General features: G+C 70.8%; 48 protein-coding genes, 2 pseudogenes and 1 riboswitch (2 of these 51 running past the window's edge). Of the genes and pseudogenes, 24 read left to right on the forward strand and 26 right to left on the reverse strand.

The features are described from left to right. The 3 genes from FZO89_RS03925 to FZO89_RS03940 all read right to left on the reverse strand — a co-directional run. A protein-coding gene (locus FZO89_RS03925; RefSeq protein WP_149102030.1) for a polyketide cyclase crosses the window boundary here: on the reverse strand, positions 1-1140 show its 5' portion. The gene continues 48 nt to the left of window position 1, outside the view; 1140 of the gene's 1188 nt are visible here — the first part of the coding sequence; the start codon lies at positions 1138-1140; its stop codon lies off the left edge, out of view. Between the two features lie 476 nt (positions 1141-1616). Next, on the reverse strand, positions 1617-2258 hold the full coding sequence (locus FZO89_RS03935; RefSeq protein WP_149102031.1) for a response regulator: 642 nt from the start codon (positions 2256-2258) through the stop codon (positions 1617-1619). Beyond that, entirely contained in the window at positions 2255-3514 is a 1260-nt protein-coding gene (locus FZO89_RS03940) for a sensor histidine kinase (protein WP_149102032.1), read from the reverse strand. The genes FZO89_RS03935 and FZO89_RS03940 overlap by 4 nt, the downstream gene beginning before the upstream one ends. A gap of 224 nt (positions 3515-3738) precedes the next feature. Between FZO89_RS03940 and FZO89_RS03945 the strand changes: the two genes are divergently transcribed. From FZO89_RS03945 to FZO89_RS03980, 8 genes are all read left to right on the forward strand, one after another. Beyond that, positions 3739-4326 (forward strand): GNAT family N-acetyltransferase, encoded by a 588-nt coding sequence (locus FZO89_RS03945; RefSeq protein WP_149102033.1) that lies wholly within the window; start codon positions 3739-3741, stop codon positions 4324-4326. Further along, complete coding sequence (gene minC / locus FZO89_RS03950) at positions 4323-5087, forward strand: septum site-determining protein MinC (RefSeq protein WP_149102034.1); 765 nt, start codon at positions 4323-4325, stop codon at positions 5085-5087. The genes FZO89_RS03945 and minC overlap by 4 nt, the downstream gene beginning before the upstream one ends. A 25-nt stretch (positions 5088-5112) precedes the next feature. Next, on the forward strand, positions 5113-5922 hold the full coding sequence (minD, locus tag FZO89_RS03955; RefSeq protein ID WP_149102035.1) for a septum site-determining protein MinD: 810 nt from the start codon (positions 5113-5115) through the stop codon (positions 5920-5922). A gap of 3 nt (positions 5923-5925) precedes the next feature. Beyond that, positions 5926-6189, forward strand: a complete 264-nt coding sequence (minE, locus tag FZO89_RS03960) for a cell division topological specificity factor MinE (protein ID WP_149102036.1) — start codon at positions 5926-5928, stop codon at positions 6187-6189. A gap of 85 nt (positions 6190-6274) precedes the next feature. Next, positions 6275-6820 (forward strand): hypothetical protein, encoded by a 546-nt coding sequence (locus tag FZO89_RS03965; RefSeq protein ID WP_262378517.1) that lies wholly within the window; start codon positions 6275-6277, stop codon positions 6818-6820. Positions 6821-6859: 39 nt separating this feature from the next. Then, on the forward strand, positions 6860-8896 hold the full coding sequence (locus FZO89_RS03970) for a M2 family metallopeptidase (protein ID WP_149102037.1): 2037 nt from the start codon (positions 6860-6862) through the stop codon (positions 8894-8896). Positions 8897-9098: 202 nt separating this feature from the next. Then, positions 9099-10421 (forward strand): trypsin-like serine peptidase, encoded by a 1323-nt coding sequence (locus FZO89_RS03975; protein ID WP_149102038.1) that lies wholly within the window; start codon positions 9099-9101, stop codon positions 10419-10421. Positions 10422-10506: 85 nt separating this feature from the next. Continuing rightward, positions 10507-12024 carry a M20/M25/M40 family metallo-hydrolase gene (locus FZO89_RS03980; protein WP_187471033.1) on the forward strand — a complete coding sequence of 506 codons (1518 nt, stop codon included), beginning with the start codon at positions 10507-10509 and terminating at the stop codon, positions 12022-12024. A 267-nt stretch (positions 12025-12291) separates the two neighbouring features. Here the strand turns inward: FZO89_RS03980 and FZO89_RS03985 are convergent, their stop codons facing one another. Further along, positions 12292-13509 (reverse strand): multidrug effflux MFS transporter, encoded by a 1218-nt coding sequence (locus tag FZO89_RS03985; protein ID WP_149104024.1) that lies wholly within the window; start codon positions 13507-13509, stop codon positions 12292-12294. A 29-nt stretch (positions 13510-13538) separates the two neighbouring features. Further along, the gene (locus FZO89_RS03990; RefSeq protein ID WP_149102040.1) at positions 13539-14270 is read right to left on the reverse strand and encodes a hypothetical protein; all 732 of its coding nucleotides are present in this window, start codon (positions 14268-14270) and stop codon (positions 13539-13541) included. 196 nt (positions 14271-14466) lie between these two features. Further along, positions 14467-14584: riboswitch (glycine riboswitch) on the forward strand. An 81-nt stretch (positions 14585-14665) separates the two neighbouring features. Between FZO89_RS03990 and gcvP the strand changes: the two genes are divergently transcribed. Next, positions 14666-17617: an aminomethyl-transferring glycine dehydrogenase gene (gene gcvP / locus FZO89_RS03995; protein ID WP_149102041.1), complete on the forward strand. Its 2952-nt coding sequence runs from the start codon at positions 14666-14668 to the stop codon at positions 17615-17617. Positions 17618-17665: 48 nt separating this feature from the next. Here gcvP and FZO89_RS04000 read toward each other — a convergent pair whose 3' ends face one another. The 3 genes from FZO89_RS04000 to FZO89_RS04010 form a co-directional block, all read right to left on the reverse strand. Next, a complete protein-coding gene (locus tag FZO89_RS04000) occupies positions 17666-20629 on the reverse strand; it encodes a bifunctional diguanylate cyclase/phosphodiesterase (RefSeq protein ID WP_149102042.1) in 2964 nt (987 codons plus the stop codon). A gap of 105 nt (positions 20630-20734) precedes the next feature. Continuing rightward, entirely contained in the window at positions 20735-21943 is a 1209-nt protein-coding gene (locus FZO89_RS04005) for an NAD(P)/FAD-dependent oxidoreductase (protein ID WP_149102043.1), read from the reverse strand. A 16-nt stretch (positions 21944-21959) separates the two neighbouring features. Next, complete coding sequence (locus FZO89_RS04010) at positions 21960-22325, reverse strand: cupin domain-containing protein (RefSeq protein ID WP_149102044.1); 366 nt, start codon at positions 22323-22325, stop codon at positions 21960-21962. Between the two features lie 274 nt (positions 22326-22599). Here FZO89_RS04010 and FZO89_RS04015 point away from each other — a divergent pair, with 274 nt between their 5' ends. Continuing rightward, the gene (locus FZO89_RS04015) at positions 22600-23142 is read left to right on the forward strand and encodes an NADPH-dependent FMN reductase (protein ID WP_149102045.1); all 543 of its coding nucleotides are present in this window, start codon (positions 22600-22602) and stop codon (positions 23140-23142) included. 23 nt (positions 23143-23165) lie between these two features. On the opposite strand, the gene FZO89_RS04020 is transcribed toward FZO89_RS04015, so the two are convergent. Next, on the reverse strand, positions 23166-24158 hold the full coding sequence (locus tag FZO89_RS04020; RefSeq protein WP_149102046.1) for a helix-turn-helix transcriptional regulator: 993 nt from the start codon (positions 24156-24158) through the stop codon (positions 23166-23168). A gap of 116 nt (positions 24159-24274) precedes the next feature. Here FZO89_RS04020 and FZO89_RS04025 point away from each other — a divergent pair, with 116 nt between their 5' ends. Beyond that, positions 24275-24910: a glutathione S-transferase family protein gene (locus tag FZO89_RS04025; RefSeq protein ID WP_149102047.1), complete on the forward strand. Its 636-nt coding sequence runs from the start codon at positions 24275-24277 to the stop codon at positions 24908-24910. 228 nt (positions 24911-25138) lie between these two features. Here FZO89_RS04025 and FZO89_RS18435 read toward each other — a convergent pair whose 3' ends face one another. The 6 genes and pseudogenes from FZO89_RS18435 to lexA form a co-directional block, all read right to left on the reverse strand. Continuing rightward, complete coding sequence (locus FZO89_RS18435) at positions 25139-25513, reverse strand: hypothetical protein (protein ID WP_187471034.1); 375 nt, start codon at positions 25511-25513, stop codon at positions 25139-25141. A gap of 44 nt (positions 25514-25557) precedes the next feature. Then, positions 25558-26160 carry an alpha-ketoglutarate-dependent dioxygenase AlkB gene (locus FZO89_RS04035; RefSeq protein WP_149102049.1) on the reverse strand — a complete coding sequence of 201 codons (603 nt, stop codon included), beginning with the start codon at positions 26158-26160 and terminating at the stop codon, positions 25558-25560. Between the two features lie 8 nt (positions 26161-26168). Beyond that, positions 26169-29429 (reverse strand): error-prone DNA polymerase, encoded by a 3261-nt coding sequence (locus FZO89_RS04040; RefSeq protein WP_149102050.1) that lies wholly within the window; start codon positions 29427-29429, stop codon positions 26169-26171. A gap of 421 nt (positions 29430-29850) precedes the next feature. Next, positions 29851-31269, reverse strand: coding sequence for a Y-family DNA polymerase (locus tag FZO89_RS04045; RefSeq protein WP_149102051.1), 1419 nt, complete (start codon positions 31267-31269; stop codon positions 29851-29853). Positions 31270-31751: 482 nt separating this feature from the next. Continuing rightward, positions 31752-32369: pseudogene (gene imuA, locus FZO89_RS18725) on the reverse strand (translesion DNA synthesis-associated protein ImuA); the annotation flags it as partial. Positions 32370-32373: 4 nt separating this feature from the next. Beyond that, entirely contained in the window at positions 32374-32976 is a 603-nt protein-coding gene (gene lexA, locus FZO89_RS04055) for a transcriptional repressor LexA (RefSeq protein ID WP_149102053.1), read from the reverse strand. A 124-nt stretch (positions 32977-33100) separates the two neighbouring features. Here lexA and FZO89_RS04060 point away from each other — a divergent pair, with 124 nt between their 5' ends. Then, positions 33101-33322, forward strand: coding sequence for an AbrB/MazE/SpoVT family DNA-binding domain-containing protein (locus FZO89_RS04060; protein ID WP_149102054.1), 222 nt, complete (start codon positions 33101-33103; stop codon positions 33320-33322). 7 nt (positions 33323-33329) lie between these two features. Next, positions 33330-33758: a type II toxin-antitoxin system death-on-curing family toxin gene (locus FZO89_RS04065; RefSeq protein ID WP_149102055.1), complete on the forward strand. Its 429-nt coding sequence runs from the start codon at positions 33330-33332 to the stop codon at positions 33756-33758. A gap of 458 nt (positions 33759-34216) precedes the next feature. Here the strand turns inward: FZO89_RS04065 and FZO89_RS04070 are convergent, their stop codons facing one another. The 7 genes from FZO89_RS04070 to FZO89_RS04100 form a co-directional block, all read right to left on the reverse strand. After that, positions 34217-34834, reverse strand: coding sequence for a nucleotidyltransferase family protein (locus FZO89_RS04070; RefSeq protein WP_149102056.1), 618 nt, complete (start codon positions 34832-34834; stop codon positions 34217-34219). Further along, positions 34831-35823 (reverse strand): XdhC family protein, encoded by a 993-nt coding sequence (locus tag FZO89_RS04075; RefSeq protein ID WP_149102057.1) that lies wholly within the window; start codon positions 35821-35823, stop codon positions 34831-34833. The genes FZO89_RS04070 and FZO89_RS04075 overlap by 4 nt, the downstream gene beginning before the upstream one ends. After that, on the reverse strand, positions 35820-38015 hold the full coding sequence (paoC, locus tag FZO89_RS04080) for an aldehyde oxidoreductase molybdenum-binding subunit PaoC (RefSeq protein WP_149102058.1): 2196 nt from the start codon (positions 38013-38015) through the stop codon (positions 35820-35822). The genes FZO89_RS04075 and paoC overlap by 4 nt, the downstream gene beginning before the upstream one ends. Then, a complete protein-coding gene (locus FZO89_RS04085) occupies positions 38012-38968 on the reverse strand; it encodes an FAD binding domain-containing protein (protein WP_149102059.1) in 957 nt (318 codons plus the stop codon). The genes paoC and FZO89_RS04085 overlap by 4 nt, the downstream gene beginning before the upstream one ends. Further along, entirely contained in the window at positions 38965-39588 is a 624-nt protein-coding gene (gene paoA / locus FZO89_RS04090; protein ID WP_222928136.1) for an aldehyde dehydrogenase iron-sulfur subunit PaoA, read from the reverse strand. Before paoA ends, FZO89_RS04085 begins: the two co-directional genes overlap by 4 nt. A 223-nt stretch (positions 39589-39811) precedes the next feature. Beyond that, complete coding sequence (locus tag FZO89_RS04095) at positions 39812-40345, reverse strand: DUF4199 domain-containing protein (protein WP_149102061.1); 534 nt, start codon at positions 40343-40345, stop codon at positions 39812-39814. Positions 40346-41264: 919 nt separating this feature from the next. After that, on the reverse strand, positions 41265-42164 hold the full coding sequence (locus tag FZO89_RS04100; RefSeq protein WP_222928137.1) for a LysR substrate-binding domain-containing protein: 900 nt from the start codon (positions 42162-42164) through the stop codon (positions 41265-41267). A 157-nt stretch (positions 42165-42321) separates the two neighbouring features. Here FZO89_RS04100 and FZO89_RS04105 point away from each other — a divergent pair, with 157 nt between their 5' ends. Then, positions 42322-42726 carry a RidA family protein gene (locus FZO89_RS04105; protein ID WP_149102063.1) on the forward strand — a complete coding sequence of 135 codons (405 nt, stop codon included), beginning with the start codon at positions 42322-42324 and terminating at the stop codon, positions 42724-42726. A 42-nt stretch (positions 42727-42768) separates the two neighbouring features. On the opposite strand, the gene FZO89_RS18975 is transcribed toward FZO89_RS04105, so the two are convergent. Then, the gene (locus tag FZO89_RS18975) at positions 42769-43212 is read right to left on the reverse strand and encodes a response regulator transcription factor (RefSeq protein WP_187471035.1); all 444 of its coding nucleotides are present in this window, start codon (positions 43210-43212) and stop codon (positions 42769-42771) included. A gap of 92 nt (positions 43213-43304) precedes the next feature. Between FZO89_RS18975 and FZO89_RS04115 the strand changes: the two genes are divergently transcribed. The 6 genes from FZO89_RS04115 to FZO89_RS04140 all read left to right on the forward strand — a co-directional run bounded on the left by FZO89_RS04115 (position 43305) and on the right by FZO89_RS04140 (position 49303). Beyond that, positions 43305-43664: a VOC family protein gene (locus FZO89_RS04115; protein ID WP_149102064.1), complete on the forward strand. Its 360-nt coding sequence runs from the start codon at positions 43305-43307 to the stop codon at positions 43662-43664. Between the two features lie 15 nt (positions 43665-43679). Further along, positions 43680-44039 carry a DUF6968 family protein gene (locus tag FZO89_RS04120; RefSeq protein WP_149102065.1) on the forward strand — a complete coding sequence of 120 codons (360 nt, stop codon included), beginning with the start codon at positions 43680-43682 and terminating at the stop codon, positions 44037-44039. 31 nt (positions 44040-44070) lie between these two features. Next, on the forward strand, positions 44071-45291 hold the full coding sequence (locus tag FZO89_RS04125; RefSeq protein WP_149102066.1) for a helix-turn-helix domain-containing protein: 1221 nt from the start codon (positions 44071-44073) through the stop codon (positions 45289-45291). 44 nt (positions 45292-45335) lie between these two features. Continuing rightward, entirely contained in the window at positions 45336-46013 is a 678-nt protein-coding gene (locus FZO89_RS04130; RefSeq protein WP_149102067.1) for an NHL repeat-containing protein, read from the forward strand. Positions 46014-46129: 116 nt separating this feature from the next. Beyond that, positions 46130-46897, forward strand: coding sequence for a DUF899 domain-containing protein (locus FZO89_RS04135; protein ID WP_149102068.1), 768 nt, complete (start codon positions 46130-46132; stop codon positions 46895-46897). 384 nt (positions 46898-47281) lie between these two features. Continuing rightward, complete coding sequence (locus FZO89_RS04140) at positions 47282-49303, forward strand: catalase (RefSeq protein ID WP_425480456.1); 2022 nt, start codon at positions 47282-47284, stop codon at positions 49301-49303. 94 nt (positions 49304-49397) lie between these two features. Here the strand turns inward: FZO89_RS04140 and FZO89_RS04145 are convergent, their stop codons facing one another. The 3 genes from FZO89_RS04145 to FZO89_RS04155 form a co-directional block, all read right to left on the reverse strand. Then, entirely contained in the window at positions 49398-50942 is a 1545-nt protein-coding gene (locus tag FZO89_RS04145; RefSeq protein WP_149102070.1) for a TerC family protein, read from the reverse strand. Positions 50943-51115: 173 nt separating this feature from the next. Then, on the reverse strand, positions 51116-52408 hold the full coding sequence (locus FZO89_RS04150) for a sensor histidine kinase (protein ID WP_149102071.1): 1293 nt from the start codon (positions 52406-52408) through the stop codon (positions 51116-51118). After that, complete coding sequence (locus FZO89_RS04155) at positions 52401-53099, reverse strand: response regulator transcription factor (protein WP_149104026.1); 699 nt, start codon at positions 53097-53099, stop codon at positions 52401-52403. Before FZO89_RS04155 ends, FZO89_RS04150 begins: the two co-directional genes overlap by 8 nt. Before the next feature lie 129 nt (positions 53100-53228). On the opposite strand from FZO89_RS04155, the gene FZO89_RS04160 reads away from it, so the two are divergent. From FZO89_RS04160 to FZO89_RS04175, 4 genes and pseudogenes are all read left to right on the forward strand, one after another. Continuing rightward, the gene (locus FZO89_RS04160; RefSeq protein WP_149102072.1) at positions 53229-54977 is read left to right on the forward strand and encodes an ArnT family glycosyltransferase; all 1749 of its coding nucleotides are present in this window, start codon (positions 53229-53231) and stop codon (positions 54975-54977) included. 140 nt (positions 54978-55117) lie between these two features. Next, positions 55118-56824, forward strand: a complete 1707-nt coding sequence (locus tag FZO89_RS04165; protein WP_262378518.1) for a phosphoethanolamine transferase — start codon at positions 55118-55120, stop codon at positions 56822-56824. Next, positions 56821-57534, forward strand: a pseudogene (locus tag FZO89_RS04170) (glycosyltransferase family 2 protein); the annotation flags it as partial. The gene FZO89_RS04165 and the pseudogene FZO89_RS04170, both read left to right, overlap by 4 nt. 31 nt (positions 57535-57565) lie before the next feature. Next, positions 57566-57671, forward strand: the 5' end (the start) of a protein-coding gene (locus FZO89_RS04175) for a lipid-A-disaccharide synthase N-terminal domain-containing protein (protein WP_149102073.1). Its footprint extends 263 nt past the window's final position; the window shows 106 of its 369 coding nt (coding positions 1-106); the start codon lies at positions 57566-57568; its stop codon lies beyond the right edge, outside the window.

The following is a 57671-nucleotide window of genomic DNA, read 5'->3' on the forward strand; positions in this document are numbered from 1 at the left end:
CGCTTCGTCGATGCCGTTCTTGTAGAACTCGTACGGACGGTCGGTGACCTCGTAGCCGTGGGTCAACGCCCATGCGCGCACCGCATTGCGCACGTTCTCGAGCTCGGCCATGTAGCCGACGTACTCGCCCCGTGCGGCCTTGCCGGCCTCGACCCGGATGTACTCGACCGGCGCGCCGTCGGGAATCTCGACATCCAGTTCGCCCTCGTCCACCGCCGGGGCCTCGGCCACGGCAGGCGTGTCGGCCTCCTCTCCTTCCTCGCCGGCCTCTTCGGCCGCGTCGGCGTCGGCGTCGGCATCGGCCTCGTCCCCGTCGGCGTCATCCCCGCCCTTCCTGCGCACGGGCTGGACCACGTCGAAGGTGTAGTTCTCGCGGCCGAGCTCGGTCGAGACGATGCGCAGCGGACCGGCGGGCTCGAGGTCGTTGGCGTCCATCGTGCGCTTGATCCACTCCCTGTTGGACTTCATCGACTCCTTGATGACCTCGTTGTTGCGCTCGATCGCGCCCGCAGAGACCGACAGCAGGTTCTCGGCGGGACGGTCGACCACGCCGAGGTTGGTCAGGCTCACGCCGTCGGCGCGGTAGTCCACGTTGGGCACCGCCGCCAGCATGCTGGCCAGCTTGTTGAGGCCGAGCTTCATGTCCTCGCCCACATGGCCGCGCACGTACATGCCGGCGTAGCGGCCCAGCAGGTTCCAGCCGTACTCGACGCTGTACCTCTGGGTGATCTCGATGTTGCGTCCGCCGCGGCCGGTGGGCTTGAGCGTGAACTCCATGCGCTTGTTCTCGCCGCGGTCGGGATTCTCGAGGCTGTAGAGCACGCGCGAGTCCGGATCGCTCTCGACGATCTCCCAGCTGCCCTGGCCGAGCGAGCGCGCGTCGGAATCGTAGTCAAGGCGGGCGCCGACGCCGGCATCCGGGCCGGAGAGCTTCAGCTGCACCGCGGGATCGCGCATCGGCAGCGCGTTCCAGTCGTCGAACCGGCGCAGGCTGTTGAGGGTATCGAAGACGATCGCCTGCCGCCGGTTGGTCTCGATCTGTTCGGTGATCGTGCGGCTCGACGGCAGGAACAGGGCGACGAGCACGAACAGCACGGCGACGATCGCCATTGAAATCAGGATCTCGAGCAAACGGGTCATTCAGGGTTCTCCGGGACCAATTCCTGCCGCGGCAGGCGCAAGTGGCCAATCGTATCAAGATTGACCGGCGCGGGGCGAGCCGTCGCAAGCCGGATCCGGGAATCGGGCGCCACCCCGCTGCCGGACCCGCGCCCGCGCGCCGCCGAAGGCCGCCATGGTCCAGGCCGCAACGGGGACTGGAACACCCGCCGTCCACTCGCCGCAGCGCGAGGACGCCCCTGGGACGACACGACGACGCGCGAGGCACCGCAATCGCTTGCTAGGCACGCCTCGTGCCGCCCGCGAACGGCCGGTGCGCTGCACCGGCCCGGACATCCTGGCGCTCAGACCAGTTGCAGCTCGAACGCCTTGAGTACGGCCCGGGTGCGGTCGCGCACGCCGAGTTTTGACAGGGTGAGCGGGCGACGCCTGCGAGGCACTGCCTCGCGCCGCCCGCGAACGGCCGGTGCGCTGCACCGGCCCGGACATCCTGGCGCTCAGACCAGTTGCAGCTCGAACGCCTTGAGTACGGCACGGGTGCGGTCGCGCACGCCGAGTTTTGACAGGATGTTCGACACATGGTTCTTGATCGTGCCCTCGGCCACGCCCAGCGAGTTGGCGATCTCCTTGTTGGAGAAGCCGCCCGCCATCAGCCGCAGGATCTCGGTTTCCCGATCGGTCAGCGGGTCGGGGCGGTCGAGGCTGACGAAATCGTTGCGCATGTGCTCCAGGCCCGAGAGCAGGCGCTGGGTGACCGCCGGCTGCACCAGCGAACCTCCGCCGGCCACGGCCCGGATCGCCCCCACCAGTTGCTCCAGCGAGACGTCCTTGAGCAGGTAGCCCTTGGCGCCGGCCTTCATCCCGGCCAGCACCAGCTGGTCGTCGTCGAAGGTGGTCAGAATGATGGTCGGCGGCAGTTGCCCGCTGGCGGACAGGGCCTGCAACGCCTCCAGCCCCGACATCGCCGGCATGCGCATGTCCATGAGCACGACGTCCGGCTTCACCTGCGGGATCAGTTCCACCGCCTGCTTGCCGTCGCCGGCCTCGGCGATCACCTCGATGCCCCCGTCCAGCGCCAGCAGCGAGCGGATGCCCTGCCTTACCAGGGTCTGGTCGTCGACCAGGCAGACACGGATCATGGAACCTCCAGTGGGTGACGCCGGGGGACGACGGCGGACGCCGGTGCCGCCTGCGGGGAAAGTGGGGACGCGACCGAAGGAGCGGCCTCCTGCACCACCACGCCGTCGCCGAGCGGCAGGCGCAGGCGGACGGTGAAGCCGTTGCCGGGGGAAGTCTCGACCTGCAGCGTGCCACCGTGGGCCGCGAGGCGCTCGCGCATGCCGAGCAGGCCGTTGCCGGCGGTCGCGCACTCGGCGCCCCGGCCGTCGTCGCGCGCCTCGAGCAGCACCGCATCGCCCTCGTAGCAGTAGCGCAGGCGCAGCAGGCTGGCCTCGGCGTGGCGCACGGCGTTGGTGATGATCTCCTGGGTGCAGCGCAACAGGACGTGGGCGCGTTCGGGATCGTCGAGCAGGAAGGCCTGCGGCATGTCCATGTCGATGCGCAGCCCCGGCACGTTGTCGGCCAGCGGCAGCAGGGTGGCGCGCATGTCGATGGCATCGTCGTCGCGCAGCCGGCTGACCGCCTCGCGCACGTCGCTGAGCAGCAGCTTGGCCAGCGTATGCGCCTGGCTGACGTGCTCCTGCGCCTGGCCGCTGACGAGGTGGTTGGCGACCTCGAGGTTGAGGCTCAGCGCGGTCAGGTGGTGGCCGAGCAGGTCGTGCAGTTCGCGGGAAATGCGGGTGCGCTCGTTGACCCGGACGCTCTCGGCCAGCAGCGCGCGGGTCGCCCGCAGTTCCGCGTTCAGCCGCCGTTGCTCGTCGCGGGCCAGCACCTGCTGGCGGGCGACGTAGCCGGTGGCGAACACGAAGCAGTTGAACCCGGCGTACAGCAGCGACTGCATCACCGCCTCGAGCAGCGAAAAGCCGATCGCGCGCATGTAGACGGGGACCACCAGCAGCACGCTGACCACCAGCGCGGCGATGCTCGCCGGCAGCGGCAGCAGCCACGGCAGCACGCAGGCCGCGACCATCAGCAGCAACACGCCCAGGCCGGTGTTGCTGTAGTAGCTCAACGCCACCGCGCTGCCGATCATCAGGGCCAGCAGCACGTAATCGGGAATGCTGACGCGACGCGCATCCAGCGCGCGGGTGAGCCAGGCGAAGCTGAACCCGAACATGGCCCATGCGATCCAGGCGTGCCAGCCGGCGCCGACGCTGGAGATCGGATCGCCGTCCTCCACCGGCCCGGAAATCACCCACAGCGGCATCACCATCACCGCCCACGTGAACAGGCCGGCATAGCGCAGCAGGCGGGCATGGTCGAGGCGCGACAGCATGCCGCCATGGTAGGCGCTTTCAGGGCGTCGCGAGCCCCTCGGAAGTCATGCGCTCGCCGCGAGCCCGCAGTCGCCGGGCGGCAGCGGCCGTGCGATAATCCGCGCCGGCGCCGCAGCGGCCGTTGCGCGGCGTTTCCGCCGTTTTCCGCTGCGGCACCGCCAGAGCCTGCCATGTTCCCCGAACGGATGGCAGGCCCGGCGCCCGCAGTCCTCTGGAGTCAGGAATGTCGATCCTCATCCGCGACGTGCGCGAGCACGAGCTGGATTCCATCCTCGCCCTCAACAATGCCGCTGGCCCGACGATCCTGCCGCTGGACGCCGCCCGCTTCCGCAAGTTCTTCGACACCGCCGAGTATTTCCGCATCGCCGAGCGCGACGGCACCCTGGCGGGCTTCCTCGTCGGGTTCGGCTCCGGTGCCGACCACGACAGCAGCAATTTCCACTGGTTCCGCGCGCACTGCGACCGGTTCTTCTACATCGACCGGATCGTCGTCGCCAGCCGCCGCCGCGGCGGCGGCGTGGGCCGGGCGTTCTACGCCGACGCCCAGAGCTACGCCGAACTGCGCTACCCGCAGCTGACCTGCGAGGTGTTCCTCGAGCACGATGCCGATCCGGTGCGCCTGTTCCACGGCAGCTTCGGCTTCCACGAGATCGGCCAGCACGTGATGCCCGAAAACGGCATCCGCGCCTCGATGATGGCCAAGGACATGTGCAGCTACGAGTGGGTGCGCGACACCTACGGCACCGCCCTGCCCGACCAGCCCTGGCTGCCGCGGCCGCGCGCCGTCGCCACGGAGCCGGCCGACGCATGAGCGCCGCGATGGACTTCGAACAGGCCGGCGAGCTGAAGATCGGGCAGGTCGGCATCGCCAACCTGCGGGTGCGCACGCTCGACGTCGCCCGGCTGTCCGCCGAGATGCGCGACCGGGTCGCCCGCGCGCCGAAGCTGTTCGCCCGGGCCGCGGTGATCCTGGACTTCGGCGGGCTGGCCGCCACGCCCGACGCCGCCACCGCCCGCGCGCTGGTCGAAGGCCTGCGCGAGGCCGGCGTGCTGCCGGTGGCGCTGGCGTACGGCAGCAGCGACAACCAGGCGCTCGCCGTCGAACTCGGACTGCCGCTGCTGGCCAAGTTCCGGGCCCAGTACGAACCGGTCTCAGGTTCTGGTGAGACGCCTTCCCCGGGCTCGCGCGTGCCGGAGCCCGCGCCCGCGCCGGCCAGGCCACCCGCAACCCGGGCCGATGCCGCACCCGGCATGATCCAGACCGCCCCGGTGCGCTCGGGCCAGCAGGTCTACGCCGAGAACCGCGACCTGACCGTGCTGTCCCAGGTGGGCGCCGGCTCGGAAGTCATCGCCGACGGCTCGATCCACATCTACGGTCCGCTGCGCGGACGCGCGCTGGCCGGCGCCCAGGGCAACGAGAAGGCGCGCATCTTCTGCCGCGCCTTCCACGCCGAACTGGTCGCCGTGGCCGGCCACTACAAAGTGCTGGAAGATATCCCGAAGGAGCTGCACGGCAAGCCGGCGCAGGTCTGGCTCGACAACGAAGAACTCAAGATCGCCGCACTCGATTGACGGCGACGCACACAGGAGACGTGTTTTGGCAGAAATCATCGTAGTCACCTCGGGCAAGGGCGGCGTCGGCAAGACGACCAGCAGCGCCAGCCTCGCCAACGGCCTCGCCCGCCGCGGCAAGAAGGTCGCCGTGATCGACTTCGACGTCGGCCTGCGCAACCTCGACCTGATCATGGGCTGCGAACGCCGGGTGGTGTACGACTTCGTCAACGTCGTCCAGGGCGAGGCCTCGCTGCGACAGGCGCTGATCAAGGACAAGCGCTTCGACAGCCTGTACGTGCTCGCCGCCTCGCAGACCCGGGACAAGGACGCGCTGACCAAGGAAGGCGTGGAGAAGGTGCTCAAGGACCTGGCCGACGACGGCTTCGAATACATCGTGTGCGATTCCCCCGCGGGCATCGAGAAGGGCGCGTTCCTGGCGATGTACTTCGCCGACCGCGCGGTGGTGGTGGTGAACCCGGAAGTCTCCTCGGTGCGCGACTCCGACCGCATCCTCGGGCTGCTCTCGTCCAAGACGCGCAAGGCCGAGGCCGGCGAACGCGTGCAGGAGCACCTGCTGCTCACGCGCTACAACCCCGCGCGCGTGGAGAAGGGCGAGATGCTCTCGATCGGTGACGTGGAGGAGGTGCTGGGCATCCGCACCCTTGGCGTGATCCCCGAGTCCAACGACGTGCTCGACGCGTCGAACAAGGGCGAACCGGTGATCCTCGACGCCGAGTCGCTGGCGGGCCAGGCCTACGACGACGCCGTCGCCCGCCTGCTCGGCGAGGAGCGGCCGATGCGCTTCACCCAGGCCGAGAAGAAGGGCTTCTTCAGCAAGCTCTTCGGGAGCTGAGGCATGGGACTGTTCGATTTCCTGACCGCCAAGAAGAACACCGCCTCGATCGCCAAGGAACGCCTGCGCATCATCGTCGCGCAGGAACGCACCAGTCGCGGCGCGCCGGACTACCTGCCGCTGCTGCAGCGCGAGCTGCTGGAAGTGATCCGCAAGTACGTCAGCGTGGACGTCGACGCGGTCAAGGTCGACCTGGTCAAGGACGGCGACCACGACGTGCTCGACATCTCGGTCTCCCTGCCCGACGGCCGCGCCGCGACCGCATGATCCCGCCCGTCCCCGCTTCCCGGCGTCGCGGGGGAAGCCCGGGACGGGGGCCGGCGCCATGGCACGGACCAGCCGCCGATCCGGCATGACCCGGCAGGACACACCCGCCGCGGACGAAATCCTGCGCCTGCGCGACATCGACTTCGACGATGCCGCGGCGCTGCTGGCCGGCTACGGCCTGCGGCTGCTGCGCATCGACAACGGCGCGCCGATCCCCGGCAGCTACTGGGGCGAACCCGAGGCCGGCATCGTCGGCTGCGACGTGCATGCGCGCGGCGACACGCCGGTGCACTCGATGCTGCACGAGGCCTGCCACCTGATCGTGCTGCCGGCGGAGCGGCGCCAGGCGGTGCATACCGACGCCACCGATTCGGTCGAGGAAGAGGACGCGGTGTGCCTGCTGCAGGTGCTGCTCGGCGATGCCCTGCCCGGCGTCGGCCGCGATCGCGTGCTCGCCGACATGGACGCCTGGGGCTACACCTTCCGCCTCGGCAGCGCCCGCGCCTATTTCGAGCGCGATGCCGACGCCGCCTGGGCCTGGTTGCAGGCCCGGGGCTTCACCGACGCGCAGCGGCGCCTCCAGGCCCCGGTAGCCGGGCTCGCACTTGCGGAGCCTCCGCACGCGATCTAGCCTGCGCGCACCGCTTCGCGCACCCGCCAGGAACCGCCCGTGATCCGTCGCCACGCCCTGCTCGTCCTCGCCATCGGCGCCAGCCTCGCCCTGTCCGCCTGCCAGCGCGAGCCCTCGCCCGCGTCCGATGCCGCCACGCCCGCCCCGGGCCAGGCGCAGGGACAACCGCAGGACGAGACCGCCGACGCCTTCGTCGCCCGCGTCAACGCCGAGATGAAGGCGATGTACCCGGAACTGACCGCGGCGCAATGGCTTTCGAGCACCTACATCATCGACGACAGCCAGCTGCTGGCCGCCAAGGCCAACGAGAAGTTCCTGACCACGCTCAACGGCTGGATCGAACAGTCGAAGCGGTTCGAGGGACAGGAGATGTCGCCCGAAACCGCCCGCGCGATCACCCTGCTCAAGCTCGGCACCGCGATGCCGGCACCGAAGGACCCGGTCAAGCTCGCCGAGCTGACCCGCATCGCCACGCGCATGGAGGGTATGTACGGGTCGGGCACGTACTGCAAGACCGCCGGCGACAGCAAGAGCTGCCGCCAGCTCGGCGAACTCGAACAGGTGCTGCGCGAGGACCGCGACTACAACGCCCAGCTCGACGCCTGGCAGGGCTGGCACACCGTCTCCCAGCCGATGCGCGAGGACTACCAGCGCTTCGTGTCCCTGGTGAACGAAGGCGCGAAGGAACTCGGCTACGCCGACGCCGGCGAGATGTGGCGTTCGGGCTACGACATGTCGCCGGTCGAGCTGGCCGCGGAAACCGATCGCCTGTGGGGCCAGGTCAAGCCCCTGTACGAACAGCTGCACTGCTATGCGCGCACGCGCCTCGAGGCGCAGTACCCGGGCCGCGGCTCGGTCGACGGACTGCTGCCCGCGCACCTGATGGGCAACATGTGGCAGCAGGACTGGGGCAACCTCTGGGACATCCTCGCGCCGTACAGCGAGGCGCAGGCGGGCAGCCTGGACGTGACCGGTGCGCTCGAGCGCCGCTACCAGGCCGACCTCAATACCCGGATGTCGAACGAGAACGCGCTGATCGACACCGACCGGCGGGTGGAAGTGGCGCGCGAGGCGCAACTCGAGGACGCGAAGCGGATGACCCGCCAGGCCGAGGAGTTCTACACCTCGCTGGGCATGCCGAAGCTGCCGGACAGCTACTGGGAGAAAACCCAGTTCATCAAGCCGCGCGACCGCGACGTGGTCTGCCACGCCAGCGCGTGGGACATGAACATGGACGGCGACGTGCGCACCAAGATGTGCATCAAGCCCAACGAGGAGGACTTCACCACCATCTACCACGAGCTCGGCCACGTCTACTACTACCTCGCCTACAACAAGCTGCCGCCGATGTTCCAGGGCGGCGCGCACGACGGCTTCCACGAGGCGATCGGCGACACCATCGTGCTGTCGATGACGCCGGCCTACCTGCAGTCGATCGGCCTGGTCGGCGAGCAGCAGCGCAGCGACGAGGCGCTGATCAACTCGCAGATGCGGATGGCGCTGGCGAAGGTGTCGTTCCTGCCGTTCGGGCTGATGATCGACCGCTGGCGCTGGGGCGTGTTCGACGGCTCGATCGCGCCGGCCGACTACAACAAGGCGTGGTGGGAGCTCAAGGCGAAGTACCAGGGCGTGGCCCCGGCGACGCCGCGCGGCGAGGAATTCTTCGATCCGGGCGCGAAGTACCACGTGCCGGGCAACACGCCCTACACCCGCTACTTCCTCTCGCACGTGCTGCAGTTCCAGTTCTACAAGGCGCTGTGCGATGCCGCCGGCTACCAGGGGCCGCTGTACGAATGCAGCTTCGCCGGCAACAAGGCGGCCGGCGAGAAGTTCTGGGCGATGCTGTCGAAGGGCAACAGCCAGCCCTGGCAGCGGACCATGGCCGAACTCACCGGCGGCGAGCAGATGGACGCCTCGGCGGTGCTGGAATACTTCGCGCCGCTGCAGGAGTGGCTGAAGACGCAGAACGAGGGCAAGACCTGCGGCTGGCAGGTGCCTGCCGCGGCGACGGCCACGCCTGCCCCGGCGCCCGCCCCGCCTGCGGAGGAAGCCGACACGCCGGCGAGCGGAACCTAGGCGGCACCCGGTCAGGGGGTCGCCGCCTGCCCGCCGACACGCGCCCGCCACGCTCGCCTATGATTGGGGCCTGATTACGGGGGGTCGAATGTCGAGAGTCCGCTTCACGATGCTGTCTTGCGTGGCCGCATTGCTTGCCATAGCGACCACGGCCACCGCCGCGGACGCGCCACGCGTGCGCGGTGAACCCAGCCGCACGCCCGTGGCCAGGACGGCCGTGGCGTGGCGTGCCGCCGGCCCGGCCGAGTCGGCGGTCACGCGCCTGAGCTACGGCGAAATGTCCGCGCAGCGGATCCTGAAGCTGCATCAGTACAACGCCGGCCGCCGGGGCAAGCCGTTGCGGATCGGCATCGCCCGCGAAGCGTCGGCCGAGACCGCGACCCGCGGCCTGCCACCGCCGCGCTGGACCGTCCAGCCCGACGGCAGCGCGGTCGCACGTCTCGAGTTCTTCTCGCCCCTGGCGTACGGCGTCCGCGCTGGCCTGGCCGTGGAAGCGCTGGATCCGCGCGCGGAGCTGCGTTTCAGCGGGTCGGCGCGGCCCGGCAAGGTGGTCGCGGCGATGGATGGCCGCCAGGTTCGCCGCCTCACCGGCGACGACGGCCTGTTCTGGACGCCCGCCACCGAAGGCGAACGCCAGGTCGTGGAGATCTGGCTGCCCGTGGGCGTCTCGCCCTCCGCCATCCGTCTCGACGCGCCCCGGCTCAGCCACCTGATGACCAATGCGGTCGACGGCTTCAAGATCCTCAAGGACATCGGCGCCTCGGGCAGTTGCAACATCGACACCGTCTGCCGCGTGGGCCAGCTCGGCCAGGTCTTCGTCGACGCCAAGGCGGCTGTGGCGCGCATGACGTTCGTGAAGCAGGGAAGCAGCTACTACTGCACGGGAACCCTGCTCAACGACACCGACCCCGGCACCCAGGTCCCCTACTTCCACACCGCCAACCACTGCATCGGATCCCAGGCGGTCGCCTCGACGCTCAACACCTACTGGAACTTCGAGTCCACGACGTGCAATGTCGATGTCGCCGCCGATCCGGTCCAGCTCAGTGGCGGCGCCGACCACCTCCACTCGAGCGCGGAGACCGACGGCGCCCTGCTGCGCCTGCGCGACGCCGCGCCGGCCGGCACGGCCTTCGCCGGGTGGGATGCGGGGGCTCTGACCGCTTCGGCCAGCGTGACGGCGATCCACCACCCCGGCGGCGATCTCAAGAAGGTGTCGTTCGGCCAGCACCTGCCGGCCGACAGCGACGGGCAGCACCATGCGGCGGGGTGGCTGGAAGGCACCACCGAACGCGGCAGCAGCGGCTCGGGCCTGTTCACTCTGGCGGCCGACGGCTACTACCTGCGCGGCGGCCTTTACGGCGGTGACGCGTCGTGTGCGAACACCGGCTCGCTGAGCGACCCGGAAAACATCGACTGGTACTCGCGCTTCGACGTCGACTTTCCCAACATCCAGCAGTACCTCGCGCCGGTGTCGACCACGGCCCGACGCAGGAACGGGTCGCATCCCCTCGCACCGCCCTGAAACGGGTGCCTGCGGCGGGTCGCCGGGACCTCAATCGATGCTGGTCGCGCCGGCGCAGGCCGGCACCCGGCAGCATGGAGCCCTCATGGCACGATCGTCGCACGTCGTTTCCCTCCTGCTGGCGGCCGCCTGCGCGCTCGGCGCGCCTGCCGCATCGAACGCTGGCGGGCGCGCACCGGAATCGCGCGCGGGAGCCTTCCTCGCGACCGTCGCGCCGCACCGGTACGAGCGCGTACCCGTCGCGCGCCAGCACGAAGATCCTTTCGCCAAGGTCCATCTCGTCACCTCGCGCGCGTTGTACGACGGCGGAATCGCCACCCACGCGCGCAAGACCGCGACGCTTCGCGACAGCCTCGGCAGCGAGCTGGTGCTCGCGGAGGCGCAGGCCTGGCAGTTGCCGGAGATCAGCCACGGCATTCACGAACGCGAACGCCACTGCGGCGGGTATTTCGCGTTCGCCACGCGCGCCGAAGCCGAGGCCTTCCTGCGACAGGATCGTTCGCGCCAGGCGTTGCAGGCCAAGGCGCTGGCCGACTACGCCATCGACAATGCCGCCACGGTGGCGCCATGGCTGCCGCAGGTGCAGGAAGCCAACATCCTCGGCAGCATCCGCCACCTGTCCACCGCCTGGCCGAACCGTTATTACGCCAGCACGCACGGCCATAGCGCCGCGCTGTGGATCCGCGACACCTGGCTGGCGCTGGCGACCGGCCGCAGCGACGTCAGCGCCGAACTGTTCACCGCCTGCGGCAGCTGCGGCGGGCAACCCTCGGTGATCCTGACCGTGCGCGGCAGCGAACTGCCGCACGAGGTGGTCGTGGTCGGCGGCCACCTCGACTCCATTTCCAACAGCGGCAGCGGCAACGCGATGAACGCGCCGGGCGCGGACGACGACGCCTCCGGCATCGCCACCATCACCGAGATCATCCGCATCGCGCTGGCCGACGGCTGGCGGCCGAAGCGCACCATCAAGTTCATGGGCTACGCGGCCGAGGAGGTGGGGCTGCGCGGCTCCAATGCCATCGCGCAGTCGTTCCGCGCGCAGGGCGTCGAGGTGGTCGGCGTGCTGCAGCTGGACATGACCAACTACGCCGCCGGCAGCCAGTACGCGATGCGGCTGATGACCGACAACTCCAACCCGACGCTCCAGGATTTCGTCGCCCGCCTGTTCGACAGCTACCTCGCCCCGCTCGGCCTCACCCGCGGCTACGACACCTGCGGCTACGCCTGTTCCGACCATGCATCGTGGACCGCCGCCGGCTACCCGGCGGCGATGATGGCCGAACCGACCTTCTTCAACCGCCTGCACACCACCACCGACACGGTGGCCTACCTGGGCGCCCGCGCCGCGGTGAGCGCGAACTTCGCGAAGCTCGGGCTGGCCTTCGTCGGCGAGCTCGGCAAGACCCACGTTCCGCCCCCGCGGCGGCGCAACGGTGCGCAGCCGCTGGCACCCGCCACCGCGGTGGGCGTGACCGCATCGCAGGCCCCCGATGCCGCCGCCCGGCCGGCGGCAGCACGCGTCGACGCACGGATGTCGCCGGTGACGCTGGTGCCGCTGCTGCGCCTGGACCCACGCCAGAGGGAACCGGCAGAACGCTAGCAGCTCCGGGCGGGATGCCCTGGCTGGCGCGGCGGGGATCCATGCGTGGCCGCGCAGGGCAGGCAAGGGCAGATCCCTCGCTGCTCGGGATGACAGGAGCTGCGCTGGGGCTGACAGGAGCTGCGGCCGGGATGACGGGAGCTGTGGCAAGGAGGACATGAGCTGCGGCAGCGATCACAGGAGGCGTGCCATCGCAGCCACGGGGCGCGATCGGACGCGCGACACGATGCGTTCGGACGGACGGCATCGAAGCAGTCGGCGTCACCGCTACAACTGCCCGGTCGGCTCCATTTCCGCGGGGGCCTGCGGGCAGGCCGGTGGCGTCCGCCCGCGCCGGCTCTCCCAGCGCCAGAACACCCAGCCCGCCAGCACGAATGCGGCCGCCAGCAGCGCAAGGTGCAGCGGATCGTGGCTGACCAGCGGCGACAACACGCCCGCCAGCAGCGCGTTGAGCACCAGCCCGGTGAAGGCCTGCAGCGACGACGCCGAGCCACGCTGGCGCGGGTACATGTCGAGGATGGCGAGGGTCAGGATCGGAAACACCAGCGCAATGCCGAACGCGTTGAGGACCATCGGCAGCACCGCCCAGGGCACGGCCGGCTGCGCGACCAGCGCGCTGTAGGCGACGTTCCCCGCCATCGCCGCCGCGCTGCAGGCGAAGCCGATGTTGACCAGCCGGGTGCCGCTGATCCTGCCCGCCGCACGGCCGGACACGAACGCGCCGAGCATCATCCCGCTGATCATCGGGATGAAGAACCAGCCGAACTGGCGCTCGTCGAGCCTGAGCAGGTCGAGCACGAACGCCGGCGCGGAAGCGATGTACAGGAACAGCGCGGCGAAATTGAATGCGCCCGCGGCAGCGAGTCGCTGGAACCGCGGGTTGAGCGCGATGTATGCGTAGTCGCGCAACAGCTTGCGCGGCGCCGGCGACAGGCGCGCGTCGGGCGCCAGGGTTTCGGGCAGCCAGCGCCAGGTGGCGAGCATCAGCAGTACCGAGAAGCCGACCAGGAACCAGAAGATCAGCGGCCAGCGGCCCCAGCCCAGCAGCCAGCCGCCGATGATCGGCGCGATCGCGGGGGCCGCGCCGAAGATCATCGAGACCTGGCTCATCAGCCGCTGCGCGTCGTCGCCGTGCAGCACGTCGCGGATCACCGCTCGACCGACGATCAGGCCCACACCCGCCGACAGTCCCTGCAGCGCGCGGAACACGAGCAGGGTGGGCAGGCTTTCGGCCAGCGCGCAACCCACCGAGGACAGGGTGAACACCGCCAGCCCGGCCAGGATCACGCGCCTGCGGCCGACGATGTCCGACAGCGGACCATGCACCAGGCTCATCAGCGCATAGGCGATCAGGTACACGCTGATCGTCTGCTGCATCGCCAGCTTGTCGGCTCCCAGGTCGGCGCCCATCGCCGGGAACGCCGGGAAGATGGTGTCGATCGAGAACGGCCCGAACATCGCCAGGCCGGCGAGCAGCAGCGCCAGACGGCGCAGCCGAAGGTGCGCAGCGGCGCTCACCGGGCAGGGACGTCCGCTGCCCGCGTCGGATCCGGCGTCCGTTCGGCGGGCACCGGCGGAGGCAGCGGGCGCATGCGCGTGATCGACTCGATCGGCACGACTTCGGCCAGGCCCCGCCCGGGATCCCACAGGAACACATAGGCGCTGCTGGTGCCGAGCATGCGCCAGTCTCCGGCGAGCGGCGCGTCGGCCAGGTGGACCTGGACAGCCGCCCCGCCCCCCGCCTGGATCCGCTCGGCGCGCGTGGTGCTGGTGGAGAACAGCACGATGCCCATGGCGAACAGTGCGCTCACCGTCGCCATGGTCTCGGGATGCAGCCACAGGTACGCCCACCAGTCGCTGCGTCGGGGGAAGAACAGGCGGAACCACCAGCGGCGGTCAAGCTGCGCCGCACGCTCGGGGTTGCGGCGCCTCCAGCGTTCGGGTAGCAGCACCAGCAGCGAAGCCAGCAGCGTCCATCCGAGCAGGGCCAGGTAGACCGGCCGGCGCAGGCCGGAGACGAAGTAGTCGCTGCTCTGCAGGAATTCCAGGATCGGGATGTCGAAGCGGCGGTAGAACCAGTACAGGTCCCACAGCCCCACGATCGAGACGAACAGGTAGCTGCAGGTCACCAGCAGCATCGGTTCGCGCCGGAACACGTCCCACAGCCGACGGACGACGGACCGGTCGGCGTCCGCTTCCACGCTCGGAAGGGCGGGTATCGGGGCTGGCGCTGGTGTCGTGTTCACGCGGATCCTCGTGGCGTCTGCCGTTCAGGGTAGCAAGACACCCGACGCCGGCGACGCGCGGCACGTGACGGCCGCGGTTTCCCCGCCGCGCGGGGCTATAATCGCCCCGCAGTCCGGTGGGAGAAGCGTGGGCCCCGGCCCCCGCTGCCGAAGGCGCAAACGCCCGTAATCGCTCAGGCCCGATACCACCGGACGCGGCAAACACTCTGGAGAGACCGACCGGCACCGCCGGAACCGGCGCCGAAGGGGCAAGAAGCGCGCGATCCTCGTCCGTGCGCTTCCAAACTCTCAGGCCAAAGGACAGAGGGGCACTTCGCCGGAACCGGCGTGCACGCCTTTCGTCGTCCTGCACTGGCGATGTCGGATGCACCCGGCCCTGCTCCCGCCCCTGCCGGATGCCCGCCATGTCCACGCCTTCCCTGCGCGACCTCTCGCTGTTCGAACTCGAGCGCCACGACGCGTTCGTCGAACGCCACATCGGCCCCAACGACGCCGAGGTCGCGCACATGCTGGGCGTGATCGGCCAAGACTCGCTCGAGGCGATGACCGGCGCGATCGTCCCGCGCAGCATCAAGCCGGCCGAGGGGCCGGGGCTGGACCTGCCGGGTTCGCTCACCGAGGTCGAGGCGCTGGCGCGGATCCGCGCGATCGCCGACCGCAACGACGTGTTCCGCAGCTTCATCGGCCAGGGCTACTACGGCACCCACACGCCGAACGTCATCCTGCGCAACATCCTCGAGAACCCGGCGTGGTACACGGCGTACACGCCCTACCAGGCGGAGATCTCGCAGGGCCGGATGGAGGCGCTGGTGAACTTCCAGCAGATGTGCGCCGACCTCACCGGCATGGACATCTCCAACGCCTCGCTGCTGGACGAGGCCACCGCCGCCGCCGAGGCGATGACGCTGGCCAGGCGTTCCTCGAAATCGAAGTCCAACGTGTTCTATGTCGCCGACGACGTGCATCCGCAGACGCTGGAGGTGGTGCGCACCCGCGCCGACGGCCTCGGCATCGCGCTGCACGTCGGCCCGGCCGCGGACGCGGGCGGAGTCGAGGGCTTCGGCGTGCTGCTGCAGTATCCGAACACCTTCGGCCACGTCGCCGACCTCGCCGCCGTCGCCGAGGCCGTGCACGCGCGCGGCGCGGTGGTGGCGGTGGCCACCGACCTGCTCGCCCTCACCCTGCTCAGGCCGCCGGGCGAATGGGGCGCGGACATCGTCGTGGGCAACACCCAGCGTTTCGGCGTGCCGTTCGGCTTCGGCGGCCCGCACGCCGCGTTCATGGCCTGCCGCGACGCGTTCAAGCGCTCGATGCCCGGCCGACTGATCGGCGTGTCGGTCGACGCCGAGGGCAAGCCCGCCTACCGCCTGACCCTGCAGACGCGCGAGCAGCACATCCGCCGCGAGAAGGCCACCTCCAACATCTGCACCGCGCAGGTGCTGCTGGCGGTGATGGCCTCGATGTACGCGGTCTACCACGGCCCCGAGGGCCTGGCCCGCATCGCCCGCCGCGTGCACCGCTATGCCGCGATCCTTGCCGCCGCGCTGCGCCAGGCTGGCGTGACGGTGGCCGGCGACTTCTTCGACACCCTGCACGTCACCGGCGTGGATGCCGCCACCGTCCACACCTACGCCAGCCACCAGCGCATCAACCTGCGCAAGATCGACGCCGGCAGCGTCGGCATCAGCCTCGACGAGACCGTGACCCGCGCCGATCTCGCGGCGCTGGCGCAGATCTTCGGCGCCGACCTGGGCGCAGCCGACATCGAAGCGCTCGACGCCGCGACCGGCGACGCACTGCCCGCGGCACTGGTACGCACCTCCGGGTTCCTCACCCACCCGGTGTTCAACACCCACCACAGCGAGCACGAACTGCTGCGCTACATGCGCGCGCTGGCCGACAAGGACCTGGCGATGGATCGCACGATGATCCCGCTGGGCTCGTGCACCATGAAGCTCAACGCCACCGCCGAGATGATCCCGGTGACGTGGCCGGAGTTCGCCAATGTCCACCCGCTGGCCCCGGCCACGCAGACCCGCGGCTACCAGGAACTGATCGATTCGCTGGAGGCGATGCTGGTCGAGATCACCGGCTACGACGCGGTCAGCTTCCAGCCCAATTCCGGCGCCCAGGGCGAATACGCCGGCCTGCTCGCGATCCGCGCGTACCACGCCTCGCGCGGCGAGGGCCACCGCGACATCTGCCTGATCCCCGAGTCCGCGCACGGCACCAATCCCGCGTCGGCGCAACTGGTGGGCATGAAGGTGGTCGTGACCCGCTGCGATGCCAGCGGCAACGTCGACATCGACGACATCCGCGTCCAGGCCGAAAAGCATTCGGCCAACCTCGCCGCGATCATGATGACCTACCCCTCCACCCACGGCGTGTTCGAGGAGGACGTGGTCGGGATCTGCGAGATCATCCACGCGCACGGCGGCCAGGTGTACACCGACGGCGCCAACCTCAATGCGCTGGTCGGGCTCGCCCGGCCGGGCAAGTGGGGTTCGGATGTCTCGCACCTCAACCTGCACAAGACCTTCTGCATCCCGCACGGCGGTGGCGGTCCCGGCGTCGGCCCGTGCGCGGTGAAGGCGCACCTGGCGCCCTTCCTGCCGCGTGGGTATTCCGCTTCCTCCCTTCCCCCGCAAGCGGGGGAAGGTGCCCGAAGGGCGGATGGGGGCAACCCGCACGCCGTCGGCATGGTCTCGGCCGCGACCCACGGCAGCGCCAGCATCCTGCCGATCAGCTGGATGTACATCGCGATGATGGGCGGGACCGGCCTGCGCAAGGCGACCCAGGTCGCGCTGCTCAACGCAAACTACATCGCCAGGCGCCTGGCGCCGCACTACCGCACGCTGTACACCGGCCGCAACGGCCTGGTCGCGCACGAATGCATCCTCGACCTGCGGCCGCTGGAGAAGGCCACCGGCGTCACCGCCGAGGACGTCGCCAAGCGCCTGATCGATTTCGGATTCCACGCGCCGACGCTGAGCTTCCCGGTGGCCGGCACGCTGATGGTCGAGCCGACCGAATCCGAATCGCTGCACGAGCTCGACCGCTTCATCGACGCGATGATCCAGATCCGCGACGAGATCCGCGCGATCGAGGACGGCCGCCTGGACCGCGAGGACAACCCGCTCAAGCACGCGCCGCACACCGCGACCATGGCCGCCGCCAGCGAATGGACCCACGCCTACCCGCGCGAGCTGGCGGTGTTCCCGCTGGCCACCCTGCGCCAGCAGAAGTACTGGCCACCGGTGGCGCGCGTGGACAACGTGCACGGCGACAAGAACGTGTTCTGCGCCTGCATCCCGGTGGATGCCTGGAAGGAGCAGGCCGACGCCTGACCCGCGTGGCCGCCACCGGCCGGTACGCCGGCCGGGCGGCTCCCGACGCTACCCGGGACCGCCGATCGAATCGAGCAGCCGCTCCAGCGGCACCGGACGCCCGAGGTGGTAGCCCTGCGCCTGCTCGCAACCGTTGCGACGCAGCCATTCCAGCTCTTCGGCGCTCTCCACGCCCTCGGCGATCGTGCCCAGCCCCAGGCCCCGCGCCAGCGCGATCAGGGCGCGGCAGATCGAGGCGTTGCGCTCGTCGGCATGGACCTGCCGCACGAAGCTGCGGTCGATCTTGAGGCAGTCCAGCGGCAGGTCGCGCAGGTAGGCCATGCTCGAGAAGCCGGTGCCGAAATCGTCGATCGAGATGCGCACGCCCGCGGCGCGCAGCTGCAGCATTCCGACGCGCGCGGCCTGTGGCCGGCGCAGCACCACGCTTTCGGTCAGCTCCACGTGCAGGGCACCGGCGGGCAGTCCGTACTTGCGCTGCAGGCCGACGATCGCCTCCGACAGGCCCTCGGTCAGCAACTGCACCGCCGAGACATTGACGGCGATGGCCACATGATCCAACCCGCGCCCGGCCAGTCGCCCGTGGCTGCGGGCGGCCTCTTCCAGCACCCATTGCCCGATCGGCAGGATCAGGCCCGAGGCCTCGGCCAGCGGCACGAACACGTCGGGCGGCACGTAGCCGCCATCGTGCTGCCGCCACCGCAGCAGCGCTTCCACCGCCACCACGCGATCGTCGGAGAGCCGATGGATCGGCTGGAAGTGCAGCTCGAACTCCCGCTTGTCCAGCGCCTCGCGCAGCCTGCGCGCCAGCGCCATGCGCTCGGCGGCCTGCGCCGCCATCGCCCGGTCGTAGGGCAGGGTCGGCACCTGGTCCTGCCAGGCCTGCAACGCGGCCAGCGCCGCGTGTCCCGCTACCTGCTCGGCGGTCTCGCCCGGCTCGGGGCCCTCGGCGATGCCGATCGAGGCCTCGATCGGATGCGCACCGCTCTCCATGTCGACCGGTGCGGCCATCGCCTGTTCCAGCGCCGCAAGCATCGCAGCGCCGCGCGAGGGGTCCAGCGCGACCACCACGAACGACTGCCCGGGCCAATACCCCGCCAGACCGTACTCGACGCCGACCATCGCGATCCGCGCCGCGATTTCCCGCAGCACTTCCTCGCCGACACGCTGTCCGAGCGTGGTCGCCACCAGTTCCAGTTCGCGCAGGCGCAGGTAGGCCACGGCATAGCGCCTGGTCCTGCCGTCCGCGACCATCGCGTCGAGCTGCTCGCACAGCGCCGCGAGTGTGCTCAGTCCGGTCGTCGCGTCGTGCGTCGCGCGCCAGGCCAGGTCGCGTTCGTAGGCGACGCGGTCGCTCACGTCCTCGGCCAGCACCAGCCGCGCCGCCCGCCCCCCGAATTCGATGCTGCTGCTGAAGACGCGCGCCTCGAGGCGGCTGCCATCGCTCCGCATGTGCGTCCATACCCCGTCCACGTCCTGCTCCGGCGAACGCCTCCGCATCGACGCCAGGACCGCCTCCACCTCATCCGGCGGGCGGATGTCGAGGATGGACATCGACAGGAATTCCTCGACGCTGTAGCCGTAGGACGCCACCGCCGCCTGGTTGACCGCGAGGAAGCGCAGCGTCTTCGCGTCGAACACGAAGAACGACAGCGGATTGCGCTCGAACAGCGCGCGGAACTGCGCTTCCGCTCGTTCGATGCGGGCCTGCGCCTCGTGCCGGTCGGTAATGTCCACCACGGTGCCGGCGAGCCGGCGGCCGCCACGGTCGTCGCCGGCGATGCCGCCGCGCGCGCTGATCCAGCGTTCCTGCCCGTTCCCGGAAACGACGCGGTACTCGGCGACATAGGGCGTGCCGGTCCGCTGCGCCTCCGCGAAAAGCGCCTCCACCCGCGCGCGGTCGTCGCGATGGATGCGGTCGAAGAAGACCTGGGCGGGCTGCATCATGTCCACCGGTTCGAAACCGAACATCGCGGCGGTATGGGCTGACACCCGGATGGTCTGGTCGTCGGGTTCCACGCGCCAGACGCCGGTGCGCGCGGCCTGCTGCGCCTGGTCCAGCCAGTGGGCCTGCGCGTGGAGCTCGTCCATCAGGCCAGCCTGCGCGCGCGCCGCAGCCGAAAGACGGCGCATGAGGTAAGCCAGGCCCGCCCAGTACAGCAGCGCGATCGCGCTCGCGATCGCCGCGAGCCGATGCCACGGGGCCATGGCTTCTTCCATGCCGATTCCAGCGGTCACGACCACGGAGTAACCGCTGGTGGCGCTGAATGCCTGCGCACGCTCGATGCCGTCCAGCGAGCTGGTGCTTTGCCTGGACATCGTGCCGGCGCGGTTGCGGACATCTGCAGGCACGCCGATCCGCCGCCCCACGAAACGCGCCGCGCCCGCGTCCGGAGCGTACGCCAGCACCACGCCCTCGCCGTCGAGCACGGTGACGTTGCCGTCGCGACCGATGTCGAGGTCGCGGATCATGCCTTCGATCTCGGTTGTCTCCAGTCGCGCAAGCAGCCAGCGTCCGTCGCTGAAAGGCGCTGCCAGCCGCAGCCACCATCCGCCGTGCCCGTCCTCCTGCAGCGACCCCAGCGTCAGCCCCGCCTCCGTGCGCGCGTGCGGGATCCACTGCGGCAATTCCGGATCACCCATGCCTGTCGACAGCGCCGCGCCGTTCGAGTCCACGAGCACGATCGAATGCAGTTCCGGATGGCGCGCCGCCACCCCGGCGATGGCCTCTTCCACCAGGGCGCCCTCCTGCCCCGGCGCGGCGACGGCCCAGGTGGCGGCATCGGCGGCGATGCCTTCCATCGCACGCGACAGGTTGCGCAGGCCGTAGTGCAGCAGCCGGTCGACGCCGGTGGCCAACGCCAGGCTCTGGCGATGCGCGGCGTCGAGCCGCGCCTGGCGGTCCTGCAGCAGCAGCACCGCCAGACCCGCCATCAGCACCAGTCCCAGGCCGATCCCCACGGTCCGGACCGTGGACGCCGAGCCTGGCGACCGTGCAAGCGGGTCTGCAGCCATCGCCGTCTTCCCTCCCGTCACCCGGCCACCATGCCCCGCATGCCGCGGCTACGCAAGGCGGCCTGCATCATCGGGCTCGCCCAGCCGTGACGCCGCGGGCGGCGATCAATGCCGTCGGAACGAAAACAACGGGGCGAGCGGGTGCGTCCGGCGCTCCACCAGCGCGCGCAACAGACTTGCACCCGCCATCGAGTAGGTGATGCCGTTGCCGCCATAGGCCATGGCGAACAGTACCCGGGGACCATGCCGCGGATGCGCACCGAAGTACGGCAGTCCGTCCCTTGTTTCGGCGAACGTCCCGGCCCAGGAGAACGCGGGCCGCAGCGGCAGGTGCGGGAACATCTTCGAGACGCGTTCGTGGAGGATGCGCGCCTTCTTGCCGACGCGGGCATCGCGCCTGGCCGGAACATCGACGGCATCGTCCTCGCCGCCGACCAGCAGGCGGCCGTCGCCGGTGGGCCGCATGTACAGATAGGGCCGCGCGGATTCCCACAGCATCGTCCTGCGCAACTCGCCGAGCAGTTCGCTGTCGATGGGATCGGTGATGAAGGCATAGCTGCTGCGGTTGCGGGCGACGTCCTGTCGCAACCATTGCCGGTTCGCATACCCGGCAGCGAACACCACATGGCCGGCACGGATGCGGTCGCCGGCGGCGGCGGTCGCGACGACTCCGCGCGAGGTGGTCTGAACGTGCCGGATCGCGGTGCGGTCGAACACGCCGGTGCCGCGCCGGTGCAGGCGACCCAGCAGCCGATAGGCCATCCGGTAGGGATCCAGGTGCGCACCGAGCCGGCTGAGGATCGCCGCCGGCGCGTCGATGCCGTAGCGCGCCTCGAGCGCCTCCCGCCCCAGCCACGCCACGTCGAAACCGTGCCGGGCGCGCAGCGCGTACTCCGCATGCAGGCTGCGCTCGTCGCGACGCCGGCTCGCGAAATACAGGCTGCGAGCGGTGCCGAAGCCGACATCGCGCAGTTCGCGTGCGAGCGCGTGCAGCGCCGGAATCGCCTCCGCGCAGGCGCGGTAGGCCTGTACCGCCACGTCCTCGCCGTACTGCCTGGCCAGGTCGACCATGTGGGTGTCGATCTCGTACTGGAGCAGGCCCGTGCTCGCGGCACTGCTGCCCCAGACGATGTCGCGTTGCTCGACCACCACGACGTCGTGGCCGTGGCGCGCGAACTCGTCGGCGGTCAAGGCGCCGGTGATGCCGCCACCCACGACCAGCACGTCGCAGCGCAGGTCGCGCTCGAGCGGGGGAAACGCCTGCAGCAGGCCGTTCCTGACGGCCCACCACGGGTAGCCGCTCTTCAGGTCCATGTCGTGGTGCCCGGGTCTAGCTCGAACTGCGCTTGGCGGGCGCGCGGCGGCCCGCGGGCAACGGCTCGCCATCGTCGCGATAGGCCGGCGGTGAATACAGGTTCAGCGTCTTGAGCAGGGTACGCCCGGTATTGCGGATCTCGTGCCGCTCGCCACGCTCGATGACCAGCAGGCTGCCCGCACGCAGCGTGCGGCGCGCGCCGTCGACGATCGCCACGCCCGTGCCCGACACCACGTAGATCCACTGGTCCGCGCCGCGATGGAGGTTGTCGGGCCCACCCTCGGCATCGCCCGGCGGGATCACCATCTCTGCCGCCTGCACGTCCCGCACCGAAAAGGCCGGACGGAACCCCTTTCCGAACCGGAGGTGTTTCGACTGCATCGCGTTCCCCTGCGCCGTGGTGCGCGCACCTTGGTGGAAACGGCGTCAAGGCGCCGCGAATGCCGGCCCGGGCCCCGGCGACTCGCTCGCCCCACCCGCAGGGAGCCGCGCGACGCCGCTTTCCGGCGCACAAGGCTTGCCAGGAGACATCGCGTTCACGCCCGCATTGCGAATGTGTCGCGGTGGCGTCCGGTGCGCCTGGTCGCCTCCACCCCGTTCCATGCACGGCCTGCGCGACAGGTCGCAGCCCGCCCGCACGATCCGGAGTTTTCCCATGAGCCTGACCATCGCCGTCATCGTCGGCAGCCTGCGCAAGGATTCGTTCAACGCCAGGCTCGCCGATGCGCTGGCGAAGCTGGCGCCCGACGGCATCGAGTTCCGCCGCCTGCGCATCGACGACCTGCCGCTGTACAACCAGGACGACGACGCTTCGCCGCCGGCGCCCGTGCAGCGACTCAAGCAGGAGATCCGCGACGCCGACGGCCTGCTGTTCGTCACCCCGGAGTACAACCGCTCGATCCCGGGCGTGCTCAAGAACGCGCTCGACCACGCCTCCCGGCCCTATGGCGAGAGCGCGTTCGTCGACAAGCCCGCCGGCGTGATCGGCGTGTCCGTCGGCGCGATCGGCACCGCCTGCGCGCAGCAGCACCTGCGCACGATCCTCGCCTACCTCGACATGCCCACCCTCGCCCAGCCCGAGGCCTTCCTCAAGGCCGACGACGTGCTGGACGACGACGGCGGCATCGCCGGGAGCAGCCGCGAGTTTCTGCAGCAGTGGATGGACGCCTTCCTCGACTGGGTGAAGCACCACGCCTGAGCCGTGGGTTCGACCCCTGGCCTTCAGCGCGGCGGCGCCACCCGTCGGCGCCTGTCGCCCGATGCGCGTGCGGCCCGCGAGAGGCGCAGGGACAGTGCGCGCAGGTGCCGCTCGAGTTCGACCGGCTCGATCACCACGAACGGGACGTCCAGCAGCGCCAGGTGGTAGGCGAGCATGTCCGGGCGCTGCGCGCCGGTTTCCAGTTCGCAGCGCTGGTCGTCCAGTCGCGTCAACCTGCCGGCCGAGGCCGGGATCCGCTCGCGCATGCGCGACAGCGGCGCATGCAGTTCGATGCGCGCCCTGACCGCGTAGGGCTGCACCGAGATCGCCCGCGAGACGAACGCGGCCGCGTCGCCGCCCGGCACCTTGCGCGGAAGGAAGCGTTCGCCGGCGCGTGGCGTGCCGCCGATGCGATCCACGCGGAACGTGCGCCAGTCGCTGCGGCTGAGGTCCCAGGCCAGCAGGTACCAGCGCGCTTCGGTGGAGACCAGCGCATGCGGCTCGACCGCGCGCACGCTGCCGCGGCCTTCCTGGTCCTCGTAGCTGAAGTGCAGCCGCTGCAGCGCGCGGCAGGCGGTGGCCAGCGCCACCAACCGCGCATGCGGCACCGCCGGCCCGCCGGGACCCAGCGGCAACACCGCCGCATGCAGGTTGCGCACGCGCGTGCGCAGTCGTGCCGGCATCACCTGTTCGAGCTTGGCCAGTGCGCGCAATGCGGATTCCTCCATGCCGACCACGGTGCCGCCGGTGGCCAGACGCAGGCCCAGCGAGACGGCGAGCGCCTCGTCGTCCTCCAGCAGCAACGGCGGCAGGTTGCTGCCCGCGGCCAGCTGGTAGCCGCCGGCGGTGCCGGCGCTGGAGTCCACCGGATAGCCCAGGCTGCGCAGGCGGTCGACGTCGCGGCGCACGGTGCGCTCGGTGACGTCCATGCGCGCGGCGAGTTCGCGCCCGCGCCAGAACGGCCGGGATTGCAGCAGGGCCAGCAGCCGCAGCAGGCGGGCGGAGGTATCGATCATGGGCGTCAGGATGCCATGGCTTCAGGACCGGAACTGTCCGCAAGGGTGACTAGCCTGTCGTCGACCGGCCGCGCCATCCCACGCGGCCACGTTCCGTCCACAACAGGAGCCACGCCATGTCCCTGAAACTCTTCGCCGCGCCGATGTCCAGTGCCACCCCGGTCGTGCACGCCATCGCCGAACTCGGCATCGACTGCGATACCGTGATGTTCGACCTCGCCTCCGGCGAGCAGAAGTCGCCTTCCTACCTCGCGATCAATCCGCATGGCGTGGTGCCGACCCTCGTCGTCGACGGCACGCCGCTGTTCGAGGCGCTGGCGATCCTGCAGTGGCTGGGCGAGCGCCATGGCGTCGAACGCGGGCTGTGGCCGGCGGCCGGTACATCCCAACACCTGGTGGCGCTGTCCTGGACCACCTGGGCCTACGTGAGCTACGGCGCCCTGGTCAGCGTGCTGAACTACACGCAGAGTCCGCAGGCCGATGCGCGCCTGCACCACGCTCCCCTCGCCGCCGAAGCCCTGTCGCGGCTCGACGCGGCGCTCGGCCGCCTCGACGCCCACCTGGCGAAGTCTCGCTGGCTGCTGGGCGAGGATTTCTCGCTCGCCGACCTGATCGTCGCGAGCGTGGTGAGCTACAGCACCTATTGCGGTGTGGCGACCGACGGCCACGCCCATCTCGGGCGCTGGCTGCAGGATTTCCAGTCGCGGGAGGCGTTCCGCAGGACTTGGGCGGTGGACTCGCAGGTGGAGTAGCTTCTCCTTACTCGCTGTTGCTGTTGCTGTTGCTGTTGCTTGCGCCTTTGCTTTTCGAGCCGTAAAGCGAGCCGAGCACCGCAGCCGGTGGTGGCCGTAGAGGCGCCCATGTCCGAGCGCAGCGAGTTTGGGCGCCGTGCCACCGCCGGCGAGGAGCGCAGGGAACCGGCGCGGCGCAGCCGCGACGGCTCGCGTCCGGTGAAAGGGCTTTTGGTTCCTTTTGGCCCGTCAAAAGGAACTCGGGCGCGAAGCGACCGAACGCTCTGCTTCTGCCTGTTTGTTCTCGTTCTCGCTGGCGAACTGGAGTCCCGATGCGAAGATCAAACGCAACAGCTTCCGCGCTGTCGCGCGGGTGACTTTTGTCTTGGCAAAAGTCACCAAAACCGCCTCCACCGGACGCGATCCGGACTGGCTGCGCCAGTCCGGTCCCCTGCGCTTCTCGGACGGCGGGGCACGCGGCCCAAACTCGCTGCGCTCGGACACGGGCCGCTCTTCGGCCCCGCCGCCCTGCGATGCTCGGCTCGCTTTACGGCTCGAAAAAGCAACGGCAACAGCAACGACAACAGCAACGGCAACCGCAAGGGCAACGGCAAGGAAGGACAAGGGCAACCGCGGGCCGCACGCCGCGCTCACGCGTGCAGGCACCCCTATGGGCTGGCCACGGGCGGCCGCGCCCGGAACACCACGCTGATCCGCGGCGCCGCATGCCGCACCTTGGGGATGCCGTGCTCGTGGGTGGACTGCATCGCATGGCTCATCGCCAGCAGGCTGCCGGGCATCAGGTCGATCGCGACACGGTCGGCGTGGTCGGCCGCGGCGCGGATCAGCATGCGCCGCGGTGCTCCGAGCGAAACCAGGGCGATCGGGTGGCCGTCGCGCAGCGAATGCAGCTTGTCCCCATGCATCGCCACGCTGTCCTGGCCGTCGCGGTAGAAGTTCATGCCGATCGAGGAGAACGGTGCCGGCACGCGTTCGCGCACGCGTGCCAGCATGTCCGCGAGCGGCAGGTCCGCGGGCAGCGCATCGACCGGGTAGTTCGCCAGCAACCGTGGCACGTCGACCACGCGGTCGTACATCGGTCGGCGCAGGTGGCGCCAGTCGGCCCGTGCCGCCAGCACGTCGAACCAGCGCAGCGCCGTGTCCGCATCGACGAAGCCGGGCCAGTAGCGCGCACCACCCTGCGCGTCGTCGACCAGTTGCAGCATCGGCGGTGCGAACAGGTCGTCGCGGGAGACGCTCGCGGTGCGCATCGGGGCCTTCAGTGGAAATCGCGCGAGCTGGTGCGCAGCTCGCCGAGCAGGTGGCTCAGGTCCTGCAGGTCACGGGCGATCAGGTGCTGCACGCCGTCGACCTGCTCCCAGCGGCCACGCACCGCCATCAGCCGCGCGCCCAGCAGCGCCTTGCGCCGGCGCAGCGCGACATGCGCCCACACCACCACGTTGACCATGCCGTGCTCGTCCTCGAGGGTCACGAAGATGGTGCCGTTCGCGGTCGCCGGCCGCTGGCGCTGGGTGACGATGCCGGCCGCGAACGCGCCACGCCCATGCGGCAGCACGCCCAGCTCCCGCGAATCGAGGACCCGCTGCGCGCGCAGCCGTTCGCGCAGCAGCGCCAGCGGATGTGCGCCCAGGGTCAGGCCGGTGGCGCGGTAGTCCGACAGCACGTCCTCGCCGGCACCCGGTGCCGGCAGCGCGATCTCGTCCTCGTCCGGGCTGCCGGGCAGCAGCGGCCGTTGCCGCTCCACGCCCGCCACCGCCCAGCGCGCGGCGTGGCGATGCCCGGCCAGGGGCTGCAGGGCACCGGCTTCGGCCAGCGCGGTGCGCGCCTTCTCGTCGAGGCGTGCGCGCAGGCACAGGTCGCGCACGTCGGCGAACGGTCGCTGCCTGCGTGCCGAGACGATCGCGCCGGCCACGGCTTCCGACAACCCCGACACCTGCCGCAGTCCCAACCGCACCGCCGCCTGCCCGCCATCGCCGCCACGTGCGCGCGCGGACCCGCCTTCGAGCGTGCAGTCCCAGTCGCTGCAGGTCACGTCGACCGGCCGTACCTCGATCGCGGCACGCCCGCAGGCATGCCCGCGGCGCGCATCCTGCACGATCTGGCTCGGCGAGTAGAACCCCATCGGCTGCGAGTTGAGCAGCGCGCAGGCGAACGCCGCCGGCTCGTGGCGCTTGAGCCAGCAGCTGATGTAGACCAGCTTGGCGAACGAGGCGGCATGGCTCTGCGGGAAACCGTAGGAGCCGAAGCCCTTGATCTGTTCGAAGATCTGGTCGATGAACCCGGAGGCATATCCCTTGGCGGCCATGCGCTCGCGGACGCGGTTGCGATGCGGATCCATGTCGCCGCCGCGTCCCCACGCGGCCATGGACCGGCGCAGGCCGTCGGCTTCTTCCGGCGTGTAGTCCGCCGCCACCATCAGCAACTCCATGACCTGCTCCTGGAACAGCGGCACGCCCAGGGTGGGCTCGAGGACCGACCGGATTTCCTGCGACGGGTAGGTGACCAGCTCCTTCTTCTGCCGCCTGCGCAGGTAGGGATGGACCATGCCGCCCTGGATCGGCCCGGGCCGCACGATCGCGACCTCGATCACCAGGTCGTAGTACTTCTCCGGCTTCAGCCGCGGCAGCATGCTCATCTGCGCGCGCGATTCGATCTGGAACACGCCGATGGTGTCGGCGGCCTGGATCATGCGGAAGGTCTCGGCCTCGTCCTGCTGCGGAAGCCTGGCGATGTCGACCTCGTAGCCGCGACTGCCCTTCACCAGGTCCACGGCCTTGCGGATGCAGGTCAGCATGCCCAGCGCCAGGCAGTCGACCTTGAGCAGCTTCATGGTTTCGAGGTCGTCCTTGTCCCACTGGATGATGGTGCGCTCGGGCATCGCCGCGTTCTCCACCGGCACCACGGTCGACAGCGGCGCATCGCCGATCACGAAGCCGCCGACGTGCTGCGACAGGTGCCGCGGGTGGTCGCGCAACGCCTCGGTCACTGCCAGCACGCGCCGGATCAGCATGTTGTCCGGGTCGAAGCCGGATTCGCGCAGGCGCTGTTCCATCGGCGCGCCGCCATTGCCCCAGCCGTAGCACTCCGCCAGCAGCGCGACCTGGTCCGGCGGCAGGCCGAAGGCCTTGGCCACGTCGCGCACCGCGCTCTTGCCCCGGTAGCGGATCACGGTGGCGGCCAGCGCGGCGCGTTCGCGCCCGTACTTCGCATAGACGTACTGCAGCACCTCCTCGCGCCGCTCGTGCTCGAAATCGACGTCGATGTCCGGCGGCTCGTTGCGCTCCTTCGACAGGAATCGCGCCATCAGCAGCCGGCTTTCCGCCGGATTGACCACGGTGATGCCGAGCGCGAAGCACACCGCGGAATTCGCCGACGACCCGCGTCCCTGGCACAGGATGCCCTTCGATTTCGCGAAACGGACGATGTCCTGCACCGTCAGGAAGAAGGCCTCGTACCGCAGCTCGGCGATGAGCGCCAGCTCGCCTTCGATGCGACTGGCCACATCGTCGGGCACGCCTTGCGGCCACTCCCTCCGCATCCCGTCCTCGGTCAGTGTCCGCAGCCAGGTGGCGGGCGTGTGCCCCTCCGGCACCAGCTCGGATGGATAGTGATACTCCACCTGGCCCATGTCGAAGCTGCAGCGCCGCGCCAGCTGCACCGCGTTGTCGACGGGAGCCGGCGGATAGATGTTGCCCAGCGCGCGGCGGGTGCGCAGGTGGCGCTCGCCGTTGCGGAACAGGTGTTCGCCGCATTCGGCCAGGGGGGTGTTGTGGCGGATCGCGGTCATGGTGTCCTGCAGCGCGCGGCGGCGGCGCACGTCCATGTGCACGTCGCCGGCGGCGACCGGGGTCATCCGCAGGGTTTGCGCCAGCGCGAGCAGGGCCTGCAGGCGCGCGGCATCGTCGTGCTCACGATGCAGCTCGACCGCGACATGGGCGCGCGCGCCGAACAGGTCGCGCAGCCAGCGCGCCTGCGTCGCCTCGGGTTCGCGCCCCGGGACCCACAACGCGAACAGGCCCGACACTTCCGGATCGATCCCGCCCAGCACCTCGGCCACGTCGGTACGCGAAAGCCGGTAGCTGCCCTTCTTCGCATCGCCGCGGCGGCCGCGCGTGATCAGTTCGCACAGGCGCGTGTAGCCGCACTGCTTCTCCACCAGCAGCACCAGCTTCGTGCCGCAGGCGAGCGTGAATTCGCTGCCGACGACCAGCTTCACCCCGGTCGCGCGCGAGGCCTCGAATGCGCGCACGATGCCCGCCAGCGAACATTCGTCGGTGATCGCCAGCGCCTCGTAGCCGCAGGCGCGCGCGCGCTCGAACAGTTCCTCGGCGCTGGCCGCGCCGCGCAGGAACGAGAAGTCCGACAGGCAGTGCAGTTCGGCATACGCCGGCCAGGCGTCCTCGCGCGGCGGATCGTCGTTGGCGGCACGGCCGAGGCGCATGGCGACCTCCCACGCCCGCGGCGGACGCCCGCCGGGCGTATCGCGATCCACCCCGTCGACGGCATCGTCCCAGCTCATGCCGCCCTGTCCCAGCACCAACGGCGCCGCACCTGCTTTTCCTTCCTCCGCCCGCGGGCGCGGAAAACGGAGACAGGCGCGCCACCCTGCTTTTCCTTCCCCCGCTCGCGGGGGAAGGTGCCGAAGGCGGATGGACGCGCGCCACAGGCGCGGACAGCGGCATCGCGACCGCCCGCCCTCACCCCGACCCTCTCCCGCAAGCGGGAGAGGGAGAGGGAGAGAGAGAGGGAGAGGGAGAGGGAGAGGGAGACAGACGCGCCCACCTGCTTTCCCTTCCCCCGCCCGCGGGGCATTGCACCCTTCACGGGTGGAAGGTGCCGAAGGCGGATGGGCGCGCGCCGCAGGCGCGGGCAGCGGCATCGCGACTGACTGCCCTCACCCCCTGCCCTTTCCCGCAAGCGGGAGAGGGAGCCGGACGTCTTCACGCGAACCACCCCTGCAGCATCCAGCCGCCCTGTTCGCCCGGCGGCGCGAACGCCCAGGCGCGCTGGCCCTGCGAGGTTTCCAGCACGTAGTAGTCGCGGCGCGCGTCCTCGCCGTCCCACCAGCCGCTTTCCAGCCGCTCGGGGCCGGAGACGATGCGCGGATGCGGATCGCGCAACGGCACCGGCCGCGGCAGCAGCCACGCCGGGCGCGGTGGACGCGGCGGCGCTTCGGCAATGCGCGCATCGTCGCCTTCGACCCGGCGCCAGGCGCGCTCGGGTCTCGGATCGCCCGTCGGCGCCACCCGGTACACCGCCTCGTCGCCGAGGCGCGCGCGCAGGCGTTCGCGCAGCTGCGGCCACGGCAACTGCTGCTGGTTGCGCGTGTCGAACAGGTCTCGCGAGGCCGGCACGAAGGCCGGCAGTTCGCGCGCGAGCAGGCGCAGGCCCACGACGGGCCCGGGAATCCGCACCCGCTCAAGCCGGCTGCGGGTGAGTTCGAACAGCATCGCCGGCTCGCGCTCGGCGGCCAGCAGGCCGACGTTCACGTCGGTGTGCCCGCCTTCGTGTTCGAGCCGCAGCACGAAGCGCTGCACGCCGCCGTCGCGCACCGACAGGTAGGTGCACAGGTCGCCGACCAGCCGCCGCAGCGGGAACAGCAGCGCCATGTGGCTCTCGACCTCGTAGCCCAGTTCCACCCGCGCATCGAAATGGTCCGGCGGCGCATGCAGCGCCAGCGGATCGTCGGCCTGGCCGTACAGCCGGTCGAGGTGTTCGAGCAGAGGCAGGCCGAAGCGGCGGCGCAGCGCATCGCGCGGCAGGGCGCGCAGCGTGCGCAGGTCGCGGATACCCATGCGCTGCAGGCGTTCGCCGCCTTCGTCGGGCAGGCGCGCGCGTCGCACCGGAATGCGGTCGAGCATGTCGGCCATCGCCCCCGGGTGCGTCAGCGCCAGGCCGTCGCGCAGGCCGGCGAAGACGTGCGCGGCGCGCGGCGTGGGCGCCATGGCGATGCGATGGCCGAATCCCAGCGCGGTGAGTTCCTCGCGCAGCCGCGCCTCGATCCGCGGCCACGGCCCGAGCAGGCGGAAACTCGCCCGCACCTCCAGCACGATGCAGCCCGGCCACTGCGCGCTGACCAGGGAACTGTGCCGGTACGCCCACGCGGCGAGGAAGCGCTGCCAGCGCGCTTCGGCCTGGGGGTCGTATTCGACCATCGCGAAATCGCGCAGCAGCGCATGCGCGGCGGTGAGGCGCATGCCCGCGCGCAGTCCCGCCTGCGCGGCGGACGCGTTCACCGCATGCAGGGTGCGCAGTTGCGCGGAGCCGCCGACCAGGGCCAGTGGCGCGTCGGGATCAGGCAGGCGCCGGAGGACGGCATCGAGCGCCAGTTGCGGCAACAGTACGCAGGCCCAGAGCATCGGCGTCAGCTACGTGCAACGGGCGCCGGGCCCTGGACGAGATGGAGGGTTTGCTGCACAGGGAAAGTGGCCCGCTGCTTCCCGAGGGCCGGGATGGAACCGGCCTGCTCCTTTCCCCGCTGGCGGGGGAAGGCCGGAATGGGGGCAGGCGGAAGTGGCTGCGTTCGATTCACCTCGAGGTTGGAAGACCCCCACCCCAACCCTCCCCCGCAAGCGGGAGAGGGGGAATCGGCGGGCGCATGGATCGGGATGGGGCCGACTTGCACCTTCCCCAGCGCCGGGATGGGCGCGATCGGGAGGGGAGCGACCTGTTCCTTCCCCCGGTGGCGGGGGAAGGCGGGGATGGAAGCAGGCGGCAACGGCGGCGTTCGAGTCACGTCGGGGCTGGACGCCCCCCACCCCGCCCCGCCCCCGCAAGCCGGGGAGGGAGTCAGTTGTGCGCCGTCGGGGGTGGAAGTGGATGGCGCGATCGCCGGTTCCGATGCCAGCGCGAACGCGTTTGCCGGCACCGGCGCGCCGCGGCACTTGCGCACCCGCCAGGCGATGCCATGCGCGGACTCGCGCACCGCTTCCAGCCGCAGCGCCGCCGGCGAGGGATTGGCCGCGTGCCTGCGGTCGCGCAGGGCGAAGCCGAGGCAGTCGCCGCTGTCGGCGGCCACCTGCAGCCGGCGCAGTGCCTGCGCATCGGCGCCCGCCGGCCAGCCCAGCACCGCCTCGCAGGCGCCGCTGCGCAGGCACTGTTCGAAGGCCCACAGCGCATCGCGCGGCGCGGCGTCGATCAACTGCAGCTGCGCCAGCTCGACGCCCGCCGCCTGCCACGCCGGCGCGTAGGCCAGGTACGGCGGCGCGACCACCGCCACCGTGGCGCCGGCCCGGGTGAGCCGCGCCAGCGTGGGCAGCAGCAGCGCCAGCTCGCCGACGCCATCGGCCGGCAGCAGAAGTTCGGTCAGCGCGCGCCGCGGCCAGCCGCGCTGCGGCAGCAGCGCATCGAGCGCGGCGAAGCCGGTCGGCTCGCCATCGGGCGCGGCCTTGGCCTGACGCCCGGCATGCCACAGCGTGCGCGCGGCCAGCATCTGTTCCAGGGAGACCTGCGCAGCCATCCGCTCAGCCCCGCCGCACCAGGCCGCAGTACACGCCTTCGATCGCGAAATCCTGGCCGGCGCGCAGCTCGATCGGCGCGTGCTCGGGATTGCGCGGCAGCAGGCGGATGCGCACCTTCGAGCGCTCCAGGCGCTTGATCGTGATCTCGCCATCGATGCGCGCCACCACGACCTGGCCGTTGCGCGCCTCGTTCGAGCGCTTCACCGCCACCAGGTCGCCGTCGAAGATGCCGTCGTCGCGCATCGAATCCCCCTTCACCTTCAGCAGGTAGTCGGGCTTCTCGGAGAACAGCGCGCGGTCGAGCAGCAGCAGCGCGTCGCTGCCGATGTCGGCGCCGATCGGCTGGCCCGCGGCCACCTGCCCCAGCACCGGCAGCGGCAACTGGTCGGGCCGCCCCGGCAGGCGCAGGCCGCGCTTGCGTCCGGTGTCCAGTTCCAGCAGGCCCCCGGCCACCAGCGCCTGCACGTGCTTGTAGGCGGCATTGCGCGAGGCGAAGCCGAAGGCAGCGGCGACCTCGGCCAGGCTGGGCGCGCGCCCGGCCGCCAGCTCCCGGCGCAGGAAGTCGAGGACGGCGGCGCGTTGCGGGGAAAGGATGTCGGGACTCATGGGTGTACATTTGTACACCTTCCCGGCGCAGCGCGCGAGACTGGACAGCCGCGGGCCCCTCGCCTTGCGGCGGCCGGCGCGACGGCGCAATAATAACGTTCGTTATAACAAAGGCCGTGCCGCCATGAAGCTCAAGATCACCGCCATCGGCAATTCCGCCGGCGTCATCCTGCCCAAGGAACTGCTTGCCCGCCTGCGCGTGGGCAAGGGCGACGAGCTGTACGCGCTGGAGACGCCCGACGGCCTCCGCCTGACGGCGTTCGATCCGGAGCTGGCCCAGCAGATGGACGTGGCGGAACAGATCATGCGCGAAGACCGCCAGGTCCTGCACAAGCTGGCGCAGTGATCCGGCCATGATCGTCTGGATCAGCAAGCCACTTGCCCTGGCCATCCACGACCGGCAACTGTCGGAGCATGGGGGCGGCACCGGATTGCGCGACGAGGGCATGCTCGATTCCGCCCTCGCACGCCCGCAACAGTTGCATGCCTATGGCGACCCACCGCCGGACCTGGCCGACCTGGCCGCCAGCCTCGCCTTCGGCCTGGCACGCAACCACGCCTTCGTCGACGGCAACAAGCGCACCGCGCATGTCTGCTATCGCGCCTTCATCGCGCTCAACGATGGCGAGTTGGTGGCGACGGACGAAGAGAAGTACATCGCGATGCTGGGCCTCGCCGAAGGCTCCACCAGCGAAGCCGACTTCGCCAACTGGCTGCGCCCGCGCATCGGGGTGCGTGCCCGCGGCAATGTGCAGGAAGCCGATCCGGGCTACCGCGCCTGACGGTCCGCGCCTCCGGCAACGTCAAGCGCACTGCGTTCGTTCGCCGATCGCAGGCCGGGTACGGCTGCCCTTGGGTACGAATGTCCCCCGGCGACGGCCTGCCGCCGTCGCCTCCTCCTTGATTTCGCACCCAAGGGCAGCCGCACCCGCCGTGCCGGCCCGTTGGCGCTTTAAGAGTGGGCAAGTCCAATGACCCGGTTGGCGTCTGGCGCACGCGTCCGCAAGCCGAGCCTCGCCGTGGCCGGCAGCCCTTCGCGGCGAAATCAAGGAGGAGGTATCCGCCGGCAGGCGGATGCCGGGGGACATTCGCCGCGAAGGGCTGCCGGTCGCGGCGAGGCCCGTCAGGTCGCGATGACATGGGGCAATCAAAAGTGATCCAGCAACAATCCCTCTGCGCCAACGCAAAAAACTGACCTCCCCGGAGTTGGACGAAGGACAGCCAGCCCACGACGACCGCATCAACCGCGATCGAGCCACCCACGGGCAACCGCCGCATCCACATCGGCCTGGGTGTCGATGTCGCCTGCCAGTTCCACCGCGTCGAGGACGAACAGCGCTTCGGGATCGATCGCGCGCAGGCGGGCGCCGAAGCCGTGGTCGGCCTGCGTGGACAGGTCCATGCGCGACAGGTCTTCGAACCATCCTGCCGGCACCACCGCGGGCACGCCGACGGCATCGTCCAGCTTCGTTGCCGCGCATCCGGATGCGGTCGCCGCCGCGCCGTCCACCAGCGCGTGCAGGTGCGAAGCCTCCAGACCGGGCAAGTCGCAAGGCAGAATGAGCACGCGACCGCCGGCGCCGGAACTCCGCGCCGCCGCGGCCTTCAGGCTGCCGGCCAGGCCGCGCTCCCACGCCGTGTTGAACACGACTTCGCAAACAAGGTCCGCAACCGCGGCTTCCACCGCGGCGCGCCCTGCGCCCACCACCAGCAGCACGCGGCCAGCCCCGCTTTCCGTCGCCAGGCGCACGGTCCGGTGCACCAGGGTTTCGCCATCGCGCGTGAGCAACTGCTTCGGCCGGCCCAGCCTGCGACTGCCGCCTGCCGCCAGCACCAGCGCGATGTGGCCGTCACTCATGCCGCGCCGGTCCTCGCACGCCACTGCTGCAACTGCGCGGCGATGCTGAGCGCGATCGCTTCCGGGCCCTGGCCGCCGAGGTCCAGGCCCACCGGCGCATGCAGGCGGCCTGCCAGCGCCTCCCGCTGCGGCGGCGACAGCAGGCCCAGCAGGTCGTCGCGGCGCCGTGGCGGTCCGAGCAGGCCGACGAACGGAACCGGCGTCGCGGACAGCCTGTCCAGGGCGTCGCGATCGCGTTCGAAACTGTGGTGCATCGCCAGCGCCGCGGCAAAGCAGCCAGGCTCGCGCAGAGCGGCGTCCATCGTTTCCCGATGCACATCGGCCAGCGTGCCGGCATCACGCCAGCGCTCGCGCGGTTCGACCAGCGTCGTGCGCCAGCCGAGTTCGCGCAGCAGGCGCAGCAGCGCGGGCGATTCCGGTCCCGCACCGAGCAGCAGGACTTCGGGCAATGGCGCCAGCGGCAGCGACCAGCGCGACACGTCGCCGGACCACTCCAGCGGCGCTGCCGGGAGTTGCCACCGCGCGCTGCGTTCACCGGCGCGCAACGCCAGTTCGCCGGTGGCATCCAGCGCCCGCTCCAACACCACGCCACCCTGCAGCCACGCCTGCAGCACCTCCGCCACCCCCGCCATCGCGGCCAGCGGCAGCAGCGCGATGCGCAACCTGCCGCGGCAGCCCACGGCGGAACCCGAGAACAGGTCCTCGTCGTCGCGGGTATCGATCTCGACCCAGTTCACGCACCGGTCGAGCGCCGCCTGCGCGGCGCGTCGCGCGAGCTCCGGCTCCAGGCAGCCGCCGCTGAGCCAGCCGGACTGCGCTTCGCCTGCGAACAGCGCCATCGCGCCTGCGTGCGAGTAGGTCGACCCTTCGGTGTCCAGCACCAGCGCCAGCGTCGCATCGACGCAACCTGAGGCCGCCAGCGCGGCTTCCAGCACCGGGCGCGGATTTCCTGCCGCGAGGAACCGGCAGCCACTGCCGGCTGGGGTCATGCGGCGCCCGGCAGCTTCCCGATCAGCTTGTCGAGCGTGATCGGATACTCGCGCACGCGCACGCCGGTGGCGTTGTAGATCGCGTTCGCCACTGCGGCGCCGACGCCGCAGATGCCGAGTTCGCCCACGCCCTTGGCCTTCATCGGCGAGGAGATCGGATCGGTCTCGTCGAGGAACACCACCTCCTGGTGCGGGATGTCGGCATGCACCGGCACCTCGTAGCCGGCCAGGTCGTGGTTGACGAAGAAACCCAGCCGCTTGTCCACGGCCAGCTCCTCCATCAGCGCGGCGCCGGTGCCCATCACCATCGCGCCGATCACCTGGCTGCGCGCGGACTTCGGGTTGAGGATGCGGCCGGCAGCGCACACCGCGAGCATGCGGCGCACGCGGATCTCGGCGGTATGCGCGTCGACGCCGACCTCGACGAAGTGCGCGCCAAAGGTGGATTGCTGGAATTTCCTGTCCAGGTCGCCGAACTCGATCGCATCCTCGACCACCAGTTCGCCGTCCTTCGCGGCATCGGCCAGCGCGAAGCTGCGCCCGCCGGCACTCACCTCGCCGTCGCTGAATCCGGCCGCGGCGGGATCCAGCCCCAGCTTCGTCGCCACCGATTCGCGCAGCTTCATGCAGGCCGCGTAGACGCCAGCGGTGGAACTGTTCGCGCCCCACTGCCCGCCGGAACCGGCGGACGCAGGGAAGCTCGAATCGCCCAGGCGCACGTCCACCCGGTCCAGCGGCACGCCCATCATCTCCGCCGCGGTCTGGGCGATGATCGTGTAGCTGCCGGTGCCGATGTCGGTCATGTCGGTCTCGACCACTACGCGACCGTCCGCGCCGAGGCGCACGCGCGCGGCGGACTTCATCACCAGGTTGTTGCGATAGGCCGCGGCCACGCCCATGCCGACCAGCCAGCGGCCGTCGCGCACCTGCGCGGGCTTGGCGTTGCGCCGGGTCCAGCCGAACTGTCGCGCGCCGGTGCGCAGGCACTGCACCAGCTGGCGCTGCGAGAACGGCCGTTCGGGCTTTTCCGGATCCACCTGGGTGTCGTTGACGATCCGGAACTCGACCGGGTCCATCCCGAGTTTCTCGGCCATTTCGTCGACCGCGGCTTCCAGCGCCATCATCCCCGGCGCCTCGCCGGGCGCACGCATGGCGTTGCCTTCGGGCAGGTCGAGCTCGGCCAGGCGCAGCGCGCAGCGGCGGTTGGCGCCCGCGTACAGCCAGCGCGTCTGCTGGGTGGCGACTTCCGGGCCACCGCCAGGGAGGTCACCGGACCAGCTTTCGTGCGCGATCGCACTGATCTTTCCGTCCTCGCCGCAGCCGATGCGGATGCGCTGGATGGTGGCGGGGCGATGGGTGGTGTTGTTGAAGATCTGCGGACGCGACAGCGCCACCTTGACCGGGCGCCCGGCCGCCTTCGCCCCCAGCGCAGCCAGCACCACGTCGGCGCGCAGGAACAGTTTCGCACCGAAGCCGCCGCCGATGTAGGGCGAATCCAGCCGCACCTGCTCGGGCGGGATGCCGAGCGTGCGCGCCAGGTCCTTGCGGCCCCAGTCGATCATCTGGTTGGACGTCCACACCGTCAGCGCATCGCCGTCCCAGGCGGCGATGCTGGCGTGCGGCTCCATCATCGCGTGCGACTGGTCGGGCGTGGTGTAGGTGACGTCGAGCCGCACCGGCGCCTCCGGGAAGGCGGCATCGAAGTCGCCGGCACCGGTGTCCGGCTCGCTCTTCGGCGTCGTCGCCGAATCGCGCCGGGCCGCGAGGTCGAAGCGCCCCGGCTCGCGTGCGTAGTCCACGCGCAGCAGCTGCGCCGCGGCGCGCGCCTGTTCGAAAGTCTCCGCGACCACCAGCGCGATCGCCTGGTGGTAGTGCTGCACCTGCGGCCCGCCCAGCAGGTGCGCGGTGTTGAACCGGCCCTTCACCAGCTTGCCGGCATTGCCCGCGGTGACCACCGCAAGCACGCCGGGCGCCGCTTCCGCGGCGCTGGTGTCGATCGAACGGATGCGTCCCTTGGCGATGGTGGCGCCGACCACGTGGCCGTAGGCCTGGTCGGCCACGACATCGTGGCGCTCATACGCATACGGCGCCGCGCCTGAGACCTTCAGCGGCCCATCGATGCGGTCGACCGGCTTGCCGACGACCTTGAGCTGGTCGATGGGGTTGGTGGTGGCGGGCGTGTCGAATTTCATGCCTGCACCCCCGCATCCACCAGCACCGCGGCGATGGTGCGCTCGGCCAGCGGCAGCTTGAAGGCGTTGTGCTCCGTGGGCCGCGCTCCGTCCAGCAGCCGGGTTGCCACCGCAGCGGCGCCCCGTGGCAACTCGGCATCGGCTGCGGCGTCGCGCCACGGCTTCGGCGCCACGCCGCCCAGCGCCACCCGACCGCTGCCGTCGCGCTGCACGATGGCCGCGACCGACACCAGCGCGAATGCATACGACGCGCGGTCGCGCACCTTGCGGTAGACGTGCCGGCCGCCCGCGGGTTCGGGCAGCGTGACCGCGGTGATCAGCTCGCCCTTCTCCAGCACGGTCTCGAGGTGCGGCGTGGTGCCCGGCGCCCGGTAGAAGTCGGCCAGCGCGATCGCACGCGTGCCGCCATCGGGCTTCACCGTTTCCACCGTGGCATCCAGCACGCGCATCGCCACGGCCATGTCGCTGGGATGGGTGGAAATGCAGGCTTCGCTCGTGCCGACCACCGCGTGCTGGCGGCTGTAGCCCTCCAGCGCGGCACAGCCGCTGCCGGGCAGGCGCTTGTTGCAGGGCTGCGCGGTGTCGTAGAAATACGGGCAGCGCGAACGCTGCAACAGGTTGCCGGCGGTGGTCGCCTTGTTGCGCAACTGCCCCGAGGCGCCGGCGAGCAGTGCGCGCGACAGGACGGCGTAGTCGCGGCGCACGCGCTTGTCGGCGGCCAGGTCGGTGTTGCGGACGAGGGCGCCGATGCGTAGTCCGCCATCGCCGGTCCGTTCGATGCGGTCGAGCTGCAGGCCGTTGACATCCACCAGGTGGGCGGGCGTCTCGATCTCCAGCTTCATCAGGTCGAGCAGGTTGGTACCACCGGCGACGAAGCGCGCGTCCGGCGTGCGCGCGACCGCAGCCGCGGCTTCGGCCGGCGAGCGGGCGCGTTCGTACGAGAACGCCTTCATGCGCGCCTCCCCGCCACCTCGGTGATCGCATCGACGATGTTGGAGTACGCGCCGCAGCGACACAGGTTGCCGCTCATGCGCTCGCGGATCTCATCCGCGGTGACGCGCGGCCGAGCGTCGAGGTCGTCGCTCACGTGACTGGGGATCCCGGCTTCGATCTCCTCCAGCACTGCGACCGCCGAGCACACCTGGCCCGGCGTGCAGTAGCCGCACTGGTAGCCGTCGTGCCTGACGAAGGCGCGTTGCATCGGGTGCAGGTCCTGCGGCGTGCCGAGGCCTTCGATGGTGGTGATCTCGTCGCCCGCATGCATCACCGCCAAGCTCAGGCAGGCGTTGATCCGCCGCCCGCCGGCGATCACCGTGCAGGCGCCGCACTGGCCGTGGTCGCAGCCCTTCTTGCTGCCGGTGAGCTTGAGGTGCTCGCGCAACGCGTCGAGCAGGGTGGTGCGGGTGTCGAGCCTGAGCGTATGCGCGGTACCGTTGACGGTGAGCGCAACCTCGGCCAGCACCGGCGCCCTGCCCGGTTCCGGCGCCGCGGCCTGTGCGAGTGCGGCGGAGGCCGGCATCGCACCGGCGACCACGGTGGCGCCGCCGCTGAGCAACACTTCGCGCCGGGACATGGTGAAACCGTCTTCCGGGAGGGGCATGCAGGATTTCCCTTGGCTGGTCGCGGGCGGCGTCGGCACGCCGCGGGACGATGGCTGGGTGTGAGTTAACACCGTCCTTCGTAGCCCTGCGTGAAAAACCACCGGGGTATCGACCAAAGAACAATCGCCCGCGTTCGGAGGGAGCCCGCTGCGGGCGCGGCTGGCCCTATACCCGTGCCAGCCGCGCCTGCCCCGCTCAGGCCCGTGCCGGCAACACCCGCGGATTGCGCAGCACCAGCGCCGACACCAGCGACACCAGCATCCCGACCGGGAAGATCTCCACGAACGTCATCGGCATGCGCAGCAGCGGATTGCGGTACATCGCCTCGAATTCGCGCGCCTGCTGCACAGCAGCCGCCAGCGCCTCGCCGCTCAGGCCCTTCTCCTTCGCGCGCTCGACCATCTGCCCGGCGAACATCGCCGCGAAATCGTTGTCGATCAGGACCAGCGACAGCTCCCACGCCGCCACGTAGATCAGGCTCGCGACCAGGCTGATCGCCAGGCCCAGCCCGAACGCCGGCCAGAACCGGATCACACCGCCCCCGGCGGTATCGCGCTGGTGCTTGATGCCGACGAACACCGCCGACAGCGCGACCAGCATCGAGGCGAACCCCGCCGCCATGCCCCAGTCGGGCGGCGGCTGCCCGCCGTAGGCCATGCTGACGCCGAGCAGCGCCGCGCCGACCACCAGACCTGCGATGACGCCGTACTTCAACACGATGCGGAACATGTGGACCTCCGGTTTCGACCCTGGGGACGCCATTCCAGGGCCGCGATGCCGCCGCGGCAATCGCCCGGAAGGGTGATTCTGCGCCGGTCACCCCTGCGTACGGCCGTTCGAGCGGGGTCAGCCTGCGGTCCTCGCGCCCCAGGCCCCGACCGTAGCCCGGATAAGGCCGAAGGCCGCATCCGGGGACCGATTGTCGCGCCAGGCGGCCGTCCCCGGGTGCGCTTCGCTTACCCGGGCTACGACCACACGCCCCTTCGTGGCCCGGATAAGGCCGAAGGCCGCATCCGGGGAGGATCGATTGCCACGCCAAGCGGCCGTCCCCGGGTGCGCTTCGCTTACCCGGGCTACGCGACCACACGCCCCTTCGTAGCCCGGATAAGGCCGAAGGCCGCATCCGGGGACCGATTGTCGCGCCAGGCGACCGTCCCGGGTGCGCTTCGCTTACCCGGGCTACGCGACCACCACGCCCCTTCGTAGCCCGGATAAGGCCGAAGGCCGCATCCGGGGAGGATCGGTTGCCACGCCAAGCGGCCGTCCCCGGGTGCGCTCCGCTTACCCGGGCTACGTGACCACACGCCCCTTCGTAGCCCGGATAAGGCCGAAGGCCGCATCCGGGGAGGATCGATTGCCACGCCGCGCGACCGTCCCGGGTGCGCTTCGCTTGCCCGGGCTACGCGACCACCACGCCCCTTCGTAGCCCGGATAAGGCCGAAGGCCGCATCCGGGGAGGATCGGTTGCCACGCCGCGCGACCGTCCCGGGTGCGCTTCGCTTACCCGGGCTACGCGACCACCTCGCCCCTTCGTAGCCCGGATAAGGCCGAAGGCCGCATCCGGGGAGGATCGATTGCCACGCCGCGCGACGGTCCCGGGTGCGCTTCGCTTACCCGGGCTACGCGATCGGGGCGCCATGCGCCGAGGTCAGGCATCCAGCCGCTGCGTCGCCACCACGTCCAGCAGCCAGTCGATGAACACCCGCAGCCGTGCACTGACGTGGCGATTGGGCCGATACGCGACGGACAGCGGCAGCGCATCCATCCGCCAGTCCGCCAGCACCTCCACCAGTTCCCCGGCCTCGAGGTGCCCGCGCGCGAGGTAGGCCGGCATGCACAACACCCCGAGCCCCGCGACACCGGCAGCGACGTAGGCATTGCCGTCGTCCACCGCCAGCAGGTGGTGCCCGCGCACCTGCACGCGCTCCCCGCCCCGCTGCATGTCCAGCGGCAGCACCTGGCTTCCGCTGCGCATCGACTGGAACGCGACCAGGCGATGGGCGCCGTCTTCGGACAGCTCGCGCGGATGCACGGGCATGCCCGCGCGGGCCAGGTACGCCGGTGCTGCATAGCTGGCCATCCGCAGGTCCACCAGCTTGCGCGCCACCAGCGACTGGTCGACCAGCACGCCACCGCGGACCACGCAGTCCACGTTGTCGTCGACCAGGTCGACCACGCGGTCGCTCACGCCCAGTTCCAGGCGCAGGTCCGGGTAGCGGGCGTGGAAGTCCGGCAGTGCCGGGACCAGCACCAGACGCGCGAACGGGCTGGGCACGTCCACCCGCAGCCGCCCGCCTGGCGCGGCCGCGACACCGGCCACGCTGGCTTCGGCCTCGGCCATGTCCGCCAGCAGACGCAGCGCGCGCTCGTAGAACAACGCGCCCTCGGAGGTCAGCGCCACCCGCCGCGTGGTGCGGTTGAGCAGGCGCACCCGCAGCCGCTGCTCCAGCCGCTGCACCAGCTGGGTCGCCGAGGTCCGGCTGATACGCAGCGATTCGGCGGCGCGGGTGAAGCTGCCGGTCTCGACCACGCGGACGAAGGCCTGCATCGCGTCGAAACGGTCCACGAAGGAATCTCCGGGCTCGGGCAGATTGTTTCAATCTTACGAATATTCCTGTCGCGATACCGCGATTTATCAGCGAAGACCAAACCATCACCTTTGCGACAGGGCCACCCGCCCCCCGTCAAGATTTCGGAGATTCCCCATGAACACGCGCGACATCGTCTTCCCCCCCAAGCCCCACGCCCTCTACCAGCGCCACGCCTACTCGCCCGCGGTCCGCGCCAACGGCTTCCTGTTCGTCTCCGGCCAGGTCGGCGCGCGCGAGGACGGCAGCCCCGAACCGGACCTGGTGGCGCAGGTGCGGCTGGCCTTCGCCAACCTCGATGCGATCCTGGCGGCTGCCGGCTGCACGTTCGACGACGTGGTCGACACCACCTACTTCATGGTCGACCCGGAGCAGACCATGGACACGATCTGGCCGGTGGTGCAGGAGTACCTGGGCAAGGGGCCCCATCCGGCGCTGACCGCGACCGGCGTGACCTGGCTGTCCGGCTTCCGCTTCGAGATCAAGGTGGTGGCGAAGCTGCCCGGGAGCGCGACCGCCTAGCGGTTCGCATGGCGATTGCACGGGTGTGCGATCGCCGAGGCCTCAGGGCACCAGCCCGAGCTCGCGCGCGCGGCGCAGCGCATCGGTGCGCCGCCGTGCGCCGAGCTTCTCCAGCAGTCGGGCGACGTGGGTCTTCACCGTGTTCGGCGAGACATGCAGCCGCGCGGCGATCTCCTTGTTGGAGTGACCGGCGGCGATCTCGGCCAGCACTTCCATCTCGCGGTCGCTGATCCCCAGTGCAGCCTGGGCCGGCCGGTTGCCCTCGAACACCGCCGGCGGCGCGCGCCTGGCCAGCAGGCGCACGCCCAGCCACGCGCCGAGGGCAAGGAAGCCCGCCGCCAGCAGCCCCTCGTACACCAGCGAGGCATGGCTGCGCACGAGCCGCTGGTAGTCGAGCCATTGCAGCAACAGCGTGCCCAGCGCCAGCAGGCCGCCGTAGAGCAGCACGGTTCTCCAGGGAATGCGCATGGTGGCCGGTGCGGACATGCGCCAATGCTACCGTCGGCGACGCCGCCGCGGTTGCCGTGCCATCGCGCACGGCGCTATACAGGCCGGCACGTCCCCGATGGAAGACCACGATGCCGGCTCACGAGCAGATCAACTACGTCGAATTCCCTGCGCGCGACCCCGATGCCACGCGCCGCTTCTTCGAGCGCGCCTTCGGCTGGACCTTCGAGGACTACGGCCCCGACTACATCGCCTTTTCCGGCGCCGGCCTGGACGGTGGCTTCTTCCGCGCCGACCTCGCGGCGCGTACCGACCGCGGCAGCGCCCTGGTGGTGCTCTACAGCGCACGCCTGGAGGAGACGCTGGCCAAGGTGGTCGCGGCTGGCGGCGAGGTGGTCAAGCCGATCTTCGCGTTTCCCGGCGGACGCCGGTTCCACTTCACCGAACCCGGCGGCAACGAGCTCGCCGTCTGGTCCGAACCCGACGCCTGAAGGAGCATCGCCCGCATGCCCGCCACCGCGCTGCCGCCGATCCCGACAGGATTCACCCGCACCGTCGCCGAACGCGCATTCACCTGCCGCGAGCACGGGCGCGACGTTCCGGTGCGCGTGGAATTCGGCGAACCCCGGCGCGACGTTGCCGTGGTGAACGGTACCGACTGGCGCTGCCCGCTGCGCCTGAGCGTGGGCGGGACCGTCACGCTGCGCCAGGCGATGGGCGTCGATTCGCTGCAGGCCCTGCAGCTGGCGTTCGAAGTGGCGCGCGCCGAACTGGCGGCGCTCGCGGGCCGTGACGGGGTGGAGCTGCATTACCTCGACGAGCCGGTCGACACGAGCCGCCAGGGCTGGGAACGCGGCCTGGCCTGACCGCCCCCGCGGGACGTCGTAACCTCGCGCCATGGACTCCCTGATCGCCGCCTCGGCCCGCGCGCTCGCCACCGGCGACGCGCTGGGCGCGCTCAAGCGCATCGCGCTGCGCGAGGATCCGCCCGCGCTGGCGCTGCGCGGCACGGCGATGGCGCAACTGGGCGAACACGTGCGCGCGCGCGAACTGCTGCAGCGTGCGGCTCGCGGCTTCGGCGCACACGAGGCGCTGGCACGGGCGCGCTGCACCGTCGCCGATGCGGAAGTCGCGCTGGCGATGCGCGACCTGCAGCCCGCACCGCGCGCGCTCGCGACCGCGGCTGCGACCCTGGAGCGGCATGGCGATCCGGCCAACGCCGCGCATGCGCGCCTGATCGCGGTACGCCGGCTGCTGCTGCTCGGCCGGCTCGGCGAGGCGCGCGGCGAACTGCGGCGGCTGGACGGTGCCTTGCTGCCGCCCGCACTGGCGGCGATCGCGGGCCTCGCCACCGCCGAGCTGGCGCTTCGCGCGCTGCGCAGCACGGTCGCGCGCGCAGCGCTGGCACAGGCGCGCGCAGCGGCCGGGCGCGCGCGCATCCCCGCGCTCATCGCCGAAGTGGACGCCATCGGAGCAAGGTTGCAGCAACCGGTCGCAAGACGGATCTCGGCCGACGGCGAACACCCGCTGCAGCTCCACGACGTCGAAGCGCTGTTCGCCTCGGGCGCACTGGTGGTCGACGGCTGCCGCCGTGGGCTGCGCGTGGCCGATGCCTGGCTTCCGCTGGCGCGTCGCCCGGTGCTGTTCGCATTGGCGCAGTCGCTCGCCGCCGCGTGGCCGGGCGACGCCGAGCGCGATGCGCTGATCGCCGCCGCGTTCCGCATCCGCCATGCCGACGAGACCCATCGCGCACGGCTGCGGGTGGAGCTGGGCCGCCTGCGCGCGCTGGCCGAACCCTGGACCGCCATCGATGCGACCGCGCGCGGATTCGCGCTGGTACCGCACGAGGCGCGCGAGGTCGCCGTGCTCGCGCCCCCGATCGAAGGCGAAGACGCCTCGCTGCTCGCGCTGCTGGCGGATGGCGAGGCCTGGTCCACCTCGGCGCTGGCGCTGGCGCTCGGCACCAGCCAGCGCAGCGTGCAGCGCGCACTGGCCACGCTGGAATCGGGCGGACAGGTGCGTGCCAGCGGCGGCGGTCGCACGCGCCGATGGCTGGCCGCGCCGCCCGGCGGATTCGCGACGACATTGTTACTCCCCGCCACGCTGCCGGCTGCGTAGATTCCACTGCAACGCCACGACGGCGCATCGACAGGAGCCCACGCATGAACACCCGCACTTTCACAGTCCGCAATGAAGTGGCGGCGCAGGCGGCCGAGATCGTCCGCGAATTCGGTCCGTTCGACGGCGACGGATCGGTCGCCGGCGTCAGCCACGACGGCCGCAACGTCTGGGCCGCCGTCGGCACCCGGCTGCTGGCGATCGACCCGGCCAGCGGCGAGACCGTGCGCGTGCTCGAACGCCCCGGCGACGCCGGCACCGCGTTCGACGGCACCCACCTGTACCAGATCGCCGAATCGCGCATCGACCGTATCGATCCGGCCACCGGGCAGGTGCTGCACACGATCCCCGCCCCGGCCAACGGCTGCGATTCGGGCATGGCCTGGGCGGAAGGCAGTCTGTGGGTGGGCGAGTACCGCGAGCGCCGCATCCACCAGGTCGATCCGGAGACGGGCAGGATCCTGCGCAGCATCGAATCCGACCGCTTCGTCACCGGCGTGACCTGGGTGGACGACGAGCTCTGGCACGGCGTCTGGGAAGGCGACGAAAGCGAACTGCGGCGCATCGATCCTGCCGATGGCGCCGTGCTCGAACGCCTGCGCATGCCCGAGGGCATCGGCGTGAGCGGCCTGGAAGCCGACGACGGCGGCCTGTTCTGGTGCGGTGGCGGCGGCAGCGGCAAGCTCCGCGCCGTACGGCGCCCGGGACGCGCCGCCGCCTGACCTCCACGCGCGCCGCACCTGCCGCGCGCTCCCGCATCCCCAGCGAATGCCCGCCACCGGCGCGCGGCACGACCGCGCGCGCCTTTTCCCCACGATCCGTCCGCAAGGAGCCACGCATGAATGCACGTCCCGCCGAACGCCCCGTACCCACGCCCCGCATCGCCTCGCGCGAGGAATGGACCCGCGAGCGCCTCGCACTGCTCGAACGCGAAAAGGCCCTCAACCGCCAGCAGGACGAGGTGGCGCGCGCGCGCCGCGCGCTGCCCTGGGTGCGCCTCGACACCGACTACGTGTTCGACACCCTGCAGGGCCCGCGCACCCTCGCCGCATTGTTCGGGGGCCGCGGCCAGCTGCTGGTGCAGCATTTCATGCTCGGCCCGGGCTGGGACGCGGGCTGCCCGAGCTGCTCGTTCATGGCCGACCACCACGACGGCCTCGTCCCGCACCTGTCCCAGCGCGACATCACCCTGGTGGCGGTCTCGCGCGCGCCGCTGGAGGAGATCGAGCGCTTCCGCCAGCGCATGGGCTGGCGCTTTCCCTGGGTGTCCTCGCACGGCAACAGCTTCAACCGCGACTTCGGCGTCAGCTTCACGCCGGAGCAGCGCATCGACGGCAAGGTGCCCTACAACTACAAGCACCTGGCGTTCCCGCACGACGAGGCGCCGGGCATCAGCCTGTTCACGCGCGACGCCGAAGGCAGCGTCTACCACACCTACTCCACCTACGGTCGCGGCGTCGAGGCGATGATGGGGGCCTACCGCCTGATCGACCTCGCGCCCAAGGGCCGCGACGAAGGCCACCTGCCCTATCCGATGGCCTGGGTGCGCCACCACGACCGCTACGAACAGGCGCCCCGGGCGAGCTGCTGCAGTTCGCATCCTTGAGTCGCGATGCCGGCGCGTGGCCTGCCAGGCCATGCGCGCATGCGGCAATGCTGCGTCGCGCCCACCCATCTCCCGCCCAGTCGGGAGATGCGGCCTGCGTCGGTGGCGGAGGCAGACGCCCGCAGCGCCGGCATTTTTTCATCCCGTTTTTCATCCCGACGCAACGTGTTCCATGCATCGCGATCACACCCTGCGCGCCAAGATCGAAGGGACATCCAGCAGGAGCGCGTCATGGCCGCAGCACGTACCCCCACCGCCACCCCACCAGGGAAGCAGCCGCCGCGCGATGCCAAGCCGGCGAAGGACAAGCCCGCGGGTTCCGTCGGCCGTCCCGCCAGCGGCGCCGATCCCGACGCCGACGCCCCGCGTGGCCAGGGCGACGAGCTGCAGCAGCAGGCCGGCGGCAGCCATCCGCCGCTGACCACCAACCAGGGCGTGGTGGTTGCCGACAACCAGAATTCGCTCAAACAGGGGCCACGCGGCCCGACCCTGCTGGAGGACTTCATCCTCCGCGAGAAGATCACCCACTTCGACCACGAGCGCATCCCCGAGCGTATCGTCCACGCCCGCGGCAGCGCCGCGCACGGCTATTTCGAACTGAAGAAGTCGCTGGCGAAGGTCACCCGCGCGAAGATCTTCACCGAAGTGGGCAAGCGCACGCCGGTGTTCACCCGCTTCTCCACCGTTGCCGGTGGCGCCGGCTCGGTCGACACCCCGCGCGACGTGCGCGGTTTCGCGGTGAAGTTCTACACCGAGGAGGGCAACTTCGACCTGGTGGGCAACAACATCCCGGTGTTCTTCATCCAGGACGCGATGAAGTTCCCGGACGTGGTGCACTCGGTGAAGATGGAACCCGACCGCGCCTTCCCGCAGGCGGCGAGCGCGCACGACACGTTCTGGGACTTCATCTCGCTCACGCCCGAATCGATGCACATGATCATGTGGGCGATGAGCGACCGGACGATCCCGCGCTCGCTGCGCACGATCGAAGGCTTCGGCATCCACAGCTTCCGCTTCCTCAACGAGGCCGGCGAAAGCACCTTCGTCAAGTTCCACTGGCGGCCGAAGCTGGGCATCCAGTCGACGGTATGGGACGAGGCGCTGAAGCTGCAGGCCGCCGACAACGACTTCCACCGGCGCGACCTGTTCGAGAACATCCAGGCCGGCAACTACCCGGAATGGGAGCTGGGCGTGCAGCTGTTCTCCGAACAGGAGGCCGACGCGTTCCCGTTCGACCACCTCGACGCCACCAAGATCATTCCCGAAGCGCTGGTCCCGGTGCAGATCGTCGGCCGCATGGTGCTCGACCGCTGGCCGGACAACTTCTTCGCCGAGACCGAACAGGTGGCGTACTGCCCGGCCAACATCGTGCCCGGCATCGACTTCAGCAACGATCCGCTGCTGCAGGGCCGCCTGTTCTCCTACCTCGACACCCAGCTGATCCGCCTGGGCGGGCCGAACTTCCACCAGATCCCGATCAACCAGCCGAAGTGTCCCTTCGCCAACCACCAGCGCGACGGCCACATGCAGATGCAGGTGCACAAGGGCCGGGTGAACTACGAGCCGAGCTCGCTGCAGGAGGACAGCCCGCGCGCCGACCAGCGCGCCGGCTTCCGCAGCCACGCCACGATGCCCGACGACGGCGTCAAGGGCCGCGTGCGCCCGGAGAGCTTCGCCGACCACTACAGCCAGGCGCGCATGTTCTTCCGCAACCTGGAAAAGCCCGAGCAGGCGCACCTGGCCTCGGCGCTGGTGTTCGAGCTGTCGAAGGTGGAAACGCCGAAGGTGCGCGAGCGCATGGTCGGCCACCTGGTCCACATCGACCCCTCGCTGGCGCAGCGCGTGGCCGACGGCCTGGGCATGGACAGCGTGCCACCGGCGCCCGACGCCGCGGTGCCGCCGACCGACATGCCGCCAGCGCCGGAAGTCCGCATCATCGGCCGCATGCGCGACACGCTCGAGCACCGCACCGTCGGCATCCTGATCGACGAAGGCAGCGACGCGGCCGCGCTCAAGGCGCTGCGCAAGGCGGCCGAGGCGGCAGGCGCGACGGTGAAGATCGTCGCGCCCAGGCTCGGCGGCGCGGTGCTGTCGGACGGGAAGAAGCAGCCGGCCGATGGCCAGCTTGCCGGTACACCCTCCGTGGTGTTCGACGCGGTGGCCGTGCTGCTGAGCGAGGACGCGGGCAGGAAGCTGGCGAAGGAGTCGGCGGCGGTCGACTTCGTCGCCTTCGCCTGGGCGCACCTGAAGGCGATCGCCTTCGATGCCGGGGCCGCGCCGCTGCTCAAGGCCGGCAACGTGGGCAAGGATGCGGGCATCGTCGATGCCGCCGATCCCAAGGGCTTCATCGCCGCCGCGAAGACGCGGCAGTGGGCGCGCGAACCGCAACTGCGCATGCTGGCCTGAGCCGACCGGAGCCGGACACAGGGCGGGCCCCGGCCCGCCACCGGCTTGGTCATCCACCGCGTTCCCGACCGCAGCACGCGGGGTCCGCCCCGCACTACGCTTCCGGCGGGAGCCTGCGCAGCACCGCCCTGCCCACGCGCCTGCGCTCCAGCGAGGCCACCTCGATCTTCCAGCCCGCGACCTCGATCGTGTCGCCCGCCATGGGCAGTCGCCCCAGCGTGTGCAGGAACAGTCCCGAGAGGGTGACGTAGGCCGAATCGCGCGGCAGCGCGATATCGGTCGCGCGCTCCACCTCCTCCATCGACATCGAGGCATCGATGTTCCAGCTGCCGTCCTCCAGCCGCGTCGCCCCGTAGTCGGCGTCGCGGGTGTCGGCGAGGTCGCCGGCGATCGCGGCGAGCAGGTCGTTGGCGGTCACCAGGCCGATCACGCCGCCGTATTCGTCCACCACGATCGCGAGCGGGATCGGATGCTCGCGGAGGCGCTCGAGCGCGCGCAGCGCCGTCGTGCCTTCGGGCAGGATCAGCGGTTCACGCAGATAGTCCCCCAGCTCCAGCGGCTTGCCCGACAGCACGCCCGACAGCACGTCGCGGCTCTGGACCACGCCCTGCAGGTTGTCGAGCTCGCCGTCGCAGACCAGTTGCCGGGTATGCGGCGAACGCATCAGGCGCTCGGCCGCGTGGGCCATGCCGCGGCTGCCATCGATCCACTGGATGTCGGTGCGCACCGTCATCACCGTGGCTACCGAACGCTCGGCCAGCGACAGCACGCTGTGGATCATGTCGTGTTCGGAAGTCTTCAGGCGCTCACCCGAGGCGTTCGCGCCTTCACCGCCCCCGGCCTGCGCGCCCCCTTCTCCGTCGCGCGCGCCCAGCAGGCGGGTCAGCCGTTCCGCGGTGCGCTGTCGCATCGGCAGCTTGCGCACCTGCTTCTCGCGCTTGAACACGGAGAACTGGTTGAACGACTCGATCAGGATCGAGAACACGATCGCCGCGTAGAGGTAGCCCTTCGGGATCTTGAAGCCCAGGCCCTCGGCCACCAGGCTGAAGCCGATCATCAGCAGGAAGCCCAGGCACAGCACCACCACGGTGGGATGGCGGTTGACGAAGTTGGTCAGCGGCTTGCTCGCCAGCAGCATCACCGCCATGGCGATGGTCACCGCGGCGTACATCACGCCCAGCTGGTCGACCATGCCCACCGCGGTGATCACCGAATCGAGCGAAAACACGGCGTCCAGGATCACGATCTGGGTCACGACCACGCCGAACGCGGCGTACGCCTTGTTGCCGGTATCGCCGTGCGATTGGCCTTCCAGCCGCTCGTGCAGCTCCATCGTGGCCTTGAACAGCAGGAACAGGCCGCCGCCGAGCAGGATCAGGTCGCGCCCGGAGAACTCGTGGCCGAGCACGGCGAACAGCGGCTCGGTCAGCCGCATGATCCACGACAGCGCCGCCAGCAGCACCAGCCGCATCACCAGCGCCAGGCTCAGACCGATGATGCGGGCCTTGTCGCGCTGCTCCGGCGGCAGCTTGTCCGCCAGGATCGCGATGAATACCAGGTTGTCGATGCCGAGGATGATCTCGAGGATCACCAGGGTCGCAAGACCCATCCAGATGGTCGGGTCCGAGAGCCACTCCATGGGAAGATTCGATGTGCGGGAAGGTCGGATCGATGCTACAGCAGGCACGGCACGGCCACGTCAAGGTCCTGTCGATGCACTCATCCTGCGAGCACCGGATCGCGCCACGCCGCGCATCGAACACGCCGAAGGCTCGCGCCGCGCCCGTCCGGCACCGGTTTCCGGCGAATCCGTCAGCCGCGCATCGCCTCCTTTCCGCCATCCGCCGGGCGCAACGCCAGCATCGCCCTGGTGCCCCGCCCGGGCTGGGAGCTGATGTCGAGGGCCCAGCCGAGGTGCGCGCACAGGCGGGCCAGCAGGTCCAGGCCGATCCCGCCGCCGTCGCGTCCGCTGCCGCGGGCCATCCGCGCGTAGATCCGCGCGATCTCCTCGGGCGACATGCCGTGCCCGGGGTCCTCGATGGTGACGGTCGCATCGGCCGACAGCGACACCCGGATCGTGCCCTGGTCGCTGTTCTCGATGGCATTGCGCAGCAGGTTGCCGATCGCGGCCTGCACGATCCCGATCGGCGCGAGCACCTCGCAGTGCGGAAGGTCCCGCACCTCGATCTCCAGTTCCTTGTCCTGCATCAGATAGCGATGGTCGTCGATGATCTCGACGATCAGCTCGTCGAGCGCGATGCGGTCGTGGCTGCCCGCGAGGCGACCGGGATCCTTGGCCAGCACCAGCAGCAACGAGATCAGCTGCTCCACGCCGCGGGCGGTGCGCTGCGCCCGCAGTACCTGCGTGCGCGCGGCCTCTGGCATGCCCGGCTGCTGCAACGCCAGCTCGGTGGCGCCCGCGATCACCGCCAGCGGCGTGCGCAATTCGTGGCTCGCGGTATCGATGAACACCCGCTCGCGCTCGACGAACAGCTCGTGGCGCGAGAGGTAGCCGTTGAGCGCATCGGCGATCACGAACAGTTCCGAGCTGCCGTGGCCGTCCACCACCACCCGTTGCTGCGTGGCCTCCGGGCGCAGGCGCTGGATGTCCTCGGCCAGCCGGCTCAGCGGCCGCACCAGCCGCGCCGTGCCCAGCGATGCCATCACCAGCGCGATCAGCGCCAGCGTCGCGCCGGCCAGCAGGCTCCAGCGCGTCACCAGCTGTTCCAGCGCCTCGAAGTCGGTGATGTCCAGCACCAGCGCAAGCCTGCCGGCGCCCTCCACGTCGCGCACCAGCACGGCGCTGCGCTCGCCTTCGACGTCGACCGCGTCATACAGCCCCGGCGCCATGCCGGCCAGGGGCGGCGGCATGCGCTCACCGGGCAGGAACAGCCGCAAGGTGTCGGAGTCCTGCCAGCGATAGCCGGGTTCGGCCTGCATGCGCCGGACGATGCTGTCCATCTCGGTGCCCAGCAGCGCGCTCCACACCGCGTGCTCGGCGCGTTCGTGGACGTGGTGGACCACGGCGAACAGCGCGAGCGTCGCGATGGCGATGAAACCCAGGAGCCAGCCGAACGTGCGCCGGCCCAGCGACGATCTAGCCATCCCCGCCTCCCGGCGGACCGACCAGGGCCAGGCGGTAGCCCGTCCGCGGCAGGGTATGGATCAGCTTCTCCGCGAACGGGCCGTCGACGCTGCGACGCAGCTCGTAGATGTGGGAGCGCAGCATGTCGCGGTCCGGCGGCTGGTCGCCCCACAGGGCCTGTTCCAGGCGCTCGCGCGTGACCGCCGCGGGGCTCGCCTGCATCAGCACCTCGAGCAGCTTGCGGCAGGCCGGGTACAGGTGCAGCGGCCTGCCGGCGCGGGTGGCTTCCAGGGTGCCGAGGTCGAGCTGCAGGTCGTGCACCTCCAGCACGTTGCGGCGCCCGCGCCCGCGACTGCGGGCGAGGATGGCCTCGAGCCGCACCTCGAGTTCGGGCAGTGCGAAGGGCTTGGTCAGATAGTCGTCGGCGCCGGCGCGAAAGCCGGAGATCTTGTCCGGCAGCTCGTCGCGCGCGGTCAGCATGATCACCGGCACGTCCGAGGCGTGTTCGGTGCGCAGGCGACGCAACAGCTCGGGTCCGTCCAGGCGCGGCAGCATCCAGTCGAGCACGATCGCGTCGTAGGGATGGGTGGTGGCCAGGTGCAGCCCGGTCACGCCGTCGGGGGCGGCATCGAGCACGTGGCCGCGGGCTTCGAAATAGTCGAAGAGATTGGCCGTGAGGTTGCGATTGTCTTCCACCACCAGCAATCGCACGTTCGTCTCCGGCGCTTGGGCCCAGCGCATGCCAGCTTGCCACGGCCGCGGTCGGAATGCTGTCGGAGCGTTCCGACGTTTCTTCGACGCCGCCCGCGGAGGATGGGCCCGCCTCCCCTTCATTTCCCCATGCGCCGCACGCTCCGATCGCCGGGCTTCACGTTGCTGGTCCTGCTGCTCGCGGCGTCGCTGCTGGCGGGAGTCGGCCTGCGCGACCCGCATCCGGCCGACGAGCCGCGCTTCGTGCTGGTGGCCGACCACATGGTCGAATCGGGCGACTGGCTGTTCCCGCGCCGCGGAACCGAGCTCTACGCCGACAAGCCGCCGGTGTTCATGTGGCTGCTCGCCGGTGCGCAGCGGATCACCGGCGACTGGCGCACGTCGTTCCTGCTGCCGTCGTGGATCGCCGCGCTGCTGGCGCTCTGGCTCACCCAAGACCTCGCGCGCAGGCTGTGGAACCCCACCGCCGGCCGCCATGCCCTGCTGGCGCTGTTCGCCTGCCTGCAGTTCGGGCTGCAGGCCAGGCGCGCGCAGATCGACATGGTGCTGCTGGCGATGATGATGCTCTCGCTGTGGTCGCTCGCGCAGTACGTGCTGCAGCGGCGCGACCCGCGGCTGCTGGCGCTCGGCGCCTTCGCCGCGGGCCTGGGCACCGTCACCAAGGGCGTGGGCTTCCTGCCGCTGCTGGTGCTGCCGGCGCTGCCCTGGCTGGCCACGCGCCGGCCATGGCCGGCGTCGCGCAGCCACCACCCGGTGCAGCATGTCGCCGCCGGCGTGGCCGGCTTCCTCGCCGGCGCGGGCCTGTGGCTGGTGCCGATGCTGGCCGCGGTCCTGGGCAGCGACGACCCGCAACTGCGGGCCTATGCCGCCGACATCCTGTGGAAGCAGACCGGCACCCGCTACGCCGATCCCTGGCATCACCTCAAGCCCGCCTGGTACTACCTGCAGGTGATGGCGACGCTGTGGTTGCCGGGCACGCTGCTGCTGCCATGGCTGCTGCCGGCCTGGTGGCGGCGGCTGCGCCGCGGCGATCCGCGCTGGCGGCTGCTGCTGGGCTGGGCGGCGCTGGTGCTGCTGTTCTTCAGCCTCAGCCCGGCCAAGCGCGATGTGTACGTGCTGCCGGTGCTGCCGGTGCTGGCCATCGCCGCCGCGCCACTGCTGCCCGGGCTGCTGCGGCGGCGCGACGTCCGACTGACGCTTGCCGCGTGGCTGGCGACCGTCGCGATCGTCGCCCTCGCGGCCGGACTGGCGGCCTGGCCCGAGCCGGTCGCCTGGTGGCAGCGGATCGGCGCGCGCCACGAGGCGGGCCCCGAAGTCCTGGCGGCGATCGGGCGATGGCTGCTCGTGCTCGGGGCCTGGACCGCCGGCTGCCTCGCGTGGGCCGCGGCGTCGCGGCTGCGCCGCGTCGGCGTCGCGACGCTGCTGGCGATGGCGGGGCTGTGGACCATCCATGGCGTGGGCCTGATGCCCGCGGTCGATGCCGGCAGTTCGGCACGCGCGCTCATGCAGCAGGTGGACACGCGCATCGGCCCGGATGCGGAACTCGGCCTGCTGGCGTGGCGCGAACAGCACCTGTTGCAGGCGGGGCGCGACGTCGCCGTCTTCGGCTTCAACCGGCCCTGGCCGGCGCAGTGGCGCGACGCCGCCGCCTGGCTTGCCGCGGCGCCCGGACGCCGCTGGCTGTTCGTGCTCGAAGACGCGCTCGATCCCTGCGTCGACCGCGCCCGCGCCGCGCGCATCGGCGTGTCGAACCGCCGCACCTGGTGGCTGGTGCCGGCAAGCGCGATGGTGCCGGGTTGCATGGTCGGCACCACCGGCGACGGGAATGAACGGCGAGCCAACGCGCGCGCGATGCCGGCCGACGTCGCCGACGATTAACGCCGCTCCGACAGGCTTCCGACCCCGCTCCGACGTCTCCGCCGCAAGCATGCGCGCATCGCCTCCAGCCGCGTGCCGGCCACTCCGATGTCCTTCGATCCGAACCCTGCCCGCGGCCACGGACGCCGCGATCCACGCGCATGAACACGCACGCGCTGCACCTGCCAGCGGGAAACGCCAACGCCATGGCGCGACTCGCCACGGTCGCGCGGATGCGCCCGAGCCTGCACAGCGAGACGCTGATCGCCGGCACCAGCGCGTATTTCGCCCTGTTCGACAACGGCGCGTTCTGGCACGCGGCCGTCGACCAGCCGCTGCGCTCGCTGCCGTGGGCGCTGGCCCTGCTAGTGCTGGTGTTCGCGGCCAACGCCGTGCTGCTGTCGGCGATCGCGTGGCATCGCCTGGCCAGGCCGGCGATCGCGGCCATGCTGCTGGTCTCCGCGCTGGCCTCGCACTACACCCGCGCCTACGGCATCCACATCGATGCGGACATGGTGCGCAACGTGCTGCACACCGATCCCGGCGAATCCGCCGAATTCCTGTCCGCGGGCCTGCTCGCGAGCCTGCTCGGAGCCGTTCCCGCGCTGCTGGTGCTGTGGCGGGTGCGCCTGCGCCCGACCACGCCGGCCCAGGCCATCGTCCGCCGGCTGGCGTTCCTGGCCGGCGTCGGCCTGCTCGCGCTCGTCGCCGCACTGGGCTGTTCGCGCAACCTCAGCGCATTGCTGCGCAACCAGCGCGAGGTCCGATATCTGGTCAACCCGGCGAACGTCGTGGTCTCGCTCGCCAAGCTGGCCACGGAAGATGCCGGAAGGCCGCGCCCGCTCGAGCCGGTCGCGCAGGACGCGACGCTGCTGCCCCGTGCGATGGGAGCGAAACCGCGGCTGCTGGTGCTGGTGGTGGGCGAAACCGCGCGCGCGGCGAACTGGGGCCTCAACGGGTACGCGCGGCAGACGACGCCGCAACTCGCGCGCACGCCCGGCGTGGTCAACTTCCCCGTCGTGAGCGCCTGCGGTACCAGCACCGAAGTGGCGCTGCCGTGCATGTTCTCGTCCTACGGACGCGAGCGTTACGACCGCGACGCCATCCGCGGGCACGAGTCGATCCTGCACGTGTTCGACCGCGCCGGCGTGTCGGTCCTCTGGCGCGACAACCAGTCCGGCTGCAAGGGCGTCTGCGACGGGCTGGCCGTCGATCGCCCCGGCGATACGCGCGACCCGGTCTTCTGCGACACGCCGCGCTGCCTAGACGGCATCCTGCTGTCGCGGCCCGGATCCTGGCTGGGCGACGGCAGGCGCGACCGCGTGGTCGTGCTGCACATGCTCGGCAACCACGGCCCCAGCTACCGCGACCGCTACCCGCCGCGTTTCCAGCACTACCGCCCGGTGTGCGCGTCGGCCGACCTCGGTCGCTGCAGCCGCGAGCAGATCGTCAATGCCTACGACAACGCGCTGCTCTACACCGACCACCTGCTCGCCGCGACCATCGGCCTGTTGCGCCGCCAGCCCGACTACGACGCCGCGCTGCTGTACGTCTCCGACCATGGCGAGTCGCTCGGCGAGAACGGCCTGTACCTGCACGGTTTCCCCTGGGCGATCGCGCCGCGCGAACAGGTGCAGGTACCGATGGTCGCCTGGCTGTCGCCGGGATTCGCGTCGGCGACCGGGATCGACACCGGCTGCCTCTCGCGCCGGGCCGCGCGCCCACTCAGCCACGACCACCTGTTCCATTCCCTGCTCGGTGCGATGGACGTGTCCACCCGCGAGTACCGCGTCGAACGGGACATCTTCGCGCCCTGCCGGCCGGCGGACAGGTCCGGCCGGCTTGCAGGCACGGAGACCCGCGCGTGACCGCCGCGCCGCCGCTGCTGTCGATCGTCATCCCGGTGCTCGACGAGCGCGACAACATCGTCGGCCTGCTGGACGAGATCGCGTCCGTCGAGGGCCTGCCGGACTACGAGATCGTCTGCGTCGACGACGGCTCGCGGGACGACACGGCCGCCATCCTGCGCGCGAAGCTTTGCACGACGCCGCGCCTGCGCGTGCTCGTGCATGCGCGGCGCAGCGGGCAGAGCGCCGCGGTCCGCAGCGGCGTCAAGGCCGCACGCGCTGCGTGGATCGCCACACTCGACGGCGACGGCCAGAACGATCCGGCCGACATCCCGCGGCTGCTGGCGGTGCGCGACGCGTCGTCCGAGGACGCGAAGCTGTTCGCCGGCTGGCGCGTCGACCGCCGGGACACTGGCAGCAAGCGCCTGGCCTCGCGCTGGGCCAACCGCATCCGCGCCGCGCTGCTGCACGACGATACCCCGGACACCGGCTGCGGCATCAAGCTGTTCGAGCGTGCCGCGTTCCTCGAGCTGCCCGCGTTCGACCACATGCACCGCTACCTGCCCGCCCTGATGCAGCGCGCCGGCTGGCGCACGCGCAGCGTTCCCGTCGGCCACCGGCCGCGCCGGGCCGGCGCATCGAAGTACGACAACCTCTCGCGCGCCATCGCCGGCGTGCAGGACCTGCTGGGCGTGCTCTGGCTGGTCCGCCGCGGCGACGCCGCGCAGGTGCGCACCGCCGAACTCCACGAAGGACGGACCGATGGACGTGATGAACCGGGAACTCGCCGCACTGGCCTGGACCGGGCTGCATGTCAGCCCGTGGAAACTGATCGGCCTGACGGGCGCCACGCTGTTCGCGCTGCGCT

Source organism: Luteimonas viscosa, assembly GCF_008244685.1.
GTDB lineage: Bacteria > Pseudomonadota > Gammaproteobacteria > Xanthomonadales > Xanthomonadaceae > Luteimonas > Luteimonas viscosa.

Bases quoted from the DNA above. Each gene is read 5' to 3' on its own strand.
- FZO89_RS03935 (WP_149102031.1), bottom strand. From the start codon at position 2,258: ATGATCCGTGTCTGCCTGGTCGACGACCAGACCCTGGTAAGGCAGGGC.
- FZO89_RS03940 (WP_149102032.1), bottom strand. From the start codon at position 3,514: ATGCTGTCGCGCCTCGACCATGCCCGCCTGCTGCGCTATGCCGGCCTG.
- FZO89_RS03945 (WP_149102033.1), top strand. From the start codon at position 3,739: ATGTCGATCCTCATCCGCGACGTGCGCGAGCACGAGCTGGATTCCATC.
- minC (WP_149102034.1), top strand. From the start codon at position 4,323: ATGAGCGCCGCGATGGACTTCGAACAGGCCGGCGAGCTGAAGATCGGG.
- minE (WP_149102036.1), top strand. From the start codon at position 5,926: ATGGGACTGTTCGATTTCCTGACCGCCAAGAAGAACACCGCCTCGATC.
- FZO89_RS03965 (WP_262378517.1), top strand. From the start codon at position 6,275: ATGACCCGGCAGGACACACCCGCCGCGGACGAAATCCTGCGCCTGCGC.
- FZO89_RS03980 (WP_187471033.1), top strand. From the start codon at position 10,507: ATGGCACGATCGTCGCACGTCGTTTCCCTCCTGCTGGCGGCCGCCTGC.
- gcvP (WP_149102041.1), top strand. From the start codon at position 14,666: ATGCCCGCCATGTCCACGCCTTCCCTGCGCGACCTCTCGCTGTTCGAA.
- FZO89_RS04000 (WP_149102042.1), bottom strand. From the start codon at position 20,629: ATGGCTGCAGACCCGCTTGCACGGTCGCCAGGCTCGGCGTCCACGGTC.
- FZO89_RS04005 (WP_149102043.1), bottom strand. From the start codon at position 21,943: ATGGACCTGAAGAGCGGCTACCCGTGGTGGGCCGTCAGGAACGGCCTG.
- FZO89_RS04010 (WP_149102044.1), bottom strand. From the start codon at position 22,325: ATGCAGTCGAAACACCTCCGGTTCGGAAAGGGGTTCCGTCCGGCCTTT.
- FZO89_RS04015 (WP_149102045.1), top strand. From the start codon at position 22,600: ATGAGCCTGACCATCGCCGTCATCGTCGGCAGCCTGCGCAAGGATTCG.
- FZO89_RS04020 (WP_149102046.1), bottom strand. From the start codon at position 24,158: ATGATCGATACCTCCGCCCGCCTGCTGCGGCTGCTGGCCCTGCTGCAA.
- FZO89_RS04025 (WP_149102047.1), top strand. From the start codon at position 24,275: ATGTCCCTGAAACTCTTCGCCGCGCCGATGTCCAGTGCCACCCCGGTC.
- FZO89_RS04035 (WP_149102049.1), bottom strand. From the start codon at position 26,160: ATGCGCACCGCGAGCGTCTCCCGCGACGACCTGTTCGCACCGCCGATG.
- FZO89_RS04040 (WP_149102050.1), bottom strand. From the start codon at position 29,429: ATGAGCTGGGACGATGCCGTCGACGGGGTGGATCGCGATACGCCCGGC.
- FZO89_RS04045 (WP_149102051.1), bottom strand. From the start codon at position 31,269: ATGCTCTGGGCCTGCGTACTGTTGCCGCAACTGGCGCTCGATGCCGTC.
- lexA (WP_149102053.1), bottom strand. From the start codon at position 32,976: ATGAGTCCCGACATCCTTTCCCCGCAACGCGCCGCCGTCCTCGACTTC.
- FZO89_RS04060 (WP_149102054.1), top strand. From the start codon at position 33,101: ATGAAGCTCAAGATCACCGCCATCGGCAATTCCGCCGGCGTCATCCTG.
- FZO89_RS04065 (WP_149102055.1), top strand. From the start codon at position 33,330: ATGATCGTCTGGATCAGCAAGCCACTTGCCCTGGCCATCCACGACCGG.
- FZO89_RS04070 (WP_149102056.1), bottom strand. From the start codon at position 34,834: ATGAGTGACGGCCACATCGCGCTGGTGCTGGCGGCAGGCGGCAGTCGC.
- FZO89_RS04075 (WP_149102057.1), bottom strand. From the start codon at position 35,823: ATGACCCCAGCCGGCAGTGGCTGCCGGTTCCTCGCGGCAGGAAATCCG.
- paoC (WP_149102058.1), bottom strand. From the start codon at position 38,015: ATGAAATTCGACACGCCCGCCACCACCAACCCCATCGACCAGCTCAAG.
- FZO89_RS04085 (WP_149102059.1), bottom strand. From the start codon at position 38,968: ATGAAGGCGTTCTCGTACGAACGCGCCCGCTCGCCGGCCGAAGCCGCG.
- paoA (WP_222928136.1), bottom strand. From the start codon at position 39,588: ATGTCCCGGCGCGAAGTGTTGCTCAGCGGCGGCGCCACCGTGGTCGCC.
- FZO89_RS04095 (WP_149102061.1), bottom strand. From the start codon at position 40,345: ATGTTCCGCATCGTGTTGAAGTACGGCGTCATCGCAGGTCTGGTGGTC.
- FZO89_RS04100 (WP_222928137.1), bottom strand. From the start codon at position 42,164: ATGCAGGCCTTCGTCCGCGTGGTCGAGACCGGCAGCTTCACCCGCGCC.
- FZO89_RS04105 (WP_149102063.1), top strand. From the start codon at position 42,322: ATGAACACGCGCGACATCGTCTTCCCCCCCAAGCCCCACGCCCTCTAC.
- FZO89_RS18975 (WP_187471035.1), bottom strand. From the start codon at position 43,212: ATGTCCGCACCGGCCACCATGCGCATTCCCTGGAGAACCGTGCTGCTC.
- FZO89_RS04115 (WP_149102064.1), top strand. From the start codon at position 43,305: ATGCCGGCTCACGAGCAGATCAACTACGTCGAATTCCCTGCGCGCGAC.
- FZO89_RS04120 (WP_149102065.1), top strand. From the start codon at position 43,680: ATGCCCGCCACCGCGCTGCCGCCGATCCCGACAGGATTCACCCGCACC.
- FZO89_RS04125 (WP_149102066.1), top strand. From the start codon at position 44,071: ATGGACTCCCTGATCGCCGCCTCGGCCCGCGCGCTCGCCACCGGCGAC.
- FZO89_RS04130 (WP_149102067.1), top strand. From the start codon at position 45,336: ATGAACACCCGCACTTTCACAGTCCGCAATGAAGTGGCGGCGCAGGCG.
- FZO89_RS04135 (WP_149102068.1), top strand. From the start codon at position 46,130: ATGAATGCACGTCCCGCCGAACGCCCCGTACCCACGCCCCGCATCGCC.
- FZO89_RS04145 (WP_149102070.1), bottom strand. From the start codon at position 50,942: ATGGAGTGGCTCTCGGACCCGACCATCTGGATGGGTCTTGCGACCCTG.
- FZO89_RS04150 (WP_149102071.1), bottom strand. From the start codon at position 52,408: ATGGCTAGATCGTCGCTGGGCCGGCGCACGTTCGGCTGGCTCCTGGGT.
- FZO89_RS04160 (WP_149102072.1), top strand. From the start codon at position 53,229: ATGCGCCGCACGCTCCGATCGCCGGGCTTCACGTTGCTGGTCCTGCTG.
- FZO89_RS04165 (WP_262378518.1), top strand. From the start codon at position 55,118: ATGAACACGCACGCGCTGCACCTGCCAGCGGGAAACGCCAACGCCATG.